Annotated in this window: 50 protein-coding genes and 2 riboswitches (1 of these 52 running past the window's edge); of the genes, 29 read left to right on the plus strand and 21 right to left on the minus strand. The window is 44.7% G+C overall.

All coding sequences use genetic code 11. The features are described 5' to 3' along the window. Positions 1 to 3: 3 nt before the first annotated feature. The 3 genes from CUR83_RS09065 to CUR83_RS09075 are packed head-to-tail and all read right to left on the minus strand — an operon-like array spanning position 4 to position 3,600. Positions 4 to 987 carry a Hint domain-containing protein gene (locus CUR83_RS09065; RefSeq protein WP_284719515.1) on the minus strand — a complete coding sequence of 328 codons (984 nt, stop codon included), beginning with the start codon at positions 985 to 987 and terminating at the stop codon, positions 4 to 6. A gap of 18 nt (positions 988 to 1,005) precedes the next feature. Then, on the minus strand, positions 1,006 to 2,667 hold the full coding sequence (gene rtcR / locus CUR83_RS09070; RefSeq protein ID WP_071001868.1) for an RNA repair transcriptional activator RtcR: 1,662 nt from the start codon (positions 2,665 to 2,667) through the stop codon (positions 1,006 to 1,008). 45 nt (positions 2,668 to 2,712) lie between these two features. Beyond that, positions 2,713 to 3,600, minus strand: coding sequence for an alpha/beta hydrolase family protein (locus CUR83_RS09075; protein ID WP_284719516.1), 888 nt, complete (start codon positions 3,598 to 3,600; stop codon positions 2,713 to 2,715). Positions 3,601 to 3,886: 286 nt separating this feature from the next. Here CUR83_RS09075 and CUR83_RS09080 point away from each other — a divergent pair, with 286 nt between their 5' ends. From CUR83_RS09080 to CUR83_RS09105, 6 genes are all read left to right on the plus strand, one after another. Next, positions 3,887 to 5,119, plus strand: coding sequence for an RtcB family protein (locus tag CUR83_RS09080; RefSeq protein WP_071001870.1), 1,233 nt, complete (start codon positions 3,887 to 3,889; stop codon positions 5,117 to 5,119). Between the two features lie 75 nt (positions 5,120 to 5,194). After that, positions 5,195 to 5,923: a hypothetical protein gene (locus tag CUR83_RS09085; protein ID WP_071001871.1), complete on the plus strand. Its 729-nt coding sequence runs from the start codon at positions 5,195 to 5,197 to the stop codon at positions 5,921 to 5,923. A gap of 11 nt (positions 5,924 to 5,934) precedes the next feature. After that, entirely contained in the window at positions 5,935 to 6,393 is a 459-nt protein-coding gene (locus tag CUR83_RS09090) for a DIP1984 family protein (RefSeq protein ID WP_284719517.1), read from the plus strand. Positions 6,394 to 6,736: 343 nt separating this feature from the next. Beyond that, positions 6,737 to 7,840, plus strand: a complete 1,104-nt coding sequence (rtcA, locus tag CUR83_RS09095) for an RNA 3'-terminal phosphate cyclase (RefSeq protein WP_093068163.1) — start codon at positions 6,737 to 6,739, stop codon at positions 7,838 to 7,840. Between the two features lie 121 nt (positions 7,841 to 7,961). Further along, positions 7,962 to 9,785, plus strand: coding sequence for an FMN-binding glutamate synthase family protein (locus tag CUR83_RS09100; protein WP_093068160.1), 1,824 nt, complete (start codon positions 7,962 to 7,964; stop codon positions 9,783 to 9,785). A 74-nt stretch (positions 9,786 to 9,859) separates the two neighbouring features. Then, positions 9,860 to 10,669, plus strand: coding sequence for a phosphodiester glycosidase family protein (locus CUR83_RS09105; RefSeq protein ID WP_071001875.1), 810 nt, complete (start codon positions 9,860 to 9,862; stop codon positions 10,667 to 10,669). A 156-nt stretch (positions 10,670 to 10,825) separates the two neighbouring features. Here CUR83_RS09105 and CUR83_RS09110 read toward each other — a convergent pair whose 3' ends face one another. The 4 genes from CUR83_RS09110 to CUR83_RS09125 all read right to left on the minus strand — a co-directional run bounded on the left by CUR83_RS09110 (position 10,826) and on the right by CUR83_RS09125 (position 14,529). Beyond that, a complete protein-coding gene (locus tag CUR83_RS09110; RefSeq protein WP_071001876.1) occupies positions 10,826 to 12,049 on the minus strand; it encodes a vWA domain-containing protein in 1,224 nt (407 codons plus the stop codon). Positions 12,050 to 12,106: 57 nt separating this feature from the next. Further along, the gene (locus tag CUR83_RS09115; RefSeq protein ID WP_071001877.1) at positions 12,107 to 12,955 is read right to left on the minus strand and encodes an AAA family ATPase; all 849 of its coding nucleotides are present in this window, start codon (positions 12,953 to 12,955) and stop codon (positions 12,107 to 12,109) included. Positions 12,956 to 13,263: 308 nt separating this feature from the next. After that, positions 13,264 to 13,932, minus strand: coding sequence for a hypothetical protein (locus CUR83_RS09120; RefSeq protein ID WP_284719518.1), 669 nt, complete (start codon positions 13,930 to 13,932; stop codon positions 13,264 to 13,266). A 276-nt stretch (positions 13,933 to 14,208) separates the two neighbouring features. Continuing rightward, positions 14,209 to 14,529 (minus strand): YcgL domain-containing protein, encoded by a 321-nt coding sequence (locus CUR83_RS09125; RefSeq protein WP_071001878.1) that lies wholly within the window; start codon positions 14,527 to 14,529, stop codon positions 14,209 to 14,211. A 260-nt stretch (positions 14,530 to 14,789) separates the two neighbouring features. Next, a riboswitch (glycine riboswitch) is annotated at positions 14,790 to 14,928 on the plus strand. A 66-nt stretch (positions 14,929 to 14,994) separates the two neighbouring features. After that, a riboswitch (glycine riboswitch) is annotated at positions 14,995 to 15,139 on the plus strand. A 165-nt stretch (positions 15,140 to 15,304) separates the two neighbouring features. Here CUR83_RS09125 and gcvT point away from each other — a divergent pair. From gcvT to gcvP, 4 genes are all read left to right on the plus strand, one after another. After that, positions 15,305 to 16,486, plus strand: a complete 1,182-nt coding sequence (gene gcvT / locus CUR83_RS09130) for a glycine cleavage system aminomethyltransferase GcvT (protein ID WP_071001879.1) — start codon at positions 15,305 to 15,307, stop codon at positions 16,484 to 16,486. A 117-nt stretch (positions 16,487 to 16,603) separates the two neighbouring features. Further along, positions 16,604 to 16,984 (plus strand): glycine cleavage system protein GcvH, encoded by a 381-nt coding sequence (gene gcvH / locus CUR83_RS09135; protein ID WP_071001880.1) that lies wholly within the window; start codon positions 16,604 to 16,606, stop codon positions 16,982 to 16,984. Positions 16,985 to 17,295: 311 nt separating this feature from the next. Further along, positions 17,296 to 18,054, plus strand: a complete 759-nt coding sequence (locus CUR83_RS09140; RefSeq protein ID WP_212564370.1) for a nitroreductase family protein — start codon at positions 17,296 to 17,298, stop codon at positions 18,052 to 18,054. An 85-nt stretch (positions 18,055 to 18,139) separates the two neighbouring features. After that, positions 18,140 to 21,037 (plus strand): aminomethyl-transferring glycine dehydrogenase, encoded by a 2,898-nt coding sequence (gene gcvP, locus CUR83_RS09145; protein ID WP_284719519.1) that lies wholly within the window; start codon positions 18,140 to 18,142, stop codon positions 21,035 to 21,037. A 113-nt stretch (positions 21,038 to 21,150) separates the two neighbouring features. Here gcvP and CUR83_RS09150 read toward each other — a convergent pair whose 3' ends face one another. Continuing rightward, positions 21,151 to 21,534 (minus strand): hypothetical protein, encoded by a 384-nt coding sequence (locus CUR83_RS09150; protein WP_093068134.1) that lies wholly within the window; start codon positions 21,532 to 21,534, stop codon positions 21,151 to 21,153. A 349-nt stretch (positions 21,535 to 21,883) separates the two neighbouring features. Between CUR83_RS09150 and CUR83_RS09155 the strand changes: the two genes are divergently transcribed. Next, entirely contained in the window at positions 21,884 to 22,588 is a 705-nt protein-coding gene (locus tag CUR83_RS09155; protein WP_227674255.1) for a lipase family alpha/beta hydrolase, read from the plus strand. A gap of 54 nt (positions 22,589 to 22,642) precedes the next feature. Continuing rightward, positions 22,643 to 22,801, plus strand: coding sequence for a hypothetical protein (locus tag CUR83_RS09160; protein ID WP_156770969.1), 159 nt, complete (start codon positions 22,643 to 22,645; stop codon positions 22,799 to 22,801). On the opposite strand, the gene CUR83_RS09165 is transcribed toward CUR83_RS09160, so the two are convergent. The 4 genes from CUR83_RS09165 to CUR83_RS09180 all read right to left on the minus strand — a co-directional run bounded on the left by CUR83_RS09165 (position 22,794) and on the right by CUR83_RS09180 (position 26,697). Beyond that, positions 22,794 to 24,146, minus strand: coding sequence for a ribonuclease D (locus CUR83_RS09165; protein ID WP_227674254.1), 1,353 nt, complete (start codon positions 24,144 to 24,146; stop codon positions 22,794 to 22,796). The two genes, CUR83_RS09160 and CUR83_RS09165, sit on opposite strands and share 8 nt — an antisense overlap. Before the next feature lie 136 nt (positions 24,147 to 24,282). Beyond that, positions 24,283 to 24,876 carry a recombination mediator RecR gene (gene recR, locus CUR83_RS09170; RefSeq protein WP_071001884.1) on the minus strand — a complete coding sequence of 198 codons (594 nt, stop codon included), beginning with the start codon at positions 24,874 to 24,876 and terminating at the stop codon, positions 24,283 to 24,285. A 118-nt stretch (positions 24,877 to 24,994) separates the two neighbouring features. Continuing rightward, positions 24,995 to 25,324 carry a YbaB/EbfC family nucleoid-associated protein gene (locus tag CUR83_RS09175; protein ID WP_025651278.1) on the minus strand — a complete coding sequence of 110 codons (330 nt, stop codon included), beginning with the start codon at positions 25,322 to 25,324 and terminating at the stop codon, positions 24,995 to 24,997. Between the two features lie 80 nt (positions 25,325 to 25,404). Beyond that, on the minus strand, positions 25,405 to 26,697 hold the full coding sequence (locus CUR83_RS09180) for an O-succinylhomoserine sulfhydrylase (protein ID WP_071001885.1): 1,293 nt from the start codon (positions 26,695 to 26,697) through the stop codon (positions 25,405 to 25,407). Positions 26,698 to 27,134: 437 nt separating this feature from the next. Here CUR83_RS09180 and CUR83_RS09185 point away from each other — a divergent pair, with 437 nt between their 5' ends. The 3 genes from CUR83_RS09185 (at position 27,135) to dusA (ending at position 31,398) form a co-directional block, all read left to right on the plus strand. Then, the gene (locus tag CUR83_RS09185) at positions 27,135 to 28,778 is read left to right on the plus strand and encodes a phospholipase D family protein (protein ID WP_284719520.1); all 1,644 of its coding nucleotides are present in this window, start codon (positions 27,135 to 27,137) and stop codon (positions 28,776 to 28,778) included. A gap of 222 nt (positions 28,779 to 29,000) precedes the next feature. Next, positions 29,001 to 30,305 carry an MFS transporter gene (locus CUR83_RS09190; protein ID WP_093068129.1) on the plus strand — a complete coding sequence of 435 codons (1,305 nt, stop codon included), beginning with the start codon at positions 29,001 to 29,003 and terminating at the stop codon, positions 30,303 to 30,305. Between the two features lie 109 nt (positions 30,306 to 30,414). Continuing rightward, positions 30,415 to 31,398: a tRNA dihydrouridine(20/20a) synthase DusA gene (gene dusA / locus CUR83_RS09195; RefSeq protein ID WP_071001888.1), complete on the plus strand. Its 984-nt coding sequence runs from the start codon at positions 30,415 to 30,417 to the stop codon at positions 31,396 to 31,398. Positions 31,399 to 31,464: 66 nt separating this feature from the next. Here dusA and CUR83_RS09200 read toward each other — a convergent pair whose 3' ends face one another. The 4 genes from CUR83_RS09200 to CUR83_RS09215 form a co-directional block, all read right to left on the minus strand. Then, entirely contained in the window at positions 31,465 to 32,253 is a 789-nt protein-coding gene (locus CUR83_RS09200; protein WP_071001889.1) for a CPBP family intramembrane glutamic endopeptidase, read from the minus strand. A 69-nt stretch (positions 32,254 to 32,322) separates the two neighbouring features. Then, on the minus strand, positions 32,323 to 33,213 hold the full coding sequence (locus tag CUR83_RS09205) for an alpha/beta fold hydrolase (protein ID WP_071001890.1): 891 nt from the start codon (positions 33,211 to 33,213) through the stop codon (positions 32,323 to 32,325). A 154-nt stretch (positions 33,214 to 33,367) separates the two neighbouring features. Next, positions 33,368 to 34,423, minus strand: a complete 1,056-nt coding sequence (gene sppA / locus CUR83_RS09210; protein ID WP_071001891.1) for a signal peptide peptidase SppA — start codon at positions 34,421 to 34,423, stop codon at positions 33,368 to 33,370. A 196-nt stretch (positions 34,424 to 34,619) separates the two neighbouring features. Next, positions 34,620 to 37,577, minus strand: coding sequence for a ComEC/Rec2 family competence protein (locus CUR83_RS09215; RefSeq protein ID WP_227674253.1), 2,958 nt, complete (start codon positions 37,575 to 37,577; stop codon positions 34,620 to 34,622). Positions 37,578 to 37,875: 298 nt separating this feature from the next. Between CUR83_RS09215 and CUR83_RS09220 the strand changes: the two genes are divergently transcribed. Then, positions 37,876 to 38,451, plus strand: coding sequence for a DUF2062 domain-containing protein (locus tag CUR83_RS09220; RefSeq protein ID WP_223335218.1), 576 nt, complete (start codon positions 37,876 to 37,878; stop codon positions 38,449 to 38,451). 69 nt (positions 38,452 to 38,520) lie between these two features. Here CUR83_RS09220 and CUR83_RS09225 read toward each other — a convergent pair whose 3' ends face one another. From CUR83_RS09225 to CUR83_RS09235, 3 genes are all read right to left on the minus strand, one after another. Further along, positions 38,521 to 38,826 carry a hypothetical protein gene (locus CUR83_RS09225; RefSeq protein ID WP_058024771.1) on the minus strand — a complete coding sequence of 102 codons (306 nt, stop codon included), beginning with the start codon at positions 38,824 to 38,826 and terminating at the stop codon, positions 38,521 to 38,523. Between the two features lie 168 nt (positions 38,827 to 38,994). Further along, on the minus strand, positions 38,995 to 39,675 hold the full coding sequence (gene lolD / locus CUR83_RS09230; RefSeq protein ID WP_093068124.1) for a lipoprotein-releasing ABC transporter ATP-binding protein LolD: 681 nt from the start codon (positions 39,673 to 39,675) through the stop codon (positions 38,995 to 38,997). A gap of 44 nt (positions 39,676 to 39,719) precedes the next feature. Beyond that, on the minus strand, positions 39,720 to 40,955 hold the full coding sequence (locus tag CUR83_RS09235; RefSeq protein ID WP_071001894.1) for a lipoprotein-releasing ABC transporter permease subunit: 1,236 nt from the start codon (positions 40,953 to 40,955) through the stop codon (positions 39,720 to 39,722). 449 nt (positions 40,956 to 41,404) lie between these two features. Between CUR83_RS09235 and CUR83_RS09240 the strand changes: the two genes are divergently transcribed. Next, entirely contained in the window at positions 41,405 to 42,376 is a 972-nt protein-coding gene (locus CUR83_RS09240; RefSeq protein ID WP_212564367.1) for a hypothetical protein, read from the plus strand. Between the two features lie 141 nt (positions 42,377 to 42,517). On the opposite strand, the gene CUR83_RS09245 is transcribed toward CUR83_RS09240, so the two are convergent. Further along, positions 42,518 to 42,907 carry an SCP-2 sterol transfer family protein gene (locus CUR83_RS09245; protein ID WP_071001896.1) on the minus strand — a complete coding sequence of 130 codons (390 nt, stop codon included), beginning with the start codon at positions 42,905 to 42,907 and terminating at the stop codon, positions 42,518 to 42,520. Positions 42,908 to 43,762: 855 nt separating this feature from the next. Here CUR83_RS09245 and ccoN point away from each other — a divergent pair. From ccoN to CUR83_RS09275, 6 genes are all read left to right on the plus strand, one after another. Then, entirely contained in the window at positions 43,763 to 45,244 is a 1,482-nt protein-coding gene (ccoN, locus tag CUR83_RS09250; RefSeq protein ID WP_071001897.1) for a cytochrome-c oxidase, cbb3-type subunit I, read from the plus strand. Between the two features lie 9 nt (positions 45,245 to 45,253). After that, complete coding sequence (gene ccoO / locus CUR83_RS09255; RefSeq protein ID WP_071001898.1) at positions 45,254 to 45,892, plus strand: cytochrome-c oxidase, cbb3-type subunit II; 639 nt, start codon at positions 45,254 to 45,256, stop codon at positions 45,890 to 45,892. Further along, on the plus strand, positions 45,892 to 46,071 hold the full coding sequence (locus tag CUR83_RS09260; RefSeq protein WP_058024764.1) for a CcoQ/FixQ family Cbb3-type cytochrome c oxidase assembly chaperone: 180 nt from the start codon (positions 45,892 to 45,894) through the stop codon (positions 46,069 to 46,071). Before ccoO ends, CUR83_RS09260 begins: the two co-directional genes overlap by 1 nt. Then, on the plus strand, positions 46,071 to 47,216 hold the full coding sequence (gene ccoP / locus CUR83_RS09265; protein WP_284719521.1) for a cytochrome-c oxidase, cbb3-type subunit III: 1,146 nt from the start codon (positions 46,071 to 46,073) through the stop codon (positions 47,214 to 47,216). Before CUR83_RS09260 ends, ccoP begins: the two co-directional genes overlap by 1 nt. 418 nt (positions 47,217 to 47,634) lie before the next feature. Next, positions 47,635 to 49,044 (plus strand): cytochrome c oxidase accessory protein CcoG, encoded by a 1,410-nt coding sequence (gene ccoG / locus CUR83_RS09270; protein WP_284719522.1) that lies wholly within the window; start codon positions 47,635 to 47,637, stop codon positions 49,042 to 49,044. Positions 49,045 to 49,237: 193 nt separating this feature from the next. After that, positions 49,238 to 49,819: a FixH family protein gene (locus CUR83_RS09275; protein WP_075106617.1), complete on the plus strand. Its 582-nt coding sequence runs from the start codon at positions 49,238 to 49,240 to the stop codon at positions 49,817 to 49,819. A gap of 106 nt (positions 49,820 to 49,925) precedes the next feature. Here the strand turns inward: CUR83_RS09275 and ttcA are convergent, their stop codons facing one another. Then, entirely contained in the window at positions 49,926 to 51,068 is a 1,143-nt protein-coding gene (gene ttcA, locus CUR83_RS09280) for a tRNA 2-thiocytidine(32) synthetase TtcA (RefSeq protein ID WP_071001901.1), read from the minus strand. 309 nt (positions 51,069 to 51,377) lie between these two features. Here ttcA and queC point away from each other — a divergent pair, with 309 nt between their 5' ends. From queC to rlmKL, 6 genes are all read left to right on the plus strand, one after another. After that, positions 51,378 to 52,127, plus strand: coding sequence for a 7-cyano-7-deazaguanine synthase QueC (gene queC / locus CUR83_RS09285; RefSeq protein ID WP_284719839.1), 750 nt, complete (start codon positions 51,378 to 51,380; stop codon positions 52,125 to 52,127). A gap of 275 nt (positions 52,128 to 52,402) precedes the next feature. Continuing rightward, entirely contained in the window at positions 52,403 to 52,732 is a 330-nt protein-coding gene (locus CUR83_RS09290) for a hypothetical protein (RefSeq protein ID WP_223335220.1), read from the plus strand. 187 nt (positions 52,733 to 52,919) lie between these two features. Beyond that, the gene (locus CUR83_RS09295; RefSeq protein WP_284719523.1) at positions 52,920 to 53,417 is read left to right on the plus strand and encodes a peroxiredoxin; all 498 of its coding nucleotides are present in this window, start codon (positions 52,920 to 52,922) and stop codon (positions 53,415 to 53,417) included. Between the two features lie 116 nt (positions 53,418 to 53,533). Next, positions 53,534 to 55,024 (plus strand): dihydrolipoyl dehydrogenase, encoded by a 1,491-nt coding sequence (locus CUR83_RS09300; RefSeq protein WP_284719524.1) that lies wholly within the window; start codon positions 53,534 to 53,536, stop codon positions 55,022 to 55,024. A 147-nt stretch (positions 55,025 to 55,171) separates the two neighbouring features. Then, a complete protein-coding gene (locus CUR83_RS09305) occupies positions 55,172 to 56,356 on the plus strand; it encodes a mechanosensitive ion channel family protein (RefSeq protein ID WP_284719525.1) in 1,185 nt (394 codons plus the stop codon). 159 nt (positions 56,357 to 56,515) lie between these two features. Further along, a protein-coding gene (gene rlmKL, locus CUR83_RS09310) for a bifunctional 23S rRNA (guanine(2069)-N(7))-methyltransferase RlmK/23S rRNA (guanine(2445)-N(2))-methyltransferase RlmL (RefSeq protein WP_093068083.1) crosses the window boundary here: on the plus strand, positions 56,516 to 57,671 show its 5' portion. Its footprint extends 1,139 nt past the window's final position; 1,156 of the gene's 2,295 nt are visible here — the first part of the coding sequence; its start codon is at positions 56,516 to 56,518; its stop codon lies beyond the right edge, outside the window.

The following is a 57,671-nucleotide window of genomic DNA, read 5'->3' on the forward strand; positions in this document are numbered from 1 at the left end:
TGCCTACGAGTTTGTAGCGTTTACACACACCGCATCGTGTCCAACAAAATATGTATGATGATCTGCCACTTCTATATTATAGACATGATCCTCATAAGGGTTAGGACAGACATCGTTATAGCGTTGCATCTGCTCGTGAATACTGCTCTCTAACAATCCTGTTGCATTACCATATCTTTCAATGTTAGCTAGAGCCTTTTCAAATAACTTTTCATCACCAATACTGTTATCCTTGACTACCCTTCCATCAAAAATTAAAGGCGAATACATTTCTTTTATAAACTTACCAATTGTGTGTGTAGCAGGATCTTTATCTTGACTAAACCTCACATTCAATGTTTTATAAAGCTCAGGGTCTACAATAAAAGGTGCCCTTTCATTAATAACCAACTTGGCATCGGAAGTTTGCATATTAACGGTTTTGATCTCTTCTTTGAACGCTTCTTCTGTATTGGCTAAACTGACAAACTGGTAGCCATCATCCGTAAATCTCACAAACTGAACCAGACCGTCTGTCTCCCATAAGTCATGTTCCTCAATACTTTGAGTATAAGCTATACCTTCAGGGAAGTTCGGCAAGGTACGCACAGGGATGAACGAGTAATCATCAAGCGCAATCGTATCACCATGAGCAGAGGTTAGATATCCAGCTGGCAAGCGCTCCGCCGATAACCACTCACCCTCTAAATCTTCAGGATTTCTTTTTACCCAAAATGGGTGATTGCTGGTGCATAAGATATAATTGCTACCCTCTTCTCCTCGCGCATCAGCGGTCTCATTAAAATACTCAACTTTAAAGATGCGTTTCTTATTGGGTGATTTAAAGGTGCTAAGTACGGGTTTGTACTCTATATCACCGACCCCACCTTCGGGCTTAGAGAGTACAGGCTTTGATAAAATAAGATCGCCCACTTTGATATCCTGAATCGGCACTAACCCTTTATCCGTATGAACGAGCGTTCCTGCGACAAATCCTGTGTTATTCATATCCTCTCCTTTTTAATATTATCGTTTTAATCCATCAAACCTCAGCCCAAACTTTAGCAGATACTTCCGCAGTCGGTCGCTGTCATTGTTACTTTTTAGCTGGTTTCTGGAGTTGGCATACAGATAGCGCCCTGCCGCCGCTTGGCTGCTGTGCTGATAGCAGACCTCAATCACATACGCCAGCTGCACCGCATCAAACGGGTCGAGCGCGTCTTTGTCGTCGCTTGATAGATGGCGGCTCAGCACCGTATCTGCGTGCGCTTGCTGCTCAGTTAGGCTGGGCGTATCCGCCTTGTCCACTTGATGTTGCGCGCTACTAGGTAATGCCCACAGATGCTTAAGGCGGGTGATTTCTGCCTTAACATCGGGCATACGAATCACTTTGCCCTCGCACAATGTCGTTAAGCGCGTCATACTGGCGCTTAAATCACGAAAGTTGCCCTGCCACGTCGCCTCAGAACTCATGGCAAAGTCTTCAAAGTACGCACGCGCCTCAGGCTCAAAGCGGTACTGGTACTGCTGCTCGCTGCCCAGACGCGCCAGCTCGTAATCAATATTGGCGGGTAAGTCCTCGATACGGTCTTTTAACGACGGTAAAAAAAACGTCCACGTGTTCAGACGCGCAAACAAGTCGGCACGAAATTCGCCGTCCGCGACCGCTTGGCGCAAATCCTTATTCGTCCCTGCCATCAGCTGAAACGACACATCAATGGGCGTATCGCTACCGAGCGGATAAAAGCGCTGCGCCTCAAGCGCAGTCAAGAGCATCGCCTGTTCGTCCAGCCCCAGCTCGCCGATTTCATCCAAAAACAGCAAGCCACCGTCCGCTGATTTGAGTAGCCCCTCACGGCTCGACGCCGCGCCCGTAAACGCGCCTTTGACATGACCAAACAGCACGCTCATTGCCGTATCGCCGCGCAAGGTGGCGCAGTTGACTTCGACGAACGCGCCGAGTGCCTGTTTGTTGTTGGCTTTGTTTTTCTTGAGCGTATAGATTTGCGTTGCCAGTTGCGACTTGCCCGCCCCTGTCGCGCCCATCAATAAAATCGGCGCGTTGGAGCGCGTGGCGACTTTTTCAATATCAGCAATCAGCTGTTGATAGGCGGCGTTTTGGGTAACAAGATTGGCTTGTAAGGTTTGCCAATGCTGGGCTTTTTCGGCCTCAAAACGCGCGCGCAAACTGTCATAACGCGACACGTCCAAATCAATGACTTGATAGCGCCCTTGTGGGTCGTATTGGTCAGGCTTGGGACACGGCGAGGTCTGAATCAAATCGGCAGGCAAAAACCCCGCCTCAACCAGCAAAAACCAGCAAATCTGCGCCACATGCGTCCCTGTGGTCAGATGCAGCAGATAGTCTGTGTCTTCACGAAAGGCGAAGCCTGTGACAAAGTCATACAGCTCAGCATAGACATCGGCAAAATCCCACGGACTCGCCAGCGTCACCCGATGCCCAATGACTTTGGTATTGGCGCTGACCTGCGCCACATCATCAACGATGACGTTGAACAGTCGCTTGTCGCGCTTGCTATAGAGGATATGCAGCTCATCGACCAGCAGGTCATCATGCAGGCACAGGCTGACGCTCGGCCGCCAGCGCTGCCAACGTTTGTCATTAAAGCCGTTGTCCAAGGTCGTACCGAGAAAGCCGATAACGGCGGTTTTATGACATTTAATCATGTTGCTTTTACTCATAATAATGCGCTTGGCTTATTGGTTTTGATGTTACTTTTTGATTGCCCACGACTTCATACTGTCAATAGACAACGGCTCGTCTGCCATAATCTGCTGCGCAAGGTGACGATTCAACGGATACAGCACGCTAAAGTGCTCGTGCCGTGCAATAAACGCACAGTGCAGCATGGGGCTTTTGTTCTTATCACACATCGGCTTTAGGTCGCGATAGTTACCGTCACGCTTGCCCTCAATAATCCACGTCGGCATGCGAATATCATTCGTCCAGTTTGCAGGCGCACGCAAATCCATTTCGCGTTGCTCATCACCAGTAAAGTCAACCTCTTGCAAAAACATCGTCTCTTGCGTAGCGCCAAAGCTAATCACTTCTTTAAACAACTCAGGATGCGTGCTGCTCGCCACCTCACTGACCAATAGCGCGAGCGAGCCGCCCGTACTGTGCCCGCCCAAATAGATACGGCTGCTATCGACATATGGCAGGGTCGCCAAATATTCTGCCGCCGCGATGACATCATCGACTTCACCATAATTCACTTCGATATTGCCCGCATTGTCATTGCCACCGCGCAAGGTGGGAAACATCATGATCACGCCAGCATCACGATATGGGCTGGCGGTTTGGTCATTTTGCCTTGAGCCTTTGCGCCAAAAGTCCGCCAGCGTGTTGGACTCACCGCCCGTTATCCAAACGATAGCAGGATGCTTGTCGCCATCGTTTGGATCGGGCGTGACAAAGGCGGCGAGCGACATGCCGTCACTGTCATAGCGCACGCTGTCAAATAGGGCTGCGGGCGGCTTGGGCAATGGCATTTGCATGGTGGGCGCAACTTGTATCGAGGTCTGATAATTGCCGCGTAGCGATGCCAAAGACGGCGCAGCAAAACAACTGCTGATGCTCACGCCTAGTAAAATCGCCATGCTGAATAAGCGTTTGTTAGAGACAACGTTATGCTTTGTTTTATATTGAACCTTCACCATTACACACAATTCCTTTATAGAATAAAAGCTATATTTATAGAATAAATTATATCTTTATTTACTTGATTAAAGTCCATTTTTTTATAAAAAAAGAATTTAAAATGTTTTTTATTATTCAATATCAAATGCTTATAAAAATAAAAACTATCTTTCCCAAAAACTGGCACACCCTTAGCAGTATATAAAGTACAGATAGAACATTTTTATAAAAAACTAAGGAGACACTATGCAGCCTATCAATCACAATATCATTCAAGACGGTGGCACCCCTATCCGCCTATGGACCAAAGGCGTGCCTGTCGACCCAAAAGCCCACGACCAGCTGATTAAAGCCTCACAGATGCCCTTTATTTATAAGTGGCTCGCGGTGATGCCTGATGTCCATGTCGGTATCGGTGCGACCATCGGTACGGTGCTGCCGACCAAAGAAGCGATTATCCCAGCAGCGGTCGGCGTGGATATCGGCTGCGGCATGATGGCGGTGCAGACCACGCTGTCCGCAGATGATTTGCCCGACAACCTGCACGGTCTGCGCACCGAGCTGGAAAAAGCCATTCCGCATGGACGCAGCAAGACACGCGGTCGCGGCTCGCGCCGTGACGTGGGCGCGTGGGCGAACCCTGATGATACCGTGATGAATGGCTGGGGTACGCTGGTCGATGATTTTAATTATCTGACCCAAAAGCATCCCAAACTAAAAAACACCAACAATCTAAAGCATTTGGGCACTCTGGGTACAGGCAATCACTTTGTTGAGGTGTGCCTTGATGAGACCAATCAGGTGTGGATTATGCTGCATTCAGGCTCACGCGGCGTGGGCAATGCCATCGGGCGCTACTTTATTGAGCTGGCGCGTGAGGACATGCGCAAATGGTTTATTAACCTGCCTGATAAAGATTTGGCGTATTTTGCTGAGGGGACTGAACATTTTGACGATTATTGGTTTGCGGTTGGCTGGGCGCAGCGCTTTGCCTTTAAAAACCGCGAAATCATGATGGAAAAAGCCATCCAAGCGCTACGCACCATCGTGCCAAAACCGTTCGATGCTGCGGTAAAAGCGGTCAACTGTCACCACAACTATGTGGCAAAAGAAGAGCACTACGGCGAGGAAGTCTTTGTCACGCGTAAAGGCGCAGTGCGCGCACGCGTCGGCGAATACGGCATCATCCCAGGGTCGATGGGCGCAAAATCCTTTATCGTCAAAGGTAAAGGCAACGAAGAATCGTTTTGCTCTTGCTCGCATGGCGCAGGTCGCGTGATGTCACGCACTGAGGCGAAAAAAGTCTTTACTATTGATGACCAAATCGCCCAAACCAAAGGCGTAGAATGTCGTAAAGACGCAAACGTGATTGACGAAATCCCAGCGGCGTACAAAAATATTGAAGACGTGATGAGCGCACAAAGTGACTTGGTGGAAGTGGTACATACCTTGCGGCAAGTGGTTTGTGTGAAGGGTTAAACCAAAATATTTAAAAAAATCAGTTAATTATATTACTTTAACCTATATTAATTAATCCAAAAAATAAGGCTAAATATGATTCCCCAGACATTTATTGAAACAGCAGGTGATATTCTAGGTAGCACCGAGAAAGGCTTATCAGGCTCTAAAATTGCTAGTTTATTTGCAGCATACGCAGTTGACTATAACACTGATATTCCTTATACAAGTTATCCCTTTACAGTATCCACACCTAATAAAAGGTATGCCTTAAAGAAAAACTTAAGCTCGTTTAACCCTAAACAACAATTTAAAATCATAAAAGAACTTTGCGAGCATCCGGAAATTAAAGACTTACCTGAAGTTAGAGATCTTAAGATCAAGCTGTTGACACGCTTTAAAGGTTTGAATACTGACATAGACACGGTCAATGAAATTTTAGTAGATGAAACTAGATTTTGGTTAGATGACTATACTAAATCCCTAGAACAATATAACTATGCTTTAGAAAAATATAAAGGAAATATATTTGAGAGAAACTTGTTAGATGACCTTCGACTATCGTTAGAGCTATTAGTAAAAGAAATACTAGGAAATTCCAAGTCTTTAGAAAATCAGCTTACTGATATTGGTACATTTATTAAGAGGAATAATGGCTCCCGAGAACTAGTAAATATGTTTGTAAAGCTAATTGATTATTTTACTAAGTATCAAAACGATTACGTCAAACATGACTCTCAAGTTATCGAAGAAGAAGTTGAGTTTATCCTTGAAATAACCTCTTCATTTATGAAACATTTCATTAGAATGAAAAATAGAATTTAAGGAAAACTAAAATGAAACTCGCAGAAGCCCTACTTATCCGCAGTGATATGCAAAAAAAGCTGGCGCAAATCAAAGGACGCATTCGCAGCAATGTAAAAGTCCAAGATGGCGATACGCCAAGCAAAGACCCCAATCAGCTATTGATGGACGCAAGCCAGCTGATTACCGAGCTGTCCGCGCTTATCGCCCGTATCCAGCGTACCAACGCGGTGGCGCTGACGGACAACAATCAATCGATGCTGGCGCTGCTCGTTGAGCGCGACACCCTTGAGATGCGCCACAAGCTATTGACCGAGTCGATAGCCGCGACCGAAACCGAGGTCGATCGCTATAGCCCGCGTGAGATTAAATGGCAAGTGATGGTCTCGGTCGGCGCATTGCAAAAGCAGGCGGACGATATTGCCATGAAGCTACGTCAGCTTAACATTGTCATTCAAGCCAACAACTGGCAAATTGACCTTGTGGACTAGGCGCTTACCTAGCTCATTAAACCTTTTTTAGCTTTGTCTGTCTGATAATGGACAGACCACCCTTTTGAAATCGACTGGGCGAGTGTCAGACCCCGCGACCCACAGCAGGGGGTTGAAAATATACTGTCGTGGCTGCTACGCGTTGTGGGCAGGCGCATTTTTTACCACTTATGCCCCGCACATGGCACTTGGCACAATGCACCATTTAGACCTTACCACCAGACACTGACAGTCGGTTTCAATCTTATTTTAAATGCGACCCGAAAAGTATTGGGAAGCATTTTATTATGCCCATTAACGACACTACCAATCAATAGTCTTACAAATCATAAAGACATTTATCATGCCAGCATCAACACGTAAAGCCCTAAAAATCGACGGCAGCACAGGCGAAGGCGGTGGACAAATCATTCGTACGGCACTGTCATTATCGATGCTCACAGGCACACCGATTGAAATCACCAATATTCGTGCTGGACGCGCCAAACCCGGATTGATGCGTCAGCATTTGATGTGTGTACAAGCGTCACAACAGATATCAAACGCTAGCGTATCGGGCGCTCATTTAGGTAGTATGGCGTTCACCTTTACGCCAAGCACCGTGCAAGCGGGCGATTATACCTTCGATATCGGCTCGGCAGGCAGTACCAGTCTGGTGTTACAGACGCTACTGCCTGCCCTACTCTTTGCCAATGCTGACTCAAGCAACAAGTCCACCGTTACCATCATAGGCGGCACGCACAATCCGTTAGCGCCAACCACCGACTTTTTGCAGCACGCCTTTGTGCCGCTACTTGCCAAGCTCGGCATGCAGGTCGAGATTGAGTGCGTGCAAGCGGGCTTTGCCCCTATCGGCGGCGGCGCGATTAAAGCAACTGTTGCGCCATTTGTGCGCCGTGCTAATGCTTCACGATTAGACCTCACGGAACGCGGTAAGCTTGTCAGCACGGAGCTGGTCGCAAGCGTGCTCAATCTAGAATACGATATCTGCCTGCGTGAGCTTGCCAGCGCCAAAGCCGCGTTGATTGAAGCGGGTATGGATGAGGCGCTTATCACAACACGCGGTAATAAATTATACGGCATTGGTGAAGGCAATACCTGCTATGCAAAAGTCACTCACGAGAGTATTAGTATCCAAAATCACAAAGAATATCACTCTGAAATATTTACATTACTAGGAGAAAAACGCAGCTCAGCAGAAAAGATAGGTGGTCGTTTGTCAGGCTTAGTAAAGCGTTATTTGTTTGACACCGATGCGCTGATTGATGAATATTTGACCGATCAGCTGCTATTACCGTTAGCCTTAGCAGGCGGCGGTGCGTTTAGCGCGCGGGTTATTAGCGAGCATAGCAAAACCCAAGCATGGCTCATTGAGCAGTTTTTACCCGTTGCGATCACGTTTGATGCTATAGAGGATGAGCAAATATTAGTCAGAATCACCTGCTAAAATTTGCCAGCATTAGTATACTGTTACCCAATGATACCGACTTGGCGATAGCATCAGTGTATGATGTACGCGACAAATTTGAACGTATTATCTATATTTACAGTGACTGTTGAGCCTCGTTATGCCTGAATCCCGTACCAATCTGAACCCTGAACCCAAAACCAGCTCGCCGTATTTTGTCGGGCTGCTGCTGCGCTATAGCACACTGGGTGCAGCCATTTGTCTATTATTAGCCGGATTGCTGCTGATGCACGGTTGGCTAATTGTGATTGGAGGTTTTGGCGTAGGACTCGGTATTTATGATCTGATTCAGTCCAAGCATTCAGTGCTAAAAAACTACCCGATAGCAGGACATATACGCTACGTACTAGAGGATTTTCGTCCTGAGATTCGTCAGTATTTGCTTGAAGATGACAAAGAGCAGGTGCCATTTTCACGCCAGCAGCGCGCGCTAGTGTATCAGCGGGCAAAGAACGTCAGCGATACCAATGCGTTTGGTACGCTAGACAATCTTTATACTCATGGTAAAGAATGGTTTTTGCAATCCGCCGTTAGCCAGCCGTTAGAAAACAAAGACTTTCGTATCACTGTTGGCGGCGAGCGTTGTAAGCAGCCGCATGATATGTCGGTATTCAACATCTCCGCGATGAGTTTTGGCAGTCTGTCCGCAAACGCCATTATGGCACTCAATCAAGGCGCAAAAATAGGCGGATTTACACATGATACGGGCGAAGGCGCGATCAGCCCTTATCATCGTAAGTTCGGTGGTGATCTGATTTGGGAGTTAGGTACAGGGTATTTTGGCTGCCGTGATGCCGAAGGCAATTTTGACCCACAGTCTTTCGCCGAAAAAGCTGTCGATCCACAAGTCAAAATGATCGAGATCAAGCTGTCGCAAGGTGCCAAACCGGGTAAAGGCGGCGTGTTGCCATCGAGCAAAATCACTCAAGAGATTGCCGATACTCGCCAAGTGCCGACGGGTCAAGACTGTATTTCGCCCGCTTCGCACACCGCGTTTAGTACACCGCGTGAGCTTGTCGCCTTTTGGCAGCAGCTACGCGAATTATCTGGTGGCAAGCCTGTTGGCTTCAAGCTATGCGTGGGTCAGCCTTGGCAGTTTATGGCGATTGTCAAAGCCATGATCGAGACGGACAACTATCCTGATTTTATTGTTATTGATGGTGCCGAAGGCGGTACAGGTGCGGCGCCTGTTGAGTTTATGGACAATGTCGGCATGCCGATGGTCGAAGGGTTTTTGCTTGTTCACAATACTTTGGTCGGTGCAGGCATTCGTGACAAGATCAGACTTGGCGTCAGTGGCAAGATTGTCTCAGGGTTTGATATTGCACGGATGATTGCGCTAGGTGCCGATTGGTGTAACTCGGCGCGTGGCTTTATGTTTGCGGTTGGTTGTATTCAGTCGCGCTCTTGCCATACCAATACGTGCCCAACGGGCGTCGCTACCCAAGACCCTTACCGTCAAAAGGCGCTCGATGTCCCTAGCAAAGCAGAGCGTGTGGCAAGCTTCCATAAAAACACACTCAAATCATTGGCCAGTATCGTCGGCGCGGTGGGCTTACAGCATCCGAGTCAGCTACAACCTTATCATATCGCCCGCCGTCTAGATGACGGGCAGATTAAGCTACTGTCTAAGTTTTTCTACTTTACGGATAAGGGCGCATTACTTGATAATAGCGCGCGTGCGGATATTTTCAATCAAATGTGGGTGATGGCCAATCCTGATAGTTTCTTAGCCAATAATGATGCGCTCATTGCTTATAACAAAGACTCTCGTGATAAAGGTAAAGAGACTGGCGCACCAACCGAACATCGCGCTGGATACAGCTCCCCCTACAGCACCGATCATACGATCACAACCGATGGCGGGCAGCTCATCGGCAATGTGAATAACACCTTCCGTGACTATCCGCCCAGTAGCGACTAAAAGCGAGTACCCAAGATTTATATATGAATCAGTAGCAAACCACAAATACCACTATGTTAAAAGACGTGTGATTGATGCCAACCTCCATTTTGACCTTATTGTTATCATTGATAGTGCTTGCGCTTGGCCTTAGCGCTTGCCAGCAGACCAATACTGAGACTGTCAATAGCGACACAGACAACTGGTCATGTCAGACAAAAGACTCGCCATTTACTTATAGCGTGTGCCGCGTGGATGCAAGTGGATTAACAAGCGATCGTTATTCACTGCAGCTGTTTTGGCAAGCCTCTAATGACCAATCACTACTAACCTTTGATACGTTGCTATCTACTTTACCAAAGACTGAAACTCTAAACTTTGCCATGAATGCAGGAATGTACAACGAAAACTATGCACCAATTGGTTACACCGTCATCAAAGGCAAAGAAGTCAAATCGCTCAATCTAAAAGAAGGTGGTGGCAATTTTCATTTATTACCCAATGGCGTTATGTGGTGGGACAAAACTGGTCACGTACAAATCACCGAAAGCCACGCTTTAGATGAACAGATAAACAATGGCAACGCACAGCCTTGGTATGCGACGCAATCTGGTCCTATGCTAGTCATCAATGATGAGATACATCCCGAGTTCAATCCTGATAGTACCTCCATCAAACTGCGTAATGGTGCAGGCATTTGTGACGATGGCAGCATACAATTCGTCAATACAGATGAGCCTGTGACGTTTTATCAGTTTGCGACTCTATTCAAAGACGAGTTAGATTGTCCAAATGCGCTGTTTTTGGATGGCGGCATTGCCTCAGCACTGTATGCACCCAGTATCGATAAGCAAGACAAAAAAGAGATGGGCGTAATGATTGGACTGGTTGAAAACAAAAGCTAGCATCTATCGTCACCATAGCATTTGTCACTAATATGCCTTCTCAAAATTGGCACTACTTAACATAAAAAAGCATTTAAATTAACATAAAAAAGCACTTAAAACGATCACATCGTCTTAAGTGCTTTTTTCATATTACTCGTCCAATGTAGACTAATACTACCGCGCCATGTACTGGGTCATTTCCTCAACACCATGCAAGGTCATCGGATACATCTTATCTTCGAATAGCTTTTTGATCTCAACGATGGTTTGCGTGTACTGCCAATAGCTTGGGGTTTCAGGATTGAGCCACGCCACTTTATCAAAATGATCAAGTACACGCCTTAGCCATACAATACCGGCTTCATTGTTCATATACTCGACACTACCGCCCACGGTCATCAGCTCATAGGGCGACATCGATGCATCACCGACGAAGATGACGCGATACTCGCGCCCATATTTATTGAGTAGCTCAAACGTTGGCATCAGTGCGCTATGGCGACGATTATTGTCTTTCCATACATAGTCATATAGGCAGTTATGAAAATAAAAGAACTCTAATGTTTTAAATTCATTCTTTGCCGCAGAGAACAATTTCTCAAGTGCTTCAACATGGATATCCATACTACCGCCTACGTCAAATAGCATTAATACTTTGACACGGTTGCGGCGCTCGGCTTGCATATGTATGTCAAGCACGCCCTTTTTGGCAGTACGTTTAATGGTCTCATGAATATCGAGCTCGTCAGCGCTGCCTGTGCGCGCAAACTGACGTAGGTTGCGTAGTGCCATTTGGATTTGGCGGGTACCAAGTTGATTATCATCATCAAGATTGCGATATTTACGCTGCTCCCAGACTTTCGCCGCGCTACGTTTACGCGATTCACCGCCGACGCGCACCCCTTCTGGATGGTCGCCATAAGCACCAAATGGCGAGGTGCCACCTGTCCCCACCCATTTACTACCACCTTGGTGACGCTCTTTTTGCTCTTGTAACCGCTCCTCTAACGCTTTCATCAGCTCCTCAAGCGAGCCGTATTTTTTGAGCAGGCGTCTTTGCTCTTCGGTTAAGTTTTTTGGATCGAGCTTTAGATCGAGCCATTCTTTAGGCACATCGGTCAGCTTAGCCAACAGCGCATCCATATCAAGGCTATCCACCCCTTCAAAATAGTCTGCCATTGCCCGATCAAATTTATCAAAATGGCGCTCGTCTTTGACCATGCACAGCCGAATCAGCCGATACATATCCTCACGGCTCGCAAAAGTCGCCAGTGCTGGATCTTCAGGATGCGGCTGCATCATCAGGCCCTTATCTAACGCGGCATTAAGATCAAGCAGCTCACGCGTACTGACTGGTACGCCGTAAGTCCGCAAGGTATAGAATAGTTTTATGAACATAAGAGACGCACCACTGATTGACGTAAAACAAAAAAAGCACTGAACACTTAGACGCGCTTAACGACGCATCATATTGGCAAAACGCTGTAGTAAATTCACATCGGCTTCGTTTTTCAGCAATGCACCGTATAATGGCGGAATGGATTTTTCGCCGCGTAAGTTTTCTTCTAACTCATCCTGCGCCATGTCATCAGCGAGCAATAACGTCAACCAATCGACCAATTCAGACGTTGATGGTGGTTTTTTAAGGCCTTGGATATTGCGCAGCTTGTAGAATATATCCAACGCGTCGTTGACCAATTTTTCCTGAATATCGGGGAAATGCACCTCTATGATTTGGCGCATGGTTTGCTCTTCTGGAAAGTCGATGTAATGGAAGAAGCAACGACGCAAAAACGCATCGGGCAGCTCTTTTTCATTGTTTGATGTAATGATTACTACTGGACGCTGCGCGGCGGTAATGGTCTCGCCCGTCTCATACACATAAAACGACATCTTATCGAGCTCATGCAGCAAGTCATTAGGGAACTCGATATCGGCTTTATCGATCTCATCGATTAGTAGTACGCTGCGCTCGGTGCTAGTGAAGGCATCCCACAGCTTGCCCGGCTTGATGTAATTGCCAATCTCATAAACCTTGTCATCACCCAACTGCGAGTCACGTAGGCGCGATACCGCATCGTACTCGTATAAACCCTGCTCGGCTTTAGTCGTCGACTTGATGTGCCACGTAATCAGTGGCATCCCTAGACTCTCAGCAACCTCTTCGGCAAGTAAGGTTTTGCCCGTACCAGGTTCACCTTTGATAAGGAGCGGCTTTTGTAATGTCATGGCCGCATTCACTGCCAGTTGTAAATCGTCTGTGGCGATATAATTTTGAGTGCCGGTAAAGGTTTGCTTGTTCATAATCAGGTCTCGATTGTTGTTATAGATAAATTGTTATGAATATATGGTTATAAATAAGTAGAACTAAAAATTTGATAATGAATAAAAGATAAATTAGATTAGCACAGCCTGAGGCATTGCCAAAATACTCATGCGTTCGCCTTTGTGAGCAATGGTTGGGTGCCTCTCATAATTCTCAATAATTCATAAGGTTGCCAGACGATTTGGCATAAAAAAAGACACGCATGGGTGTCTTTTTTTATCATTACTCGATTACTTTACTGGCTCGCCTGCTTATTTATTACACCGTACAAACAGACTTCAGCGTTTTAGCGATTGTCAGCATCAGTATTCTTAGACAAGCCATTCTGTTTTTTTAAGTCAACATGACTTTTAGTATTACTGCTCTCAGGCTTAGCGGCTAGGGCCGTATCATCAGACTGCTCAGTCAACGTAGAACCTTCTGCCAAATAACTGCCGGTCGTCAGTTGCATTGTCGCTTGCGTATCCTCTGCCGTACGGCTGCGGGCTTTGTCCAAGCTCGATGCGAATGCGCCGCGTATCAGCTGCCACATAAAACCGATAAACAAACCGATGACCAGTACCACCAATATTGGCAGCATATTGGCAATCGCGCCTGCAAAGTCCTTCCTCATAACAGCGTAGACGACGCTGATACTGGCTGGTGCAATTTCACTAGAGTCACCAAGCGCTGTGCCGGGTGCCAATAACACTGCAAACAGTATCATCCAACTCATACCGCCCAGTGGTTTTGGCAATATGCGAGCGACTAGCAACCATAACACCAATACCAAAATGGAACCACCAAGATACGCATACATTGGCAAATCGGCGGGCGGTACATCTTTCACCATTTGGCCCCACCAAATAGCAATCTCACCGAGAATGTCACTAATAGATTCTAATGGTAAGCTGTGCAAAATATTTTTTAACCAATCCATACGTGTTTCACTACCTGCGTTTATCACCGTTGACACGTTATGTGCCTAGCAGTGTATGGTGCGTTCTGTCGTACCAAAATAAGATCAAATACAGTATCGATGCACACATCATGTGCGTTTCTATCTGTATTTTTTTATGTGGATGTCATGGGGTGTCAGTTTATCACGACTTTCTACCCAAATGCATGTGACCAAATGTGTCATGAGTGTTTTGTCCATGGCATTGTAAAGACCATTCTCTCAATCATCTTGCCACAACCGTCTTATCAATAAGCGTACCAATCGTCAATGTTATCTAGTGGTAAAATGTATCTAGTCGTAGATATTGTCCTGCGCTTCACGAGCGCGTAGCTCTGCTTGGCGGCGCATGACATCTTGCGGTGGCATCTGCACAAAATAACCTTGGGACGCTAGCTTTGCCAGTACTTCTTCTTTATCAACACGCGCCAGAGTGGGCGTCGCCGCCAAATCAAGATGCATGACAAACTGGCTACGGCCCAACCCTGCACGAAAGTCCTTTGGCAGTACGCCAAGCCAATCTTTGATCTCATCGGTATCATCAGGATATTCAGGGCGCGCAATATATACATACATGTCGTCATGTTTGGGAAATTTATAAATATCGCAATGCATAAAAACCACCTATCAGAAACTATGGTCGTAGGTTAGCATATTTCAGGCAAACACCAGTAGTCGCTTTGCGTGTTGCTATGGTAATTTTTGCGCCCATACATCATTTTATTGATTCTCAAAACGGCTGATAGAGATAAAAAACACTATCTTGCTAAGCGTCTTTGGTGAGCAAATGTCCTAATGAGCACACATTTTTGCCAAATTTATTTGTTTTAATGGCGGTGATGACTTGTAAAAGCGCTTTGAACCTTTCATAATAAAAGCGTTTTTCAGGAGAGAGTCTGTCGGCACAGATTTTGTATCAAACCCTATTGGTGATACAAACTGACAACTGCCATACGACCACCGAAGGCGCATCCACCCTGCCAATCGCTCAGGTAAAAGGACTGAAAAACACATGTCACTGTTGTTTGGTAGTGTTTGCTAGCATCACGCTCATAGCGCACTACTTTATCAAACGTCAGACATAACAAATCTGGAGAGTGGTAAGAACGGACGACGTCTTACCCACCGAAGGGGAGAAAATACGCAATCATTCATTGGAGCTTTATATAATTGCTCACAAATGAGGCGTGTTGAAAATCTCAGGTCACAGGACAGATAGGGCTTTAGCTTAAACCGACGTTCAGCGTCTGTTTGGCCTACGTCTTTATCTTTGCTTTCTGTGTCACCCTTTGATGTAATATTGCGCCTTGCAATATTGCTTCTCGCTACTTTTACGTTGCACACCACTCTACTCTATCGAGTACGACTGATGTACACATAAGGATTTGTTATGACTGATACCCACTCTCAAGACTCTAGCAACACCCAAACCCCTAAGCGCACCCCTTTTTACCAGTCTCATCTTGATAGTGAGGGCAAATTGGTCGATTTTTCTGGTTGGGAATTGCCAATTCATTACGGTTCACAAATCGAAGAGCACGACGCGGTACGGACAGATGCCGGTATGTTTGATGTCTCACATATGGTTGTCACAGATATCAAAGGCGCAGATACTAAAGCATGGCTCCAAAAACTACTCGCAAATGATGTCAACAAACTCACTACCGCTGGTAAAGCGCTGTACTCTGGCATGCTCAATGAGCAAGGCGGCGTCATCGATGATTTGATCGTCTATCTGATGAATGCAGAGGAAACTGAGTACCGTATCGTCTCCAATGCAGCCACTCGTGACAAAGACTTAGCACAGTTTAATAAAGTCGCTGAAGGCTTTGATATTGCGATTACCGAGCGTCCTGAGCTTGCCATGCTCGCCGTTCAAGGGCCAAATGCTATTGAGAAACTGGCTCAAGCCAAACCAAACTGGGCAGATACCTTAGCTGGGCTAAAACCTTTCGTTGGCGCTGACTTGACCGATATCGAAGGCACCGATTGGTTTGTGGCTCGTACTGGCTATACTGGTGAAGATGGCGTCGAAGTCATTATGCATGCCGATGATGCCCCTGCTTTTTTTGAGCAGCTAAAAACAAATGGCATCAAACCTGCCGGTCTTGGCGCACGTGATACCTTGCGTATGGAAGCGGGCATGAACCTATATGGCCATGACATGGATGAGAATGTTAGCCCTTATGAGTGCAATATGGGCTGGACGCTTGCACTAAAAGACGATCGCGCCTTTGTCGGTCGTGACGCTTTGGTCAGCAAACGCAAGCAGGCAAAAGAAGACAACACCGCTATGAAGCAAGTAGGTCTGCTATTGACCACGCGCGGCGTATTGCGTGAAGGCATGACAGTGACTATCAATCAGGGCACTAACAATGAGCAAACTGGCCTTATCACCAGCGGTACATTCTCCCCTAGCCTAAAAAACTCCATTGCGATTGCTCGCGTGCCTGCCAGCTTATCAGAAGATGATCACGTACAGGTCGATCTACGCGGCAAAGGTAAATTCGTCGATGTACGCGTATTAAAGCTGCCTTTTGTCCGTAACGGCAAGCAACAGTTTGACTCGTAGGTCTTATAAATCTTATTATTAGAGCGCATTGTCGTTTTAGACATAATGATAAAAACGACGACACGCCCAGCCTCCATTATTTTTGTTAATTAACCTCTATCATTTAGGAGAGAGACCATGAGCAACATCCCAGCAGAGCTAAAATATATTGCAAGTCACGAGTGGCTGCGCCTAGAAGACGACGGTACGATCACTGTTGGTATCACTGACCATGCTCAAGACCTATTGGGTGATGTGGTGTTTGTTGAGCTACCAGAAGTGGGCGATATTATCGCTGTTGACGACGAAATCTCAGTTGTTGAATCAGTAAAAGCCGCCTCTGACGTATACGCGCCTATCTCAGGCGAAGTCATCGCTATCAACGAAGCACTAGAAGATGATCCTGAAATCATCAACTCTGACCCATATGGTGAAGGCTGGTTCTTTAAAGTGAAGCCTGACAACATCGCTGACTATGAAGCACTGATGACCGCTGACGAGTACGAAAGCGAATTATAATAACCACCTCTGTATAGCAGAAAGACAGTAGCCAAACCAAAATAGCAGCCAAACTTGTAGATACTGGCAAAAGCGGGTATCTACATCTCCTATTTGATACCCCTTTCTTATCAGCAAGGTTGATTCATAGATGACGCCTTTGATAACAAAGCAGCTTTATATATAGACCACCAAAAACCATTATCGTCCGATGTTATTGCTCTCAAGCGTTATCTCATTGACTCGTATTGATCACCTCTTCGAATTCCAATGAATACGTGCTATCAATAACGACGCAAACTGATAACCCAATTCTCAGCATGGATCCTAATATGAATACCAACACCGATAATAAAGACCCCATCGCCACACCAAACCATACACCGCAGCTACAAGCCTTTCGCGATATCGTAGAATCACGCCGTTCCGTGCGCCGTTTTACTGACACGCCCATCCCTGACGACGTACTGGCAGACTGTCTGCGTTTGGCCATGCTAGCACCAAACTCTAGCAACCTACAGCCGTGGGAGTTTTATGTTATCGATGATGCTGATAATCGCAAACGCGCCATCAAAAACTGTATGAACCAAAACGCGGCAAAAACATCGGCGCGCTTAATCGCTATCGTTGCTCGCACCGACATCTGGCATGAGCATGCTCAGCAAATATTGCGCGAATACCCTGATCAGCCAGTCCCTAAGAAAGTGAAAGACTACTACAACAAAGTCGTCACGCTGGACTTTTTGCGCGGTCCTGCCAATGTGATATCCGCTGCCAAATGGGGCGCCACGCAAGTGGTCAGACGCGTCAAAGGCCCTCTCAAATCGCCTTACTATACCTTTGAGGATACCAAAAACTGGGCAACCAATAACACCGCGCTTGCTGCCGAAAACCTAATGTTGGCACTACGTGCTCATGGTTTTGATAGCTGTCCTATGGGCGGCTTTGATGAGCCTGCCATGAAAGCGTTGCTCAATCTTAGCGACGACCATCATATCGTTATGATGATTGGCGCAGGCGAGCGTGCTGACAATGGCGTTTACAACACCCAATTCCGCTTTGACCAAAAACAGTTTGTGCATTACGTATAACGTACCGCTCACAGTGTTTCCTTAACTGCTCACAATGTTTTCTTAATTGCTATTTTGTTTATTACTCCCTTAACCAAGGATTGTCATGACTATCTCTCAAAACCCATCGTTTGATACCTTTCAAGGATTGTTCAACGAAGCTGAATTTGTCTATCGCCACTTAGGTTCGAACGAAACCAAGCAAGCTGACCTACTCAGCGCTGTTGGTTATAAAGATATGCAAAGCTTTATCAATGACACTGTGCCTGAGCCGGTACGTTTGCACAAAGAATTGGATTTGCCAGTGGCAATGAGTGAGCATGCGGCACTTGCCAAACTACGCACGATGGCAGATGACATCACCGTCAATAAGAGCTATATCGGTCAAGGCTACTCTCCGGTTCGTATGCCTGCCGTCATTCAGCGTAACGTCCTTGAAAATCCAGGCTGGTATACCGCTTATACCCCTTACCAAGCAGAAATCGCTCAAGGTCGTTTGGAGGCATTGCTGAACTTCCAACAAGTTTGTATCGATTTGACTGGTCTTGAATTAGCTGGTGCGTCACTGCTTGATGAAGCAACGGCAGCAGCAGAAGCCATGGCGATGTCAAAGCGTGTAAGCAAAAGCAAGTCAACGCAGTACTTCGTCGATGAGCGCGTCTATCCACAAACGCTAGATGTCATCAATACTCGTGCGAAATACTTTGGTTGGGACGTGGTCGTGGGTGATTTTGAAACGGCCAAATCAGGCGACTATTTCGGTGCGCTATTCCAGTATGTTGGCGTAGAAGGCGACGTTAAAGACTTAACAGACGTCATCGCGGCCGTAAAAGAAAACAAGACTTACGTCAGTGTCGTCAGTGATATCATGAGCTTGGTGTTATTAAAATCACCAGCCGATATGGGTGCGGACGTAGCACTAGGTAGCACACAGCGTTTCGGTATTCCAATGGGCTTTGGTGGCCCACATGCTGCTTACTTTGCATTCTCTGATAAAGCAAAACGCTCAGCACCTGGTCGTATCATTGGCGTATCTAAAGACGCACAAGGCAATACCGCATTACGTATGGCGCTACAGACGCGTGAGCAGCATATCCGCCGCGAAAAAGCCAACTCAAACATCTGTACTTCGCAGGTATTGCTCGCCAATCTCGCTGGTATGTATGCCGTCTATCATGGCCCAAGTGGCGTGAAGCGTATTGCGACTCGTATCCATGCGTTTGCCACCGCCTTTGCTGATGCCATCACAGCAGCGAATGACAGCAGCTTAAGCGTGGTACACGATCAATTCTTCGATACAGTCGTGGTTGATTGCGGCTCAGAGAAGCTAGCTACGCAAATCTTTAAAAATGCAGACAACGTTGGCTACAACTTATGGCGTCTAAGCGACACCAAATTGAGCGTTGCCTTTAGTGAAACCAGTGATCAGCAAGATTTTGGCGTATTGACTCAGTTATTCGTCAACAAGTCACACGATCTACCTGAAACCGCTCGCATCTCACTTGACAGCGCACACCTGCGTACGGATGACATCTTGACTCATCCAGTATTCAACTCGCATCATACCGAGCATGAAATGCTACGCTACCTAAAGTCGCTTGAAGACAAAGATCTAGCGATGAACCGCAGCATGATTTCACTAGGCAGCTGCACCATGAAGTTGAATGCCACCAGTGAGATGCTACCGATTACTTGGCCTGAGTTTGCCAATGTGCATCCATTCGCACCGCGTGACCAAGTCACAGGCTATATTGCGATGATCGATAGCTTACAAGATCAATTAAAAGCCATCACTGGTTTTGATGATGTCTCTATGCAGCCAAACTCTGGCGCTTCTGGTGAATATGCTGGTCTGCTCGCGATTCGCCGTTATCATGAGTCATTGGGCGAAACCGATCGCGATGTGTGCCTCATTCCAATGTCAGCGCACGGTACCAACCCTGCTACTGCCATGATGATGGGTATGAAAGTCGTCGTGGTCAAAACCGATGAAAACGGCAACGTTGATATTGAGGATTTAACCGCCAAGTGTGAAGAGCACAGCGAGCGTTTGGGCGCTTTAATGATCACGTACCCATCGACTCATGGCGTGTTTGAAGAAGGCATCCGTCATATCTGTGATTTGACTCACAAGCACGGTGGTCAGGTCTATATGGATGGCGCCAACATGAATGCTCAGGTAGGCATGATGCAGCCTGCAGACGTTGGTGCTGATGTACTACATATGAACCTGCACAAAACCTTCTGTATCCCGCATGGCGGCGGCGGTCCAGGTATGGGTCCTATCGGTATGAAGGCGCATTTGGCACCATTCATGGCAAACCATACGCTAAGCCCTGTGCATAACGCGCAAAAAGACTGCTCAGCGGTATCGGCTGCGCCTTATGGTTCAGCGAGCATCTTACCTATCTCATGGATGTATATCACTATGATGGGCCGCGATGGCCTACTAAAAGCAACCGAGCTTGCCCTGCTAAACGCTAACTATGTAGCCGCCCAGCTAAAAGACCACTACCCTGTATTATATACAGGTAAAAACGGCCGCGTGGCTCACGAATGTATCATCGATATTCGTCCGTTAAAAGAAGAGACTGGCATCACTGAAAGCGATATTGCTAAGCGCTTGATGGATTACGGTTTTCACTCACCAACGATGAGCTTCCCAGTCGCAGGCACACTGATGATTGAGCCCACAGAGTCTGAGTCTGTCGAGGAGTTGGATCGTTTTATCAGTGCGCTGAAATCTATCAAAGCTGAAGCGATGAAAGCAAAAGCGGGCGAAGACAACTGGACGCTAGAAGACAACCCATTGGTCAATGCACCGCATACGGCTGCTAAGATTACTAATGAAGAATGGACGCATCCATACAGCCGTGAGACTGCTGCGTTCCCACTGCCTTACATCCGTGCAAACAAGTTCTGGCCAAGTGTGGCACGCGTCGATGATGCGTACGGTGACAAGAACCTTATGTGTTCTTGCCCAAGTATCGAAAACTATATGTAATGATCATTTTCGATAACTGCTCGTTTATTTTATAAAAAACCGCCAAATCAGTCGCTGATTTGGCGGTTTTGTTTTATGCATGCATTGTTAAATTTTGACACTATCAATGAGACTTAACCGCCCAACCATCCTTTATTCAAGCCACAGTCTATCCAGTTCACTTTTATCTGATCTGTAATATTAGCATTGGGATAAGTAAACGCCGCACCACCAAGATAAAGCGCATCGCCGACCTTATAGGACTTACCTTCAAATAACATAATCTCTTTATCCGCCTCCCACGAAAAGAAAGTATTCGCTAATACTAATAAAAGAGTATTGTCCTGTGTCATTACTTCTTCATTATCTCTAGTTAAAGCAAGATAGTTATTAATAACTGTCAAATATCCCGCTGTCATCGCTGTAAATCGACCATCATATTTAGTTGGGGACCAAGTAGCAATTTGTAGAGGTGTCTTAGCTGGTATAGGTTCGCTTACTACTATCATTTCTGGCATCTCCACCTTAACAATTAGTGCTCTATCTACTCTATATAGTCAATCCTAAATAAAACAGATACATTATATATCAAGGTGGAACTGGTCTAAATTCTCCTTTCGTGCTGTGCCTACGCTGCTCGATGCTGCGTAAAATTTATCCCAGTCCCACTGTATCGTTTTTATACTGAATTCACTATAAGTAGTACAACCTGACAGCGAAAAAATAGCTAATATTGAAATTAAAAATTTAGATAATTTGACAACCCTTACCCCTAAAGCGCTAATATAAGATGTCTGTCTATCCGCTCATTTTTATAAACAAGCGTCGATAAAAAAATCTTATAATGCTACTCATTTGGATATTGTTATGCAACAAAAAGACATGGCACAAAAAGCGCCTAAACGAAAAAACCTTGTGATTTTGATACATGGTTTGCATCAAACGACTTGGATGATGCGTCCATTAGCGAAGCGTTTACAAGCGCAAGGTTTTGCCACCCATCAATACAGCTATCGCAGCATGCGCGACGGTATCAAAACCAACAGCCAGCGACTACATGAGTGGCTGAGTGCCAACCACAACCCTGATCAGCCAATAGATTTGGTCGGTCATAGCTTGGGTGGATTGATTATTCGTGATTTTTTGGCCAATTATCCCAAGTGGCAAATTGGGCGCTGCGTCACGCTGGGCACGCCGCATGTGGGAAGTGTTTGCGCGGATTACGTATGGCGTTTGAGCCCTTTAATTGTAGGACGATCTTATGCTGATGCGCTCGATGGTACAGCGACGTCCTGTCCTGAACATATTCATATAGGCGTGATTGCAGGCGATAAACCGCGCGGCTTAGGACAACCTTTTTTGCAATATCATAATCGCAAACTGAATAAAGAAAGCGAATCAGCAGCCACAGAAAACTGTGCTCATGATGGTACAGTTTACGTCAGCGAAACACGTCTTGACTGCGCCAACGACCATATCGTACTGCCTGTGACCCATACAGGCATGCTGGTCGATAAAGAAGTGGCTCGGCAAGTGATTTACTTTTTAGAAAATGGTGAGTTTGAACGCTAGGGCATGTTTTTAATACCTAAAATGCTCTAGATGACAGCGAATAATGGAATAGATATGACCGAGCAAAAGTATAAGCAAGATTGTCAAAACGGCCATTTATCGATAGAGAGAAAATTGATGCTGCCATTGATTGATTTAAAAAAAATTGATTTAAAAAACAAGCAATGTGAAATTAGGCATCAATTTTTTGAGTTGGCTGTATTTGCTATCTAATACCCATCCCTTGCTGCAATTCAGTTTTATGCTTGCTGATCACTGGAATCAACGTCTGGACGACCCAGTCATTGCGCCAACCTTTGAGACCTTGTGGCAGTTCGCTGAGATTTTTATCAAGAGCAATCACTTCATACAACTGTCCTAGCCATTTTTTGCGCATTAAAACGCTGCTAGGCATGCCGATAGCCTTAGCGTGATCATCAATCGCTTGCTGCACTGCTTTTGACAGGATTTTGTTTTTTGAGCGATATGGCGGCACAAGACAAGCTGGATGCTCGGCAGGTGGTAGGTTTTTGGCGTTTCTTATTATCTTAAGCAGCTCTTCACCATAGAGACGCAGCATACTACGGTGCATCGTCGTTTTGTGCGCCAGCTCACGCATGCTGTTTGGTTTTTCAGTGACGATCTCGCGTACCGCTTGCTTTTTGATGATAAACGTACGCGGCTGATTGGTCGCACGTGCCAGCTCTTCTCGCCACGTCGCAATCCCTTTGAGTATCGCCATTTGCTGTGAGTTATAGCGATAATCTGCCATCGTCAGATACATCGCTTCATCTTCGACGTGCTGCAAGTCATACAAATCACTGGCGTAGAGCTGACAATCCGCCCAGACGTAATCGTATAGGCCTTGTGCCTTAAGCGCATGTTCGATACTGAGATACAGCGCTGGCAAATAACGCACATCATCGATGGCATATTGCTCTTGCTCGTCTGTCAACGGGCGCTGGAGCCAATCAGACTGACTGTGCTCTTTATCGATATGCATATCTAGCTGATCTGCCAATGCCTGCTGATAGCCCATTTGTAATTGACCGGTTAAATAAGACAACGCAATTTGCGTATCAAAAATATTGGTCAATGGTGGACAACCAGATAGCAGATAAAAAATGCCTAAATCTTCGCCGCAAGCATGCCAGATGGCCACATCGACTTGGCGCAAGGCCTCCCACAGCTCAGACAGTTGCAACTCAGGCGCATCTAGTAAATACACGTGATTACCCGTATTTAACTGTACGAGTGCCAAACGCGGATAGTAAGTGTCGCGTTTGATAAACTCAGTATCTAGTGCGACGCGGCCACAAGTTGCCAAGGCATTGATCACCTCAGCCAATTGGTGCTGCTCACGCACCCATGTGACATCAACAGCATCAGCGACATCCAACAGTGCATCGATATCAATTGCATCAACATCCAGTGCATCATCATTTGATTCCGAAGGTGTCGCCACTGATGTCATCTCAGTATTAGCTGCTTTTTGTGATGAGTTATCAGTAATCTCAGAAGGGTTTGATTTGACTGAAGGGTTTGATTTGACTGAAGCGTTTGAAACGTTGTTGGACACGGGCAGATACCTGCATAAATAGGAGAAAATAAAACGCGATACTGCGTCTTAATAAAATGAAAAAGGAGAACAATAATAAAGCAATTATAACAATTTCACGAAATGAAATGGGTAAGACTTTGATGTCAGCAAAACCTTATAAAAAAGAGCGGTTTTGCATGGCTTGACCCAGCGTCATACTATCTAGATACTCAAGCTCGCCGCCCATCGGTATCCCTTGTGCCAAACGTGTGACTTTATTGACATGACGACTGACGGCCTCGCTAATAAAATGTGCGGTGGTCTGGCCTTCAACCGTCGTACCTGTTGCCAGTATAATCTCTTCAACAGGCTCTTGTTTGACTCGCCATACCAGCTGATCAATATTTAAGTCATCTGCACTGATTCCATCAATCGGGGATAAGTGTCCGCCAAGCACAAAATAGCGACCACGATACCCTGCCGTTTGCTCGATTGCCATCACATCTGCTGCTGTCTCGACCACACACAGCAGCCCATCATCACGTCTAGGGTCTTGGCATAGAGGACACACCGCTTCATCACTAAAGCTATGACAGCGCTGACATTCAACGATATCGCGCATGGCTTCATCTAGTGCTTGGGCAAGCGCCATGCCTTGCGGACGTTTTTTACTAAGCAAATGTAGCGCCATTCGTTGGGCACTTTTTTGACCGACGCCTGGCAATATACGCAGCTGTTTGACCAGCTGATCAAATTTGGCTGTAAGCAAAGTGGCTTTCCTTTAGTTGACTTTATTTAACTAAATTTATAAATCGTAGCTATAAAAATGGGGTCGTATCGTGCCGATAACAACCCCATTTTTGTGTTCAGTCTAAAGTATTTAATGCTTAGAACATACCTTGCATACCTGGTGGCAGACCCATACCTGAGGTCGCGCCAGCCATGGTTTCTTCGTATAGCTCATCCGCTTGACGCACCGCATCATTGATAGCGGCAGCGATAAGATCTTCGATCATATCTGGCTCATCTTCTAGCAGACTTGGATCGATGGTCAAACGCTTGACCACATGGCGACCAGTCATGGTGACTTTAACCAGACCACTGCCCGCTTCTGCTTGAACTTCTTTGTTCGCAAGCTCTTTCTTAGCATTTTCAACGTTTGCTTCTACTTTCTTTTGCATCGTTTGTGCTTGTTGCATCAATGCTTGAATGTTCATAGCTGCCTCTTTGTCTTATAATAATAAATGGGATACTTTAAAGTGTAAAATAAAATACTGACGGCATTATACCGCTATCTTTACAAACTGTCTAAACCACGCGCCAAATCTTTGATAATATCTTCGACATCTTCCAAACCGACTGATAGACGAATCAGACCGTCTTTCACGCCAGCTTCAGCACGCGCCTCAGGGGTTAGGCGAAAATGCGTGGTCGTCGCAGGATGCGTAATCGTGGTTTTTGCATCGCCCAAGTTGTTGGTGATAGAGACCATTTGAGTCGAGTCAATCACATGCCAAGCCGCTTCTTTCGTATCGCGGCTGTCAGATGCTTTGACTTCAAAACCCATGATAGCACCGTAACCGTCTTTCATATGATGCTGGCGTGTGGCGAGCTCATGTGCAGGATGGTCACTTAGGCCGGAGAAATGTACGGTACTGACATTAGGATGATTGACCAAAAATTCTGCGACTTGATTGGCATTGTTACAATGCGCTTGCATTCGGAGTTTTAGCGTTTCAAGCCCCTTGGTAAATACCCAAGCATTAAACGGGCTCATGCTGATACCGCCTGAGCGCACTACGGTAAACGCTTCTTGCATGAGTTTGTCACTACCAACCAACGCCCCGCCAAGTACTCGGCCCTGACCGTCTAAGTACTTGGTCGCAGAGTGAATAACGACATCGGCACCCAAATCTAGAGGGCGCTGCAATGCTGGCGTGGCAAAGCAGTTATCAACGACCAGTAGTATGTCATTGGCTTTGCAAAGCGTGCTCAAATAACCGATATCGCAAATCTGCGCCAGTGGATTACTTGGGCTTTCACAATAGATCACTTTGGTGTTTGGTTGAACGGCATTGGCCCATGCCTCATTGTCAAAGCAATCAACATAGCTAACTTCAACGCCAAACTTGGCCATATAGTTATTAAACAGCCCAATAGACGAGCCAAATAACTGATTGGCAGCGAGCAGATGGTCACCCGCTTTTAGATATGCCAAGCACATGGTCAGGATTGCACCCATACCAGAGGCCGTTGCAACCGCACGTTCACCGTTTTCTAGCGCGGCGAGACGACGCTCAAAAGTACGGACGCTTGGGTTGGTATGACGAGAGTAAACGTTTCCTGTCTTTGTACCGTCAAAATGTGCCGCAGCATCAGCGGCTGATTGATAAACATAAGAGCTGGTCGTAAAAATCGGCTCTGAATGCTCGCCCTCATCGGTACGATGCTGACCTGCGCGCACGGCGATAGTTTGCATACCGTAATCTAATCCTAAATCTAAGGCATCGTTACGCCAGTTTGGATCTAACCCATCGTTTGAGTTTTTTTGGTTCAAATTATTCTCATCTTTCGTTTGCGACTGACTCATAGACGTTCCGTTGCTTTGTTTTGGTTGGTATAAAAGGACTGCTTATTTTTTTGATTATTAAGCAAATTCATCAGCGTTATCATAACATGCCGACTTATTCCACACATCTGGTTTCAGATAACTTCTAATTATTAATTTTGCCTATTAAAATAACTGGATGTTCAATATGACAGCCATTATGCAGACTTAACCGCTTAACCGACAATAAATCACGATAAACTCAATCGTCAAACCTAACAAAAATAACGTATTTATAATAGGCAGATATGCTAACAGCTGCTAAGCTTAGCGACGATTTGAATTTTGGCGTTGGTGATATTTTTATAGACCGTCCAATCAATGCTATCATCCTTAAAAATAGATGAACAATTTCAGTAAATTACTTATCCATGCATTTTATTTATCAGTATATTTAGGCTCATCAAGGTAAATTCGTTATGTCGATGTTCAGTATAGAACCAAGCAGCTTATCGCTCAGTCTGATACTTGGGCTGACTTTAGGTCTGAGCGCTTGCCAGAGCCTACCCAAACAGCCACATCTACCTGAGAGCCAAGCGTTATCAGCGCGAGTCAATGCTTTATACCAACAAGAAGACAGCCCAAAGATTGAGCAAAATACAGCGACTACAACCAACAATACTGATCTAGTGACCGCCATCACAGCACAAAATGAGATTCATCCTGATCTGTCAGGCTATCATCCGATCGTCACTGGGGCAAATGCGTTTGCCGCCCGTAGTATCTTAACAGGTATGGCCACGCGCAATATCGATGCGCAGTATTATATTTGGCATAATGATCAGGCTGGCCAACTGCTATTAAAAGACTTGTGGGAAGCGGCTGAGCGCGGTGTGATCGTGCGTTTGTTGTTGGATGATTTTAATAACAGTGCAAAGTTTGATCAGCACCTATTACGTTTTGCGAGCCACCCTAATATCGCGGTGCGTATCATCAACCCATTAATGCACCGTAAGTTTTCAACATTGAACTACGTCACAGGTTTGCCGCGTATCAATCGCCGTATGCACAATAAAAGCATGACGTTTGATAAACAGATTACCGTTATCGGCGGACGTAATATCGGTAATGAGTACATGAGTAACGATCAAAGCAGCCAGTTTGCGGATTTGGATGTTTTACTGATTGGTAAAGTCGTCGCAGACATTGATAATAGCTTTGCCAGTTACTGGTCATCGCCACTGTCGTTTGACATCGAAACTTTAGCCAAGTTCGACGATGACGTCACGCCTGATTTTTTGAAGGCATTAGACAAGCTGGGTATAGATGAGGAAAATAACGAAGGCAGTAGCTTGACGGTTTATAAAGCCGCCATCAAAGACTCGACGATAGACACTGATCTGATCAACAAGCGTGTACCATTTCGTTGGACAGACATGCAGTTTTTGAGTGACGATGTTGGCAAGCTGTCCAAAAGCGTCTCATCTGAGACCAACTTGGTGCATCAACTGCGTACGTTACTCGGTAGCCCAACCAAAAAACTGACCATCATCTCGTCTTATTTTGTCCCGACCAAAGATGGGGTCGATACTTTGGTGAAGCTCGCCAAATCTGGCGTTGATATCAAAATATTAACCAACTCATTTGATGCGACCGACGTGACCGCTGTTCATTCTGGTTATAGTCAATGGCGCCCTAGCCTGCTGCGGTCAGGCGTAAAAATATACGAGCTAAAATCAACGGCAGCTGAAGAAAAACGTGACAATAAACTCTGGCGTGCACGCAGTCAGTCATCAACCAGCCTACATGCAAAAACGTTTGCGGTAGACGACTATCAAGTGTTTATCGGTTCCTACAACGTTGACCCTCGCTCTGCCAATATCAATACTGAGATGGGCGTCATCATCAATGATGATGAGTTGGCAAGACAGCTGCATGGGGCGCTGAGTGATGATTTACTAAACCAAGCTTATGAAGTTAAGCTGCTAGACAACGGTAGCTTGGAGTGGCACACCATGGAAGATGGCAAAGAAGTCGTTTACGAGTCAGAGCCACGGGTCGATATGAGTGATCATATCTGGCTTACTATTATGTCTTGGTTACCCATTGACTGGCTACTGTAATATGTAAACTCTTTTCTAAATAGTCCCTAAAATTGCAGGATGTGCAGTTTTGCTTTTGTTAAAAGCCAAATCCTGTAATCAAAGTTCTTATTACAATACACAAAATTACTGTTCCGGCGAATCATTGTTTATATACTTTGATTTGCCGGTTTTTATCATGGCCGATTATCTAAACGATGATCGTCTTAATGACCACTTTACTCCGTGGATGCGTGATCTATTATGCCGACTCGTTCTCAATACGCCCTGATGTCTAAAAAAGACAAAAATACAGTCATATTCGTAAGCTTTGTCAGCGCTGTAATCTTTTTTGATTTCTTGATTTATTTGTACATTGCAGACATTGTCTCAGCTGCTATTTTCCCCGCTAATAACGATCCTACGGTTGCTAAGCTGCAAGGAATGGGGCTGTTTGTCATTGGTTACTTGGCTCGGCCATTTGGTGGTATTGTGTTCGGGCGTTATGGTGATCTCAAAGGTCGAAAGCCGACCTTTTTCCTGAGCATAATCGTTACGGCAGGTAGCTTGCTCGCAATGGCGTGTCTGCCTACTTATGCGCAGTGGGGTGCGCTTGCACCTGCGTTATTCATATTGCTGAGAATCATACAAGGTATGGCATTTGGTCTTTACGCACCGCTATCTTGGGTATTTGTGGCGGAGCATGTCCCTCGGCAGTATTTGTCAGTGGCTTGTAGCTACGTTACGGCTAGCTTTTTGGTAGGTGTACTGTTCTCTAATGCGTTTTTTCTGTGGCTGACTGACTTTATGACCACCGTACAGCTGACTGATTATGGCTGGCGTTTGCCGTTTTTTGTTGGCGCCTTACTAACCTGTCTGCCATTGTTGGTATGGCGATTGGTTAAAGAGACTCCGTTTTTCTTGGCGTTAGATAAGCCAAAAACTGGTAAGAATCTAGGTAGACCATTTACGGTATTATTCAAGCGCTGCAAACATTCTATCTTTGTCAGTATGGTACTGACTATAGTGATATCTAGTATCACCTCTGTCATTGTCCTACTACTGCCAGAACTAATAGAAATCAACTTTACTTTAGACAGTGATTTGTTTAGCTTTTCTCATAGCTTGGGCATCGTATTTATGGTTCTTGGCTGTGTCTTTTATGGCATGATCTCGACCCATGAGAACTTTGGTAAAATTTTGGTCATTGGTTCTGTTTTACTTATCGCTCAAACACTGGCGTTCTTTTATCATCTGCAGGCGGGTGGCGACTATATCTTAATCATGTATGCATTGCTAGGGTTCTGTGCCGGTATCATGGGCATGATCCCTGCCATTTTAGTGCAGCTATTTCCGACCAATGTACGTCTCACCGGCATTTCTTTTTGTTATAATATTACCTACGGTATCGTGGGTGTGCTGATACCCTTTGGTCTTGGTTACGCCACGACACTCATCAGTTTCTCGCCAGCGCTATATATTGCCTTTGTGGGCTCTATCGGTATTATTATGGGGCTTTATTTCTATAATTTGCCTGAATTCAAAAAGATTGATCATGTTATTTTATAAATAATAGATCAGTCACTAATTCGAACGATGTTTAAAACTAAGGTGCAATGAGATATCTCATTGCACCTTATCCATTTGTTTAAGACACAGATATTAAGGCTTGATAACCATGGTTGATATGACCAACAAACGCCTCTCCGTTGCGCCAATGATTGATTGGACAACGACAGACTATCGTTACTTTGCGCGACTATTTAACCCGCACACGTACCTGTATACCGAAATGATTAGCACCGGTGCATTGATACACGGTAACCGCGCACGTCACCTACGCTTTGACACACTTGAGCATCCACTGGTATTGCAGCTTGGCGGAGCAGATATCAGTGAGATGACACAATGCGCCGAATTTGCTCAGCAATACGGCTATGATGAAGTCAATATCAATGTTGGTTGCCCTTCTGATCGTGTGCAACACAACAAGATAGGCGCCTGTCTAATGGCAGAGCCAAAAACGGTGGCTGACTTGGTCAAGCACATGCAAGCTGCAGTCGATATCCCCGTGACGGTCAAACACCGTATCGGTATCGATGATTTTGACAGTTACGAGTTTATGGTGGATTTTGTGCAGACCGTTGCGGCGGCTGGCTGTACGCGTTTTATCGTTCATGCACGTACCGCGTGGCTACAAGGGCTGAGTCCTAAGCAAAACCGCGAGATACCACCGCTACGCTACGAGGATGTCTATCGTCTAAAACAAGACTTTCCTGAGCTTGATATTGAGATCAATGGCGGTATTGATACCATTGAAGACATAAAAATGCATTTGCAACATATCGATGGCGTGATGATTGGTCGGGCGTTTTATCACAACCCGTATCTATTAGCAGAGGCCAATAGCTTATGGAACGAGGCAGCACCCGAAACAATACCTAAGCGCTCAGAGATTTTAGAGCAGCTCTACCCTTATCTACAAGAACAAATCGCCAAAGGCGAAGCACTACCCACGATGACACGGCATTATCTAGGATTGTTTCAAGGATTGATGGGTGCACGCAAATGGCGGCAAGCATTGAGCGGCAAACCTCAGCTCACGCTCGATGACATTAAACGAGCAGCCGATGAAGTATTATTGTTAAATCCTGACGCATAGCTAAATGCTGATATAACTGGCTTGATAGAATTCACATGCTAGCCATTGTCGTGGCTAGCATGTTATCTACGCCGCTTGCGCAAGATACTGCCACATTGCTGCGCCATTATTAACGATATGTAGTACGATTGGCAGTAATAGCGACCCTGACTTGATACGTGCATAACAAAATATGAATGCCAAAACCACAATAGTACTGATTTCATAAATGCCATACTGCACATGGATAGTGGCAAATATCAAACTGGTCACGATACTTGCTACTATCGCACCGTGCTGCACAGAGTATGACGGTGCGGTGAACTGCTCTTTGATGGCTGACCATAATATGCCACGAAAGATCACTTCTTCGTAAATAGGTGCAACGACGACCATTGCAAAGACCAGCAGCCACACTGAACTAACAGACTGATATAGAGGGTCGACAAATACCAGCGGCGTCATATCCAGCATATAAGTCAGCGCCTGACTGACTATCATAAATATCAACAGCAATCCTAGCATGCCCATACCTACCGTAAATGAAAACGGCTTTAATGCTAAATACTGTCGCCATTCCCCGCCTTTTATACGAATAATGAGAACACTGGTTGTCATCAGCAGCACACAGCCTATGAGTATTGATAAGCTCACGACTGTTCCATCGTTACTGCCAAAAAAGAAGATATCGCCCATCGAAGCATTTTTGGTCGCAGGTAATACCAGCTTGCCAGCGATATAGACGCCTACCAATTGACTGATAAAAAACGCAAGCACCATCCCTACCGTCAGCATAAATGTACCAACGCGTGAAAATAATGGCGGACGCTCAGACGAGGTTGCGATATCCGGTAAAGCTGTCACGTTTTTTGGCATATATATGTCACTTAAAAAATACGCTGTCAGCTTGTATTAGACACAAGCCTACATAACGATACGTTGCTTTTATTTTGATAGTTGCCGCTTAATCAGTTCTAGTACCTGCTGCGATACAGACTCTGGGTGCTCAAGTGGGAACATATGCCCCCCTTCATGAGTCTCATAAGGTATGCCCAAGCGCGACTTTATCTGTTGGGGAAACCGACGTTTCAAAAAGATACTGTCTTGACCGATAATCAAGGTAACAGGCACTTTGGGGCCACGATTGGGCGTCAGCCAATACCAAGAAGGATTGGTACGAAACACTTCTACTTCATTAGCTTTAGGAATGGCCAGTGTCACTTTACCATCCGCGCGCTCATGCAAGCCATGATCGATATAGCCTTGGAAGCTGCGCTCATCAAAGTTTTTGAAAAATCCTTTGTGCCGCATTTTTTCGTACGCATCTGCTCGGCTGTCCCACACATCACGGCGATGCTTAGAGATACCCGCTGGTGACAATTTATCCATCAAACGCTTACTCGTAAGAGGCAATTTATCTACTGTCTTTGCCAAATGCCATAACAAGCTAACTTTGCCATAAATCCAAGGCGGATCCATGAGCACTGCTTGAGCAAACAGCTTAGGCTCACGGTACACTGCTTGCAAGGTACACATGGCGCCAAGTGAATGACCCACGCCCACCACCTGACTGACGCTATGCTTCTCACAGGCAGTTTTTACGCTATCGATCACCTGCTGCGTCAGACTGCGCCAATGATTATCCACGGGATAATCCGGCGTGTCACCCAACATGGCAATATATTCAATCGTAAAAAATGCGGACAATCCTGCAAAAAACGGCTCATAGACAGCACTTGGCATGCCATTGGCATGGGCAAAATGTAGCACAGGCTTTTTTGTTATCTTGGAGACAGGTAGCGCAGCAAAGGTCTGCAAATTGATTTCATCACTCATAACAGGCTCTCGTGGGATGGTTTATATATTATTTTTAATAATTCAACTGTCTTTCATATTAAGGTAGTTTTTAGCATTATATACAATTGAGGCTGAGCATAATTATATGCTCAGCCTCAACAATCATACACAGTATATCTAAAATATTAAACGCTTAACGCATTTTTGCATTACCTTCTTCTTGGGGCAAAAACCCATCAAGGCTCATGCTAGAGCCAATGCCTGCACCCAATTGTACCGCAAAGCGATCCATAAACATTTGGAACGGATCGGTTGGGCTATAGCTGATGATCGTATCAAGATCCAATTGTTTACTGAGGCTTGTAATACTGCCCGTTTTGTCTGCCAAACCTAACTCGATAGATTGCTCACCGGTCCAAAACAGTCCTGAAAACAGTTTGTTTTGTTCAGGATTTTTCAAGCGATCACCGCGGCCTTCTTTGACGGCATTGATGAAATGCTTGTGCGTATTAGCAAGCACACCTTCGACATGTTTTTCTTCGTAGTCAGTCAATGGGCGCGACAAACTCAAGATGTCTTTGTACTCACCCGCAGTGATAGTACGATCTTCTACGCCGACCTTGTCCATTAGGCCCTTGACATTGTAACTTGGCATAATGACACCGATAGAACCAACCAAGCTCGATGGATTGACATAGATCTCATCTGCGGCAGAGGCGATATAATAAGCACCTGAAGCACCAATATCACCGATAACAGCATAAAGCTTTTTATCGGGATATTCTTTACGCAGATCCATCATAGTCTGCCAAATTTCATCAGACTGTACCGGTGAGCCACCAGGTGAGTTAATGTCTAACGCCACCGCTTTAGAGTTACTATTTGCAAAAGCGTCTGTCAATGCCTCATTGACATCGTAAGCGTTGGCCACATCATCATTACTGATCACACCTTGCAGCTCAACCACTGCCAAATGCGGCGAGCTAGTATCAACGGCATCCATACCTGTTGGCGAACCACTACATCCGCGACCTATGGTCAAAAATATCAATAATATATAACCAAAGGTCAACAGTTTAAAGAAAATACTCCAGCGACGAGCACGGCGCTGCTCAACCACACTAGCTAATAAGGTGTTTTCCAGTACTTTCCACTCTTGTCCGCTCGGCGCGTTTGGTTGCTGCATTGGCGTTGGCTGATTTGCCGAATTATCAGGACGTTTGTTTGGGTCTGGTGGCCAGTTGGGCATATAACTTCCTAAGTCAGAAACAATCTAAAACAATAAAAAGATGATATTGGTAGATACGGCTAAAAATAAATATCTCCTCGCCGTGTCAATCATCGGTATTAATAGGCTGCTAAGTATGGTGGTATTTCGATAATGGTTCAATAGTATAACTGTGAAATATCACCATATTGTAACACTGCGAGTATAAGCAATATTTTTAAGGACTCATCGCTTCTGCGTCAACACCGTTGTTTATTATATTCAGCGATAAAGACGCTTCTAAAGGTTTGTCATCATAGGTGATAATATCATTGATGCTTTGACGACTTATGACATCAGTTGTCATCTGTGATGCACTATGACCAAGCCATGTGATGTTTTTAAACCTCATACTGTCGTTATTCGAATCAGCTGAACATAATAATGACCACATCTGCCAAACGCGTGGATGGGTGTCAGTATCTAAAACAAGCCGTGATAGAGACAAGTTTTTGTGATCCGTATCTAACTGGTTATCTGCTATTTTCGTTTGAGAGTTTACAGATAATGACTTTAGCGGATCGGCTGCGTTGTATCTTAGAACTTGTATAGGTACGCTGCTATCAATCGCAATTGTACAGTCCCACACGCTAGTATCACCTATCTCGCTCCAGCCTGTCATTGCTTGGATGGATACATCACCACTAGCCACCTGCCATGTTTTGCCTTGCTCGCAACCTTGCGCACTGATATTCGTCTTACCTTTAGACTGAGCTGCTATTTTAGAGGCTTGCTGGAATGCAGACCAACGCTCGGAGCGTCCCGCTTGCCAATATTGACTGACAGGTAGCTGCTGATTTAACTGCGCAACTGCCAGCGGTAATAACTCAGAATTTTTGGCGCTAACGACCATATTTTGCTCACTGGCATTCAACGTGTCAGTCAGTACGGTGCTACTGCTCTGCACTATGATGCCTTCTAGTTTATCGACTGACAAACTGCCCAGTTGCTGCTCTAAAGATACAGATAGTTTATCCGCTGTGAGATTGCTTGGCATGGTCCGTGTTGCGGTTGGTCTATGATCAGCCAAAAACAGCCAGCTGGTATTGTCTTTCGCAAGTGAAGATCTATCCTTACTGTTACTAACGCTTTGGTTATGTAAAGGGAATTGTAGCAAGGCTGCACTGATATAGGGATCACCCGTTGGCAAAATATATAACGTCGGCATTGTTATCATTGACTGCTGATTGGCATACACCGTCATCATTAACAGCGTCAGTGGAGGCAGTGCCAACCAGCGACTGAGCAGCCCTCTTGGCAAAAGCCAAGGTACTATACTTAACAACACCATGAGCAATATCGCCATATTAACTGGCGTATACAACCATGCGTCTGTTAATGCTGGTAATGATGTCAGCCAACCAATCAACTCATGTAGATTGCCGACGATGGCACTTACTAAAGACCAAATGCTGTCAGCTATCGTGGGTGATAACAGGTAAAAAAGCCCTGCTAACAGATTGAGCGGTACAATCACCCACCCAAACAGCCCAATCGCAAATAAATTGACAATAAGTCCCCACAATGATGCTTTACCAAATAAGAGCAGCGTAATAGGCAATAACGTCAGAAACAACCAAAACTGTAGCTTGAACATACGCCGTCCAGCTCGCAGAGCATGATAGAGCACTCTATTGCCCTTACTCCTATGCTCGTCGTACGATGATCTCAAAGCCTCTGTAGTACGCTGATACGAGGTATCTTCGTATTTGAGCAACAGCGCCACTGCGATGAAGGACAACCAATACCCTGCCTGCCACAATACATACGGATCTTGCCATGCCATCAAGACAGCTAATGCTAACAACACACGCATGGTACTGATAGGTAGCAATGTCAATCTCACCAAGCCGATAGCCAGTAGCATCCACGCCGTACGTGCAGCAGGCACATCAAAACCTGTAAATAGTGCATAGATAAAAGCAGCACCAATCATTACCCACCAACGCACCTGCCAGCGTGGCATATAGCGATAAACCACTGGGCACAGTCGATTGAATAGCAACACAACGGCGCCGCCCAATACAATGGCTAAAAACAGTACATGTGTCCCTGATATTGCAAGCAAATGCGAGATACCCGCCAGTTGATATAGATCCTTGGTGTCGCGATTGATCAAGCTACGGTCACCTGTGAGCAAACTCAATGTGACAGCTCTGGTCTGCTGCTCTGCTGTGGTTTGTGCAGGCCAATCTCTATAGAAATGATCTCTTAATTGCCAACGTCCTATATCAATACGAGTACGAAATCGCTGGAAATAAGAGTCAGACGTCGATGCTTGTTGTAAAGCTTCATCGTTATTGCTTTTGCTGACAGTCAACGCACTAACCGCCAGTATATTTGCCACACCATCAATGTGTCGACCTCGCAACCAGCGATAACCATCAAAACCAGACGGGTTGCTTATTGCTTGCTTGGAGGTAGACAATGGTACCAGTGCCAAGCTCATAAATAGCTCATCGCCTGGCTGCAAATCATTTAAATTTGAGAACGAGTCATTATTTGATGTGTTTTTTGGATAGGCATTGAGCAATACTCGGTATTCGATATGATTATTGGGTTTTTTTTCAAAATTGTCACTATAGCTTTTACTTAGGCTATTATTTTCTTCCTTCGAATAATTCCTTGTACTATCTGCCAAATCTTGGGGAGTCAACTCAGCGACTAATGGCATTAAATGCGTGACCACTGCTACTTGTCGATAGCCGCTATCTGTACTGGCATCATATACACTGTCACTTATCCCTTCGATACGAACGAGTGCTTGTACACGTATAGAGTCAGTAATTTTGGTCGTTTCGGCTTGCTGATGTGCAACTAGCGCTTGTAGCGCGCTACTCACGACCAACCCAATGGCTAATAGACCAAATAAGAAGTATTTGCTAAAAAGTGACAATTTAACATCATTAGGTGAGCTGACAGAACGCGTTTTATTGGTACTTTGAGTATTTACTGAAGGGCTATTAAGTTGAGTAGCACTAAGCAGAATAATAGCAAATATGACAAGCAACCAAAGCAAACCTGTGGCGCTGACCACATTCAATAAAGGCATGTCGATCGGCATCGCCACATTATCTGCAACTGCCAACACACCCATCATAGCAATAATTACCAGGCTACCAACTAACCAATACACCAGCACTCCTTGCTTGATGAGCAAAATATTATAATGCAGCTAACGCCAGTTATTGATGACAATAAGGCGCCAGGGCAGCCATTTTTATCGACATTTTAGAAGCGACTGAAGCATCATATTTGTGAGGCAATAGCATTTATATTTATATTACCCTATACTGATGAGGCATATTAAAATGATGGCTTTCTACCATCACCACTCTATGTATTCTCATCGGTATTTTTTATCCATAATATTACTTTATACCAGCCCATCAATACAATTGAGCGGACTGTCGTTAACGATTAAAGGCGATACTGTGCCCCACAAACGTCTAAAAGACCTGCTTCCTACACCGGAAAAAATCCTAGAAAGTCGCACCCTAAAACTGTTCGCCCCGCATTTGGCAGATCCTCGGTTATGGCACTTCAACCGCCATAGCTTAAATAAAGCAGTCTATATTGGCGTGCTTAGCGCATTTTTTCCACTGCCAGGACAGATGTTGCTGGCTTTGATTGGCTCACTTATTTTTCGAGCCAATGTACCTATGGCTCTCGGTCTAACGTGGATTACCAATCCAGTCACCAGCTTGCCTATCTTTTATGCTGGATATTATATCGGTGCAAAAATCATTGATGCACCAGTGATCAGTTTGCGCTTTATCGGCAGAATGATTGCTGATTTTAGCTTATGGGCATTATCAGATGGCGCCAACCCTTTTATTACTTATAAAGGCACTGTATCGCTTACAGCATTTTGTATAGGGCTAACGATTTTAGCGATTATAACCAGCATCGTTTGTGGACTTGCTTTTAAAGCGATTTGGCGTTACAAGACGGTCGTGAGTTGGCAAAAACGTCAGCAAAAACCTGATGATAAATCGCCTAAATATTAATACCGTTTAACATCATTAAACGGTATTAATATTAAACAGTATCAACGTCAGCGTCTGAAGCAATAGCTATCACTCTTCTTTGGTTCTTTCTATGGCATCTATAAGCTTATCCGTAAAATCTTTATCCATAGAGACGATCTCAATAACCTCGTCGTTTTTACAGAGCGTATAACGCTTACCTGTCGCGCTGTCTTGAACCTTTAAATCATAGTCAACCCCAGCCAAAGTGATCGCATCAAACACGGGTGTGATAAGATCCTTTTGTTCTTGTCTATCGATGGTGTCAAACAAGGTTGGATCGATATAAGGCTTTAACGGCTCATCGCCTTCTTCAGCACTGCCAAAAGCGGCGATTGGATTGTCATCTTTGTTCATTATTCGGAGTCCTATAAAATAGATATAGCAGCTAGTTAATCAAGCTTTTATATCTTTTGCTATGAGATATTTACTTGATAATACAACAATATATTTCGTTAGGACAACCCTTATAAGTGCTAATTTATGACACTTATATTCATCTGAAAATCTTAACATATATAGACGTTAATACTGTTCCCAATGACCATTACGTAGCAATAATTGACGATCAGCAAGCGCCGCCAAGTTGCGATCATGTGTCACCATCAAAAGTGCTGTTTGCATAGTGCTTTGTAGCTCTGATAGCAATCCAAAGACACTTTGCGCATTGTCATAATCCAAGTTACCAGTTGGCTCATCCGCCAAGATAAGCGAAGGCTTGGTAACTAGTGCGCGCGCAATCGCCACGCGCTGACGCTCACCACCTGATAGCTCACCCGGTCTGTGCATCAACCGATGATTTAGACCGACGTTTTCGAGAATCTCAATCGCTTGCTTGCGAGCGTCAGTTGTTGATACTTCTGGACGCATCAGTAAAGGCATCGCAACATTCTCGACTGCGGTAAACTCTGCTAGCAAATGGTGAAACTGATAAATGAAACCCAAATGCTTGTTGCGCATCGCGCCGCGTTCGGTCTCATTCATGCTATTTAATAACTGACCATGTAACCAGACTTCACCACTCGTGGGCGTGTCTAAACCACCAAGCAAATGTAGCAAGGTACTTTTTCCTGAACCACTGGTCCCGACAATAGCAATGCGCTCACCAGCATGAACTGTCAGATCGAGGCCCGTCAATACTTGCGTACTAACGGCTCCCTCATCATATATTTTATTGATATTGGTCGCCTTTAAAATGGCAGACATAGCGCTTCCTTTATTTTATTTATGTCGATATTTATGCGATTGAATTACTCATAACGTAGTGTCTGGGCAGGCTGAATTTTAGCCGCTCGGCGTGCTGGATAAATCGTTGCCAAAAAGCTCAATATAAATGAGGCACCTGTAATGAATACCACGTCGAGTAAACGCAACTCTGACGGCAAATAATTCACAAAATAAGCATCAAACAGATTCAAATTAAAGACTTGATTAATAAAGCCTAAAATATCACTGACGGTGAGTGCGAATATCACACCCAATATCGTACCAGCAACGGTACCGATCACACCGATGACCACGCCTTGTACCATAAAGACTTGGGTAATCAAACGAGGAGACGCACCAAAGGTTTTTAGAATGGCAATATCTGCTTTTTTGTCAGTGACGAGCATCACAAGACTTGAGACAATGTTGAAAGCGGCAACTAAGATGATTAAAAATAGTAGCAAACCAACCATGGCTTTTTCCATCTGAATTGCACCAAATAGATTGCCGTGCGTCTGCGTCCAATCATTGGGGAACAACTGCTGAGGAGAAATAGCAGCGGCTTTTTCTGCGGCAATCGGCGCAGTAAAGATATCATTGAGCTTCATGCGCACGCCTTGCGCCCCTTCTGGCAGACGCAGCAGTTTTGCTGCATCACCCATCGGGATGAACGCCATCAGACTGTCTACCTCTGGGCTGATGGTAAAAATACCTGTCAAAGTAAAGCGCTTAAACCGCGGTATCACACCGGCTGGCGATGGCGAGGCTTCTGGCAGCACTAGAGTTACTTTGTCCCCTATCTGTAAACCCAGAGACTGCACCATCTCTTCACCCAATACGATGCTAAAGTCACCACTTTGCAAGGTATCAATACTGCCCTCGACCATATGATCATTAATGATAGAGACGTTTTTTTCGTATTCAGGCTCGACGCCAGTCACCATAATCCCGGCGACCTGACCGTTTGATGTCAGCATCCCTTGCAATTGGATAAAGGGGGCGACATCTGATACTTCTGGATCTTCCTTAATCTTATCAGCGAGCTGCTCCCAATCACCGATAATCTCAGTTGAGACCACGGTGGCTTGCGGCACCATGCCCAAAATACGGGTTTTTAATTCTCGATCAAAACCATTCATGACCGATAGCACCGTAATCAATACGGCAACCCCAAGCGTCAGACCAATCATTGAAATCAGGGATATAAAGGAGATAAAGCCATTACTGCGCTCTGCTCGGGTATATCGTAAGCCGATAAATAACGCTAAAGGACGAAACATATTCAAACTCTTTATCTTATCTACGTGCGACTTTATATAGGTTGCATCACGAGCAGTAGTAAATGCATCATACAGCTGCTACTACTCACATATAAATCAAACACAAAACAGGAGATCAGACGAGCCGAGGACAGCCGTCAAAAGGGAGCTAGTTTGACACAATTTAGCCAATATGTGCCAGTCATTAGCCGATACTAAGAGTATTTTTTACCAAAAAACTGGGTTTTGTTATTATTTTTTATAGAGGCCTTGCTATTAGATATGTCAATACCTATATATTATATGCTAAAGACAATTGTCATTAACCCTCATTGTGGTTTGTTCACACTTTGCTGGTAATGTCGCTGACATCATAAACCAGTTATTTGAAATACTGAATGGTACGTAAGTAACCGTCGCACTACAGTATTAGACACAAACCCCACGCTGACTTAATTTTGAGTATTTTCATGACCATAAATTATCAATATAAAAACATTCAAACTCCCACCAAGATCACACTGACCGATGAGCAGTCTGCAGGTCATGGCGATCATTGGCGTATTTTGACCGATGATATGAGCAATGATGTGCCAGAGTGGCTACAAAAAATGATTGAAGTGGCGGCAATGCCTAAAGGCCTGAACAACAACGTCAGTGCAAAAGACAGCTGTTTGTTGTTATCAGAAGACAAGCCCTGCCATATCAATCAAGTACTTGCAATGAAAGACGGTAAGCCTGAGCGATTCATCAATGCTTATCCTTGTGTTGATAGTCCTTATGGGCTTGACTGTAAAATCGAGCGCGTCATTGTTAATGACAACTCACACGATGCGGTATTACGCTTACGCACGGCTGATGGCAGCATTATTTATGCGTTTGATCAGCTCTATACCACCAACCGTCACTTATATCAGCGCGATACGTCTTATTTCGTTAACTTTAGCGCATGGGCGCACGAGATTAAGCTCAGTGAGCAAAACGAAGTCATCATGGTAGAAGACCAAGAATCTATCCGCTATCACCGTGCGTTTAACGATATCGTCGCGGCTAATGACGGAAAAATTCCAGACGATCTGCAAGCGCAAATCAGTGAATGGAAACCTGAAACCGAAGAACAAATGGCACCGGTCGAAATCAACTTAGGACACATGTGTGCTTATTTATTTGGCGATACTTTAGGGCAAGAAGATGAGGCTTGGTGTCAAGGTCAAGTGCTTGGCAAACAAGAAACGATATTTAACGATAAATCTGTCATTTTGTTTGATGTAGTGACATTACGTGAGCAGGATGCAGATCCCTTTGTCGTACGTATTGGTGCGCTTAATACGCCAGAGACCGCCAGCATTAAAGTGCATGACTATGTACAAGCCAATGTCTGGTTGCAGGCAGCGATATATAAAGAGAATCAGCAAGCGTCGGCGCAGTCTAAAGCCAGCTAGTTACTGAATATAACAGCCTATTGTATTACGTGTTATGCCTAGTTTTTTACACAATAAAAAGCCCCTAAATAAATAGGGGCTTTTGTATATCTGAGTGAATCGTATATCAATGGCTTGAGTACAAACCACTCTATATAAGATCTACGCCATCGTCGTCATTGATTTGATACGCTTATACAACTCTTTTTGCTCAGCGCTTGGACGAGCAGTCTGTACTGCCATCAATTGTGACATATCCCCTTCAACGCGAATTTTACCGCTCATGAAAGCACCCATAATTTGATTGGTGTCAAAATCAGTGATGATAGACTGTAGAATGCTACGATCTAATAATAAAGTCGTCGTGCCGTTACTATTTAGACCACGATGTAATAAACCATCGGCAAAGTTGGCTTCGATGTCTTTGTCAGTATCAGATACTTTTAGGTTAACAATCATATTAGCAAGTGCTGGTGGCAAGTTTAACTCACCCGCCTCACTGCCCATTTTCTCCACTTGCTCAAACCATTCATCTGTCAAAAAAACTGCCATATTATTATCCTTAATGGGTGTTTTGTTGGGTTAACGCTGCTATTTTACGCATTAACCTGACTAGCAAATTATTAAAATGCCTGTTATTAATAGCCCACAAGTATGCGGGCATTAAATATGTTCAGGCTCATTATAAGGGGCGACTTGATGAGAAGTAAAACCTATTTGTGCCGCTAGTGGTACGATTGTTACAAAATTCCTTTCGAATATCACAATTATATTTAGCAACGTTTGTCTTAGTTTGATGCAAACACGCATCTAGAATAGTGACGAAATTGTGTATAAAATAAGCAAGTAGCGCAATAATAATAAGTTGCTCGCTATCATTTATACCAAAGAGTTTGTATTTTGCCGCATAGTTCTGATGATATTTAATTAGGATTGCGTTACAATACCCTTAAACAGAGTCGGGAGTTTTAACCAAACATTACATAAACATGTTTTTTGTCAGCCGCCGCTAGCATACATCTATGGTCAGTGCGTTTTTATAGCCCTATAGATATGGGTATCTATCTTCATTAGTACAGATTTTTTCGTAATAATTAAGATATATATTTAGCCTCATAAGATGTTTGATGCTCAAAAACGGCGCGTCTTTTTATTTATCTTGATGATGTATTAACAATCCTACTATCGATTGGCTGTAAACAAGGTGCACGAAGCGCCTCATTTTATCCATCAGTATCAACTGATATAAAATCAAAGCCTAAATTGATAGTTAATAAGATTATGGTGATAAAAGGTCAAAAAACATTATGTACCGTAGCTATTGTAGGTTTATAAGTTTTTATAATATCTATAATGCGGACTGTTGGTTAATTCTGTTGATAATTCGGGCTGTAAAGGAATCATCCAATGAGTTTACAAAACACAGCAGTCGCCCCAGTTGACCGTGAGTATGAAATTACTATCGTAAGATTTTTTACGATCATGGCTGTCGTTTGGGGCATCGTCGGCATGAGTCTTGGTGTGTTCATTGCTTCACAGTTAGCATGGCCATCACTAAACTTTGACATTCCATGGCTGACCTTTAGTCATTTAAGACCACTGCACACCAATGCGGTGATTTTTGCGTTCGGTGGCTGTGCCTTGTTCGCAACGTCTTACTATATCGTTCAGCGTACCTGCAAGACGCGCTTATTTGCGCCATATTTGGCTTGGTTTACCTTTTGGGGTTGGCAAGCAGTGATTGTTTCTGCCGTTATTACCCTTCCTCTAGGTTTGACGTCAAGTAAAGAGTACGCTGAGCTTGAGTGGCCTATCGATATCTTAATTGCTTTGGTATGGATCTCTTATGCCATCGTATTTTTTGGTACACTCATCAAACGCAAAACCTCACATATTTATGTGGCTAACTGGTTCTTTGCCGCCTTCATTATTACGATTGCACTACTACACATCGTAAACAGCATGGCTATTCCTGTTAGTGCGTTCAAATCTTACTCGCTATTTGGCGGTGCAACTGATGCCATGGTCCAGTGGTGGTACGGGCATAACGCGGTAGGTTTTTACTTAACGGCAGCTTTCCTTGGCATGATGTATTACTTCGTTCCAGTACAGATTGGTCGTCCTATCTACTCTTATCGCTTGTCTATCGTTCACTTTTGGGCATTGATTGCTTCCTATATGTGGGCTGGTGGTCACCATTTGCATTATTCAGCGCTTCCTGATTGGACGCAGTCATTGGCAATGGTATTCTCCATCATTCTATTTGCACCCTCTTGGGGTGGTATGATTAACGGTGTACTCACGCTATCAGGTAGTTGGGATAAGCTACGTACCGATCCGATCATTCGCTTTATGATTGTGGCGTTGTCGTTCTACGCGATGTCGACGTTCGAAGGCCCAATGATGTCAATCAAGACAGTAAATGCTTTATCGCATAACACTGACTGGACAGTTGGTCACGTACACTCAGGCGCACTTGGCTGGGTTGGTATGATTACGATTGGTTCGCTATATGTGCTGTTACCACGTGTCTATAACAAACCCAAAATGTACTCTATCAGCTTAATCACCACGCATTTTTGGCTGGCGACTGCAGGAACGATTTTCTATATCGTGTCTATGTGGATCTCAGGTATCGGCCAAGGCATGATGTGGCTTGCTACTAACCCAGACGGTACTTTGGTATATAGCTTCGTTGATACTGTTGAATTCTCGCATTTCCCATATATTGGCCGAGCTTTTGGTGGCTTCTTATATGTATCGGGTATGTTTGTTATGGCTTATAACTGCTATAAAACACTCAAAATGCCAGAAGGTAAGCCTGTAGATGTCGCTGATCCAACGGATCATGAACCTAGTGTCGAAAAACCTTCGACAGCTAACGTATAAGGAGCGATCATGGCTGGTACACCGCATGAAATTATTGAAAAAAATACAGGCTTGTTAGTCATTGGCATCGTCATTGCTATCAGTTTTGCAACGCTAGTTGAAATCGTGCCTTTGATTTATAACAACGACAGTCCTGAAGAAGGTGGTTTGAACAAGCCCCTTCCCGCTATGGAGCCTTGGACTGCGCTTGAATTTGAAGGTCGTGATATTTATATCCGTGAAGGATGTCACGTTTGTCATACGCAAATGGTTCGCCCACTACGTGCAGAAGTTGAACGTTATGGACCATACTCACGTGCCGCTGAGTCTACGTGGGATCACCCGTTTTTATGGGGATCGAAACGTACTGGACCAGACTTAGCACGTGTTGGTGGCCGTTATTCTGAAGATTGGCAAAAGCAGCATCTAATCAATCCACGTTCGCTAGTGCCTGAGTCAGTCATGCCAGGTTTCCCGTGGTTGGCCGAGAACGAAGTCGATGGTGAGAACATTCAAGCTAAAATGCGTCTATTCCGTGATCGCTTCGGTGTGCCTTATACTGAAGAAGATATCGAAGGTGCTCCAGATGCCGTACTTGGCGCCACTGAGCTTGATGCTTTGGTTGCCTATCTACAGCAGTTAGGTACCGCAATGGAAGGACAGCGCTAATGGGTATTGGTGAATTACAAACAATTGCGACCGTTTCTGCCTTTATTGCCTTCGTAGGCGTTGCATGGTGGGCGTATTCGCCAAAAAACAAAAAACGCTTCGAAGAAGATGCACAACTTGCGCTTGATGACGAGGATATTAGATCTCTGTCTGAAGAGCAGCGCAATAAGGATAAATGATGACATTTTTTTGGAGTTCTTGGATTACGCTAATCAGTTTTGGTTGTTGGGCGTTCATTCTTGGCGTTCTGCTGTTTGTATTAAAATACAAGCCAGAGGTTGAAGAAGACGGTACCACTGGTCATGAATACGATGGTATCCGAGAATACGATAAACCACTTCCTAAATGGTGGTTAGTGATATTTTTTGGCTCAATCGTCTGGGGCGTGGTTTACTGGGTGTTTTTCCCAGCCATGCTTCCGGGAAACTGGAACGGTCTTGCAACCATAAAAGTCGATGGTGAAGATGTACCATGGACTTCTAAAAACGAGCTGTTCAGTGAGCTTGAGAGCAACAACAAAGTATTTACAGATAACTTTGAAAAGAATATCTTGGTTAAAGCAGATGCAGCAGGCGCAACCGCGACACTAGCGACGCTAAACGAGCTACAAGCGACCATGCGTCGCAGTGACAATCCACCAGCGGATCTACAGGCACAAATCGATGAGAAGGTCACAGAACTTGCGCCTTATGTCGAAAAACTGTCTGAAAATCCAAATGCTTTAAAAGTTGGTAGCCGTTTGTTCTTACAGAACTGTGCAGTATGTCATGGCTCGAATGCTAAGGGTGCCCCAGGCTATCCTAATTTGACTGACAATGATTGGTTGTATGGTGGTAAAGCCGGTAACATCTTGACCACGCTACACAATGGTCGTGTTGGTGGTATGGCAGCATGGCGTGATCAGCTTGGTGAAGACGGCATACGTGCGGTCGCTGAATATGTCTTATCACTATCAGGCAACCAAAATGACTATGATCTTGATCAAACGAAAGTTGCTCAAGGTAAAGTTATTTTTCATGAGCCGACCAACTGCGTTCTTTGTCATGGACCAGATGGTAAAGGTATGATTTCAGCTGGCGCACCGAATTTGACGGATAATATCTGGTTATATGGTGGTGATCGCGAGACCATTCGTGAAACGCTACGTTATGGCCGCGCAGGTGTAATGCCTCAGTGGGAAACGAAGCTAGGTAATGAGCGTATCATGCTACTTGCCGCTTACGTCTACTCACTATCGGACAAAACTGGCAAAGCACCTGAAACTGCGATGGCAAATACTGCAGTGACTCAGCCAGTAGCGACCAAAGAAGCTACTGCTAACTAAGACACTATTGCCGTACTGTACATGGATGAGATTTAATAAAGGGAGGACTGTCAGTACAGTTCTCCTTTTTTCGTTTATTTTTGCAGAATTTACCTAATAGTCGCTATCACAGATACTTCTCAGTAGACATTATTATGATCTATAGTGCTTGCTTTTTACGATTATTACCCCATTGTTAGTATGGAGAATGTTAGAATAGCTGTTTTCAAAATGGCTAACGAGCCAGACTGATGATGTCTTAGCTCGATCTAATAACCCACTTATAATCAATTATTTAGTAAGTGTACTAGAGGACTTTTATTCAAGTCGCTATCCATTATTTACTGACATTGATAACATCATACATTCATATACTTCACGACGAGAGATATTTGTTCATCATGCCAGCAGACTGATTCTTTTTTAAAGAGGCAAGTTTATGTCAGCTCCACAATCAAATAAAATCCCTGTACAACAAATAGACCTCGATGCGACTAAACATCGAGTGCATCCTCGCTTTGTTACTGGTTTTTATCAAAATATTCGTGTCATCACGATGTATGCCCTTTTGGCCGCTTTTTTAATTTTGCCGTGGCTGCGTTATAATGGCAGACAAGCAATATGGTTTGATGTTCCCTCACAGCATTACTATATTTTTGGTTTGACTTTTTTGACCCAAGATTTTTATTTTATTGCTATATTTGCCATCATTGCTGCCTTTACGCTATTTATGGTGACGGTCTATGCCGGCCGAGTGTGGTGCGGTTATGCTTGCCCACAAACGATTTGGACGCATCTCTACCAGTACGTTGAAAAATGGGTCATTGGTGATCGTAATAAACGCATCAAGTTTGACAAAGAACCGATGAGCGCAAAAAAAGCATTTAAGCGAGCGTTGGTCTATTTTATTTGGTTTGTGTTTTCTGTGATTACAGCGGCGACATTTGTCAGTTATGTCGCGGGCACTGACTATCTGTATCAAAGCTGGCAGATGATAGGGATTATCCCTGTGCCTGATTGGCCAACGTGGGTATGGATTTCGATGTTTATCTTTACCTTTGCCACTTATGCCAATGCCGGTTATATGCGTGAGCAGATGTGTGTACATATTTGTCCTTATGGCCGTTTCCAAAGCGTCATGTTTGATAAAGACACGCTTATTGTCTCTTATGATTACGAGCGTGGTGAGCCACGCGGCGCGCGTAAAAAAGGCACACACCCTGAAGAGCTGGGTGACTGTATCGAATGTACCATGTGTGTGCAGGTCTGCCCCACTGGTATCGATATTCGTGATGGCTTGCAAGTTGCCTGTATTCAGTGCGCCGCCTGTATTGATGCCTGCAACGAAATCATGGACAAAGTTGGCTATCCACGCGGGCTGATTCGTTATACAACCGAGCGTCAGCTGGTGGAAAAAGAACCAAGCCGTGTATTTCGTCCACGATTATTTGCTTATTTGGCGCTATTGGCAGTGCTATGTGGCGGGGTTATCTATGCGTTGACAGACCGCGTGCCATTAGAGATTGATATCCGCCGTGATCGTAACCAGTTATCATCTATCAATATCCAAGGCATGATTGAAAACAGCTATATCGTCAAGCTAACCAACAAAACCCAAGAGCCTCACAATTATAAAATAACGCTCGCACCGCAAGAAGGTCTGAGTTTAGAGCTGCGCTTCAACGATGTACCCTTAGAAGCAGGCGAAAGCTTCGATATGCCTGTCAGTATTTATGGTGACCCTGATGTGATTGAATTTGGTCAAACGCCAGTGACGTTAAATGTGACCAGTGAAGACGGTAAGTACAAAGTCAGTAAGCAAAACGTCTTTACGACTCAAGGTCAGTAATTCATCACTGAACTGATTATTTAGTTTCCTTTATGTCATTCGGTAGTCAGCGACTTTGAGAGTCAAAGGCTATCGGGTGAATGATTTATGATTAAACTGGCAGCAGGTAGCCGTCAAATTGTCCGTTGATACCATTTGTCGATATCTGATAAGCAGATCTTTGATAAATAAGTATCTGATGAATAGGTATTTTATGTCTAATCCAGCACCGAATTTTAAACATCAAGATACTCAGCCATGGTACAAGAATTACATGGTTATGATTTTTGTGATTGGCATGCCAGCTGCGGTCGTGATCGCTTGTATCTGGTTTGTCTACTACTCTTACCAGATCCGCGACAGCGTGGTACGTGACGACTGGTATATGGATGGCAAGACGCTCTATCATGACGTCTCACGTGACAAGCTTGCTTATGATTTAGACTTGCATGGCAAAATGCAATTTGCGGATAATGGCGATGTTGTGTTTTATCTCAATTATCCTGAGCAAAGTGTGCAGTCAGGCAAGCTATTGAACGGCCAGCCGCTTACTTATCCCGATACGCTTGATCTTTCAATCTCGCATGCCACCGATATCAAAAAAGACCGTGACGTCGTGCTAAAGCATGTTGAAGGCAATAAATACAGCGCCCAAGTAAATCTTGATTCGGTAAAAGCCAAATATTACCTGCAAGTGAATAACGATGGCAAGGACGATTGGCGTATGCAAGATGTCGCCAAGCTTCCGCGCTCAGAGGTTAGCTTTAAACCTTTACCTGTCTTTGCTAAAAGTTAATATTATTAAGGCTATGCCCTAATATCTACATTTAAAAAAACCAGCCTTTTCTTTATGAATGGCTGGTTTTTTATGGGTTACTCGATCAGTATTCGCTCATGAGATACTAAATAAGTGGGTTAATTGTTGGAATTTTCTGAGGTGTAGTTCTACTTGTTACAGCATTGTCTGATTCTGTTGCATACGGCTTATCGCTAGCAAACTTAGGATTGAACGTTTGCGTCTTTGGTGATACCGGCAAACCAATCTCAGCCAGACTGTCGGTCTGCCCTGATTGAATATTATCCCCTTCAAACAAACGCTCGTCGTTATCACGATCAAGACTGAGTGTCTCAAAGTCAAACAACTCACGATCCGCTAACTGTGATGGCGCTACGTTTTGCATTGCCTTAAAGATAGACGCCAAACGCTGCGGATGAGCGTCATCCCATTCGCGTAGCATGTCATTGATAATGGCACGTTGTAGATTGGTCTGGCTGCCACACAGATTACAAGGAATAATCGGGAATTCTTTTAATTTGGCATACTCGATGATGTCTTTTTCTTCGACATACGCCAATGGACGAATCAGCAGGTTTTGCTTGTCATCGCTCAGCAGTTTAGGCGGCATTGATTTGAGCGCGCCGCCATGAAATAAATTCAAGAAGAAAGTCGCCAGCATGTCATCGCGATGATGACCCAAGGCGATTTTGGTCGCACCAATCTGCTTAGCAAAACCATACAACGAACCACGGCGCAGACGTGAACACGCTGAGCAATAGGTCTTGCCTTCTGGCACCACACTTTTGACAATACTATACGTGTCTTTTTCCAAGATATAATGGGCAATGCCCTGCTCGTTTAGATAAGCAGGCAGAATATCTTCAGGATAGCCGGGCTGCTTTTGGTCAAGATTGACTGCGACGATATCGAAATGAATGGGGGCGATACGTTTTAGTAGGAGCAAAATATCCAGCAAGGTATAGCTGTCTTTACCGCCCGAGACACAGACCATCACCACATCGCCGTCTTCAATCATATTAAAATCACGAATGGCCCAAGAGACTTGGCGACGAAGCTTCTTTTGTAGCTTACGAAAAGCCGCAGATTCAGTAGGCGATTGTGAGTCAGTAGATTGTTCATCAACGATATCTTCATTGCTACCCTCTTCAGCATCAGCCTCTAAAACATAACGATTAAAGTCTGATTCATTAGATATATCGTCAGAGTGAGAAGGGATGTTTGGCGTAAATAAGGTTGCTGCGGTCATAAGTTACTCAATATCTTTATAAGGATGATTTTACTATAAAGTAGTTTGCGATAAAGCAAGATCAATGAGGTAGGGTTATCGATGCTTTAAAAGCGGCAATTATAACAAATATTGCTAACAGATTGAAAAGATGACAGTAATACGCACTTTATTTTTATTGCAATACTGCTTAGCATGGCTTTGTCACTTTAGTGACACGTGATTGGTCGCTTCGTGGTTCTGTAATAGCCGTATTTTTGCTAAAATAGCCGTTTTCGTAAACCAATAATAGATAACACTATGACTAACGTTACTTTGCAGAATCCCTCAATGAATCAAGCGTCCAACAGCAACGATACTCCTCACAAAAACCAAAATGCCGTGGTGCTTTTATCAGGTGGTCTCGATTCGGTGACGTGTTTGTATTGGGCAAAGGCGCGCTATGCCTCGGTGACAGCGGTTAGCTTTGACTATGGGCAACGTCATAATAGTGAGCTTGTTGCAGCAAAGACTATCGCTGAGACAGCAGGCGTCAACCACAGAATTATCGACATTGATATCGCCCAGCTTGGTGGCTCATCACTCACCGATCACAGCATGATTGTACCAGACGGCGATACCGACAAATTCCCTAATAAAAAGCACGATGAAATCGATAACGATGCTATCCCTAATACTTATGTGCCTGCACGTAATACAATCTTTTTGTCTTATGCGCTAGCCGTCGCTGAAGTGACTGATGCCAATCATATCGTCATTGGGGTCAGCTCAGTCGATTACTCTGGCTATCCCGATTGCCGTCCAGAGTATATCGAAGCATTTGAGCACATGGCCAATCTGGCGACAAAAGCGGGCGTTACCGGTCATCGCTTGTCTATCCAAACCCCACTACAAAAGCTGTCCAAAGCTCAAACTATTGAGCTTGGTCTATCATTGGGCGTTGATTATGGACAAACGATTTCTTGTTATCGTGCCGATGCAAACGGACTTGCTTGCGGCGTTTGTGATAGCTGTGCGCTACGTCGCCAAGGCTTTGCTCAAGCTGGCGTCACTGACCCTACTCATTACCAAGCTGGATAGAGATACTGACTTTTTATCAAACAGCGGCATCAATCAACATTAGCGAAACATTCGCTTGCATTAACACAGCACGTCGACATTGTATTTTAATCAATATACTTGCTATGGTATGGACAATCATTTTTGCCAATTGAATAGATTACATGTGATATAGGTTACATGAGATATCACCAATGATTCAGTCACTCACATATCAGTCATCCAGCTGTCTGTTGATTATAAAATCACATTGAATACCAGAGTCAAAAATTGACACTACCTGTAAGAGGATATTTATGAAGTTATTGCCATTACTCCCCCTAGCCTTAGCTGCCGCGTTCGCAATGCCGCAGGCGAATGCTACTGATATTAAGCAAAGTAATATCAACTCATGCGTCGATGGCGCAGTTAAATATAAAGTCGCTAGTAAAAGTGATGCGACAAAGTTATGTAAGTGCACTATCGGTGTGCGTAGCAACATGACGATTGGTCAGATGTGGGAGATCGAAAGCTACGCAAAAGACAAAAAAGACCCTTCAAGCTTGCCATACGTCAAGACCATGCAAAAAAACCTGCAGCAGTGCACAGTCGGCTTAGACTTGAAGCAGCCGCAAAAGCCTGCTTAATTACTATTCGTTTGATATACAAAAGACTGGCCATTGCCAGTCTTTTTTGTTACCAATGGATGAGCAAAGTGTAAAACTGATTATTTATTGCTACCAATCTGCCTATAATAAGAAGACGATAAATAAAACCCTATCTAAACCATCAAAAAAACCAATATACATAACCAAAATCAATAAGGATTTTACCATGGCAAAACCAACAACAGAAACGATCAACCTACCCGACTTTCCAGTGACCATCGTACGCAAACTTGCCGGAAACTTTATCCATGCTGAGATCAGTTTCAAAGAGATGGTTGCCAATACCGACAAAGGTCTTATTCTCTATTTTTATCCTAAAGACAATACACCAGGCTGTACCACGCAAGCGACGGAGTTCACGGCGCATATCCACGATTTTGACGACTTAGGCTATGACATCGTTGGCGTCTCTCGTGACAGTGTTGAGTCACATGAGAAGTTCATCGATAAATACGACTTACAGATCCCACTTATCAGTGATGCTGATGAGAAGCTATGCCAGTATTTTGAAGTGATTAAAGAAAAAAACATGTACGGCAACATTACTTTGGGGCTAGTACGCTCGGCATTTGTATTTGATAAAGAAGGCAAGCTGACTCACGCACAGCGTAACTTACGTGCCAAAGATTACACCAGTCGTCTACTCAGCATATTGGCACCATAACCTGATCGTTATAACAGAGTACATTTTTGCCGCAAAAACGATAAAACGCGCGAATATAAGACTCTGAGTCACCGGTCAACACATACGCTTATAATCCCTTCTTACTAGAGAATCATATGAATAAACAGTTTGGTACTACTACTGATAAGGCACCGCAAAAAATCACGCGCAACGTCTCTGTTGCCGTTATCGGTGCAGGCACGGCTGGTCAAAATGCCTTTCGCCAAGCGAGCAAAATTAAAGACGATGTCGTCATTATCAACGAAGGGTTTTGGACCACTACCTGTGTCGCTGTCGGCTGTATGCCTAGCAAACTGCTGATTGCAGCCGCTGACCGTGCACATGATACCAATCATTCTGGCGACTTTGGTATTCATGCAACTGCGCAAATAGATGGCAAGCAAGTGATGCAGCGCGTGCGTGATGAGCGCAGTCATTTTGCTAGCTACATAAAAAAACAAGTAGATAGCTGGCCTGATCACAAAAAAATCGATGGACGTGCTCATATCAATGAGCATGGACTAATCGAGGTCAATGATGAGCTCATTGCCGCAGAGCAAATCATTGTGGCAACTGGCAGCTCACCTTTTATACCTGACGGTTGGGCTGACAAACTGGGTGACACGATGCTCACCTCTGATAACGTGTTTGAGCTTACAGACTTACCCAACTCTATGGCCGTCGTCGGTGCTGGCGCCATTGGTCTAGAACTTGCACAAGCATTTACGCGCTTGGGCGTAGAGGTTACGCTACTCAACCGAGTCAAACAAGTTGCTGGTCTCAAGGATAATGACATCAACCAAAAAGCCATCGAGTGCTTAAGTCATGAGCTTACCATGCACTTGGGAAGCAAGATTACTGATGTGGGTCAAAACGTAAATAAAGACACTCAAACTGCGTTTATTGAATATGAAGACAGTGCTGGTGAGTCAAGACAATGGCAAGGCGACTGTGTCTTGGTCGCGACTGGTCGCCGCAACAACATCAAGCAGTTGGGTGTCGAACACTTAGGCGTTGAGCTTGATGACAAAAACCGCCCGAAAAAGTTGAGTAAAAAAACAGGGCAAATTGGTGATTCAGATATCTATATCGTTGGAGACGCCAATGCTCACATTCCTCTACTGCATGTAGCGAGTGATGAGGGCTATAGTGCTGGCAACATGGTCTGTGAAAATACCGAAGATGCTTATATTCGCCCGCCCGCCACCCCATTTTCTATCGTATTTTGTTCACCGCAAATCGTCAATGTCGGAATGTCTCTACCCGAGATCCAAAAAGACCCTGAGCTGGAATTTGTGATTGGTCGCGTCAGTTTTGACAACCAAGGGCGCAGCCGTGTGATGGGCGTTAATTGTGGTCTGCTACATATCTATGCCTGCAAAAAAACCGACAGAATATTAGGCGCGAGCATGGTGGGCCCTGATGCCGAGTATATCGGTCATATATTAGCCACAGCGATTACCAATGACTTGAGCATTAAAGAGATGCTTGACACGCCTTTTTATCACCCTACGATATTAGAAGGACTGCGTACGGCACTCCGTGATGTGCAGGACAAAATGGAGATACCCTATCAATCTCAAGACGCGCAAGAAGACAATTTTTAATTTACAGTTAGGCCTTGCTCTAAAAAATAGAGTTAGGCTTAGTCATCACTCATGCTATATTTGATTGACTAGACAACTTGAGGTGACGTGTGACCGGACACCTCATTTATCAAACCTTGTATAAACACACCCTGCATGGACGAAAAAATGCCAATCGCTAGTGTTACCGACTTTTTTAAAGAAATCATTCGTGACCTGCATACTAGCCTCTACCTTGCGCTTGGTGGCTCTATAGACGAAGAGACACTCAACTGGTCTTCTCAAGCAGTAGAGCTTGCTAGCACTGGCATAAAGATCCTAATACTGCTTGCGGTATTGGGATTTTTTTATTGGTTGGCCAATTATATTCTTAGACAAAGTAAAACTAAGATTCGTTTAAACGATCGCCGTACCAAGATTGCCCGCTCAACGCTACGTTACGTTTGGATAGTCGCCAGTCTGATAGCGATCATGAGTCAGATAAATTTTGAACCAGAAACCATCAAGGCGACAGCAAAAGCAAGTACGTGGGCTGGTATCTACTACGTACTGTGGGCGTCGTCTGGTCAGATTATTCATAAAGTCCTACAGCATTATGGACTCAACGCCTCGATAGAACAGCTGCTCAAAAATATCTTGTCGGTGCTCCTATTGGTACTTGGCCTCGCCAGCGTGATGGCACAATTTGGTTTTGACATCGTATCGCTCGTTGCAGGTTTGGGTATTGTCGGCTTAGCTGTCGGTTTCGCTGCTCAATCGACGCTTGCCAACTTTATCGCCGGTATCACTATTTTGCTGGAGCAGTCGTTTCAAGTTGGGGACTGGATTCATATCAATGATAATGAGGGACGCGTGGTGCTTATTGCCTTGCGCACTACCCATATCCTAACTCGAGACAATATTACTGTTATTATTCCAAACTCTAATGTCGCCTCCTCAGAAGTGATTAACTTAACCTCCAAAAACTTTATACGTTTCGATATACGCGTGCGTATTGCCTTCGAAAATGATATTGAGCTTGCACGCAAAGAGATTTTGCAAGTACTCAGCAATACCGATGCAGTACTCAATCGTCCTGAGACCTCAGCGACCGTGGCCGAAATCGGAGAGTATGGCGTATTTTTTATCGTGCGTTTTTGGGTCAAGCCAGCAGCCGTGGCACGTATACCCAAAATCAAAGAAGTGCTACAAGAAGAGATAAAAATTGCCTTTGATGCGGCCAATATCTCGACGCCCTATCCACATATGCGCCTGCTCATGCCAAAAGACGTCGACTACCCTATCGCGACTAAACCTTTTGCAACCACCACTCAAGTTGTATCAGGAAAGGGATCATTGGCAAAGGATGAGTAGCTGACTTATTTTCATGTATTTAGTTATCGCACCTTAAACCTATCGCACCTTAAACATAGCCACTTTGAACCATCCTACCGTGAATTATGGTAAAATTACTGGTTAAAACATCTATTTTATTATTTGCCTCTTTTGTCAATTTAGCCCACAGGTACCCGTATGACCGAACAAACCGCAGCTGCACCCTCTTCTACATTGTCGCTTGATCTTATCATTACTTGTGCCGATGGGCTTGAGGCACCGCTGCAGACTGAGCTGACAAGTTTCGGTATTGATAGCGAAATCAAGAGTACTGGTCGTCTTGCCGTCACGGGTGATTTACGCGACTTGTATACCATCTGCCTTTGGTCACGTGTGGCTTCGCGGGTATTGATGCTCATCAAACGCAAAAACATCAATGCAGAATACGATGTTGCAGAGCAGCTATATGGTTTGGCAAAATCCGTCAATTGGACTGAGCAGTTTAGCTTAGAGCAAACCTTTGCCATCCGTCTGTCTGTCGATAAGCGCGTTGCCGTCAGCCAGCAGTTTGCCATGCTACGTGTCAAAGACGCCATTGCGGACACCTTCAACGAAGTGTACGACAGCCGTCCGAATGTCGATAGCAAAAACCCAGATTTTTCTATTTTTGCGACCGTCAATGACAAACAGGCCGAGCTGTATTTAGATTTATCAGGGACCAGTTTGCATCGCCGTGGTTATCGCGTGGCTATGACAGAAGCCCCATTAAAAGAAAACTTGGCAGCCGCCCTACTCTATAGCGCTGGTTGGCACAAGAAAAACGATGCAGGCGATGCACCTTACTATAATGCGTTAATAGACCCAATGTGTGGCTCTGGTACCTTCCTTATCGAAGCGCTACTCATGCACTGTGATTATGCTGTAGGTATCGACAAAGCGGCCAATCAATTTGGCTTCTATGAGTGGCAGCATCATGACGAGACGCTATGGCAGGAGATGATTGAGGATGCACAGACACGTTTTCGCGAAGCATTAGAGATTGCCATTGAGCAACCAGATACGCTGCCGCTTGTGTTGGGTTTTGATGCTGATAATGGCGCGATTATCGCAACCGAAAAAAACCTCATCGCGGCAGGACTTCAAGATTTGCTTCCGCTACTAGACATCGAACAGCGTGCGCTTGATGAACTTGGTAGCGCCCTAAAACCGCTCGTGGATGCCGGTCGATTGAGTAATCCTTTAATCATTACCAACCCGCCTTATGGTGAGCGTTTGGGTGATGAAGAAATGATCAAGCCACTGTATCAAGCCATTGGCCTGATTGTGCAAGACAGCTTTGCTGGCAGCGGTATCG

Origin of the sequence: Psychrobacter pocilloporae, assembly GCF_029872915.1 — a bacterium.
GTDB lineage: Bacteria > Pseudomonadota > Gammaproteobacteria > Pseudomonadales > Moraxellaceae > Psychrobacter > Psychrobacter pacificensis.

Excerpts from the sequence above, each read along its gene's own strand:
- CUR83_RS09150 (WP_093068134.1), bottom strand. The coding sequence starts at position 21,534 with ATGCCAGAAATGATAGTAGTAAGCGAACCTATACCAGCTAAGACACCT.
- ccoG (WP_284719522.1), top strand. The coding sequence starts at position 47,635 with ATGTCAGCTCCACAATCAAATAAAATCCCTGTACAACAAATAGACCTC.
- sppA (WP_071001891.1), bottom strand. The coding sequence starts at position 34,423 with ATGCCCAACTGGCCACCAGACCCAAACAAACGTCCTGATAATTCGGCA.
- CUR83_RS09065 (WP_284719515.1), bottom strand. The coding sequence starts at position 987 with ATGAATAACACAGGATTTGTCGCAGGAACGCTCGTTCATACGGATAAA.
- dusA (WP_071001888.1), top strand. The coding sequence starts at position 30,415 with ATGGTTGATATGACCAACAAACGCCTCTCCGTTGCGCCAATGATTGAT.
- rtcA (WP_093068163.1), top strand. The coding sequence starts at position 6,737 with ATGCCAGCATCAACACGTAAAGCCCTAAAAATCGACGGCAGCACAGGC.
- gcvT (WP_071001879.1), top strand. The coding sequence starts at position 15,305 with ATGACTGATACCCACTCTCAAGACTCTAGCAACACCCAAACCCCTAAG.
- rtcR (WP_071001868.1), bottom strand. The coding sequence starts at position 2,667 with ATGATTAAATGTCATAAAACCGCCGTTATCGGCTTTCTCGGTACGACC.
- CUR83_RS09260 (WP_058024764.1), top strand. The coding sequence starts at position 45,892 with ATGGGTATTGGTGAATTACAAACAATTGCGACCGTTTCTGCCTTTATT.
- CUR83_RS09275 (WP_075106617.1), top strand. The coding sequence starts at position 49,238 with ATGTCTAATCCAGCACCGAATTTTAAACATCAAGATACTCAGCCATGG.
- CUR83_RS09175 (WP_025651278.1), bottom strand. The coding sequence starts at position 25,324 with ATGAACATTCAAGCATTGATGCAACAAGCACAAACGATGCAAAAGAAA.
- CUR83_RS09300 (WP_284719524.1), top strand. The coding sequence starts at position 53,534 with ATGAATAAACAGTTTGGTACTACTACTGATAAGGCACCGCAAAAAATC.
- CUR83_RS09180 (WP_071001885.1), bottom strand. The coding sequence starts at position 26,697 with ATGAGTCAGTCGCAAACGAAAGATGAGAATAATTTGAACCAAAAAAAC.
- ccoN (WP_071001897.1), top strand. The coding sequence starts at position 43,763 with ATGAGTTTACAAAACACAGCAGTCGCCCCAGTTGACCGTGAGTATGAA.
- CUR83_RS09240 (WP_212564367.1), top strand. The coding sequence starts at position 41,405 with ATGACCATAAATTATCAATATAAAAACATTCAAACTCCCACCAAGATC.
- CUR83_RS09075 (WP_284719516.1), bottom strand. The coding sequence starts at position 3,600 with ATGGCGATTTTACTAGGCGTGAGCATCAGCAGTTGTTTTGCTGCGCCG.
- CUR83_RS09125 (WP_071001878.1), bottom strand. The coding sequence starts at position 14,529 with ATGCATTGCGATATTTATAAATTTCCCAAACATGACGACATGTATGTA.
- CUR83_RS09225 (WP_058024771.1), bottom strand. The coding sequence starts at position 38,826 with ATGAACAAAGATGACAATCCAATCGCCGCTTTTGGCAGTGCTGAAGAA.
- CUR83_RS09290 (WP_223335220.1), top strand. The coding sequence starts at position 52,403 with ATGAAGTTATTGCCATTACTCCCCCTAGCCTTAGCTGCCGCGTTCGCA.
- gcvH (WP_071001880.1), top strand. The coding sequence starts at position 16,604 with ATGAGCAACATCCCAGCAGAGCTAAAATATATTGCAAGTCACGAGTGG.
- CUR83_RS09305 (WP_284719525.1), top strand. The coding sequence starts at position 55,172 with ATGCCAATCGCTAGTGTTACCGACTTTTTTAAAGAAATCATTCGTGAC.
- CUR83_RS09140 (WP_212564370.1), top strand. The coding sequence starts at position 17,296 with ATGAATACCAACACCGATAATAAAGACCCCATCGCCACACCAAACCAT.
- CUR83_RS09235 (WP_071001894.1), bottom strand. The coding sequence starts at position 40,955 with ATGTTTCGTCCTTTAGCGTTATTTATCGGCTTACGATATACCCGAGCA.
- CUR83_RS09155 (WP_227674255.1), top strand. The coding sequence starts at position 21,884 with ATGCAACAAAAAGACATGGCACAAAAAGCGCCTAAACGAAAAAACCTT.
- CUR83_RS09245 (WP_071001896.1), bottom strand. The coding sequence starts at position 42,907 with ATGGCAGTTTTTTTGACAGATGAATGGTTTGAGCAAGTGGAGAAAATG.
- ccoP (WP_284719521.1), top strand. The coding sequence starts at position 46,071 with ATGACATTTTTTTGGAGTTCTTGGATTACGCTAATCAGTTTTGGTTGT.
- CUR83_RS09090 (WP_284719517.1), top strand. The coding sequence starts at position 5,935 with ATGAAACTCGCAGAAGCCCTACTTATCCGCAGTGATATGCAAAAAAAG.
- CUR83_RS09080 (WP_071001870.1), top strand. The coding sequence starts at position 3,887 with ATGCAGCCTATCAATCACAATATCATTCAAGACGGTGGCACCCCTATC.
- CUR83_RS09110 (WP_071001876.1), bottom strand. The coding sequence starts at position 12,049 with ATGTTCATAAAACTATTCTATACCTTGCGGACTTACGGCGTACCAGTC.
- CUR83_RS09100 (WP_093068160.1), top strand. The coding sequence starts at position 7,962 with ATGCCTGAATCCCGTACCAATCTGAACCCTGAACCCAAAACCAGCTCG.
- queC (WP_284719839.1), top strand. The coding sequence starts at position 51,378 with ATGAATCAAGCGTCCAACAGCAACGATACTCCTCACAAAAACCAAAAT.
- ttcA (WP_071001901.1), bottom strand. The coding sequence starts at position 51,068 with ATGACCGCAGCAACCTTATTTACGCCAAACATCCCTTCTCACTCTGAC.
- CUR83_RS09085 (WP_071001871.1), top strand. The coding sequence starts at position 5,195 with ATGATTCCCCAGACATTTATTGAAACAGCAGGTGATATTCTAGGTAGC.
- CUR83_RS09295 (WP_284719523.1), top strand. The coding sequence starts at position 52,920 with ATGGCAAAACCAACAACAGAAACGATCAACCTACCCGACTTTCCAGTG.
- CUR83_RS09200 (WP_071001889.1), bottom strand. The coding sequence starts at position 32,253 with ATGCCAAAAAACGTGACAGCTTTACCGGATATCGCAACCTCGTCTGAG.
- CUR83_RS09190 (WP_093068129.1), top strand. The coding sequence starts at position 29,001 with ATGCCGACTCGTTCTCAATACGCCCTGATGTCTAAAAAAGACAAAAAT.
- CUR83_RS09115 (WP_071001877.1), bottom strand. The coding sequence starts at position 12,955 with ATGAACAAGCAAACCTTTACCGGCACTCAAAATTATATCGCCACAGAC.
- CUR83_RS09160 (WP_156770969.1), top strand. The coding sequence starts at position 22,643 with ATGACCGAGCAAAAGTATAAGCAAGATTGTCAAAACGGCCATTTATCG.
- CUR83_RS09205 (WP_071001890.1), bottom strand. The coding sequence starts at position 33,213 with ATGAGTGATGAAATCAATTTGCAGACCTTTGCTGCGCTACCTGTCTCC.
- CUR83_RS09105 (WP_071001875.1), top strand. The coding sequence starts at position 9,860 with ATGCCAACCTCCATTTTGACCTTATTGTTATCATTGATAGTGCTTGCG.
- ccoO (WP_071001898.1), top strand. The coding sequence starts at position 45,254 with ATGGCTGGTACACCGCATGAAATTATTGAAAAAAATACAGGCTTGTTA.
- CUR83_RS09185 (WP_284719520.1), top strand. The coding sequence starts at position 27,135 with ATGTCGATGTTCAGTATAGAACCAAGCAGCTTATCGCTCAGTCTGATA.
- gcvP (WP_284719519.1), top strand. The coding sequence starts at position 18,140 with ATGACTATCTCTCAAAACCCATCGTTTGATACCTTTCAAGGATTGTTC.
- lolD (WP_093068124.1), bottom strand. The coding sequence starts at position 39,675 with ATGTCTGCCATTTTAAAGGCGACCAATATCAATAAAATATATGATGAG.